The organism is Rhizobium sp. NRK18 (assembly GCF_024385575.1).
Classification (GTDB): Bacteria; Pseudomonadota; Alphaproteobacteria; order Rhizobiales; family Rhizobiaceae; genus JANFMV01.
This window is the reverse complement of the sequence record NZ_JANFMV010000001.1, coordinates 3,850,060-3,904,277: the sequence shown is the minus strand read 5'-3', so window position 1 is coordinate 3,904,277 and position 54,218 is coordinate 3,850,060. Positions and strand designations below refer to the sequence as shown.

Annotated in this window: 57 protein-coding genes, 1 tRNA gene and 1 other RNA gene (2 of these 59 only partly in view); 27 read left to right on the top strand and 32 right to left on the bottom strand. The window is 62.3% G+C overall.

The features are described 5' to 3' along the window. On the bottom strand, positions 1-335 hold the 5' portion of the coding sequence (locus tag NN662_RS18555; protein ID WP_261931689.1) for a nucleoside 2-deoxyribosyltransferase. 235 nt of this gene lie to the left of the window's left edge; 335 of the gene's 570 nt are visible here — the first part of the coding sequence; it begins with the start codon at positions 333-335; its stop codon lies off the left edge, out of view. A gap of 182 nt (positions 336-517) precedes the next feature. Here NN662_RS18555 and NN662_RS18550 point away from each other — a divergent pair, with 182 nt between their 5' ends. Beyond that, the gene (locus NN662_RS18550; RefSeq protein WP_261931688.1) at positions 518-1,141 is read left to right on the top strand and encodes a ribonuclease D; all 624 of its coding nucleotides are present in this window, start codon (positions 518-520) and stop codon (positions 1,139-1,141) included. 146 nt (positions 1,142-1,287) lie between these two features. After that, positions 1,288-1,662 carry a hypothetical protein gene (locus tag NN662_RS18545; RefSeq protein WP_261931687.1) on the top strand — a complete coding sequence of 125 codons (375 nt, stop codon included), beginning with the start codon at positions 1,288-1,290 and terminating at the stop codon, positions 1,660-1,662. Between the two features lie 12 nt (positions 1,663-1,674). Here NN662_RS18545 and NN662_RS18540 read toward each other — a convergent pair whose 3' ends face one another. Further along, a complete protein-coding gene (locus NN662_RS18540) occupies positions 1,675-3,063 on the bottom strand; it encodes a nicotinate phosphoribosyltransferase (RefSeq protein WP_261931686.1) in 1,389 nt (462 codons plus the stop codon). A 282-nt stretch (positions 3,064-3,345) separates the two neighbouring features. Between NN662_RS18540 and NN662_RS18535 the strand changes: the two genes are divergently transcribed. Further along, entirely contained in the window at positions 3,346-4,947 is a 1,602-nt protein-coding gene (locus NN662_RS18535; RefSeq protein WP_261931685.1) for a hypothetical protein, read from the top strand. A gap of 79 nt (positions 4,948-5,026) precedes the next feature. Here NN662_RS18535 and rpsA read toward each other — a convergent pair whose 3' ends face one another. The 3 genes from rpsA to NN662_RS18520 form a co-directional block, all read right to left on the bottom strand. After that, positions 5,027-6,730, bottom strand: a complete 1,704-nt coding sequence (rpsA, locus tag NN662_RS18530) for a 30S ribosomal protein S1 (protein WP_261931684.1) — start codon at positions 6,728-6,730, stop codon at positions 5,027-5,029. 143 nt (positions 6,731-6,873) lie between these two features. Beyond that, positions 6,874-7,497, bottom strand: coding sequence for a (d)CMP kinase (cmk, locus tag NN662_RS18525; RefSeq protein ID WP_261931683.1), 624 nt, complete (start codon positions 7,495-7,497; stop codon positions 6,874-6,876). Positions 7,498-7,584: 87 nt separating this feature from the next. Further along, on the bottom strand, positions 7,585-8,235 hold the full coding sequence (locus NN662_RS18520; RefSeq protein ID WP_261931682.1) for a hypothetical protein: 651 nt from the start codon (positions 8,233-8,235) through the stop codon (positions 7,585-7,587). 313 nt (positions 8,236-8,548) lie between these two features. Between NN662_RS18520 and NN662_RS18515 the strand changes: the two genes are divergently transcribed. Both NN662_RS18515 and NN662_RS18510 read left to right on the top strand, forming a co-directional pair. Continuing rightward, positions 8,549-8,941, top strand: a complete 393-nt coding sequence (locus NN662_RS18515) for a TIGR02300 family protein (RefSeq protein WP_261931681.1) — start codon at positions 8,549-8,551, stop codon at positions 8,939-8,941. A 151-nt stretch (positions 8,942-9,092) separates the two neighbouring features. After that, positions 9,093-9,168, top strand: a tRNA-Ala gene (locus NN662_RS18510). A 251-nt stretch (positions 9,169-9,419) separates the two neighbouring features. Here the strand turns inward: NN662_RS18510 and NN662_RS18505 are convergent. Then, a complete protein-coding gene (locus NN662_RS18505) occupies positions 9,420-10,172 on the bottom strand; it encodes a DUF3800 domain-containing protein (protein WP_261931680.1) in 753 nt (250 codons plus the stop codon). Positions 10,173-10,546: 374 nt separating this feature from the next. Beyond that, on the bottom strand, positions 10,547-11,563 hold the full coding sequence (locus tag NN662_RS18500; protein WP_261931679.1) for an NAD(P)-dependent oxidoreductase: 1,017 nt from the start codon (positions 11,561-11,563) through the stop codon (positions 10,547-10,549). Positions 11,564-11,653: 90 nt separating this feature from the next. On the opposite strand from NN662_RS18500, the gene NN662_RS18495 reads away from it, so the two are divergent. The 7 genes from NN662_RS18495 to NN662_RS18465 all read left to right on the top strand — a co-directional run bounded on the left by NN662_RS18495 (position 11,654) and on the right by NN662_RS18465 (position 17,876). Continuing rightward, the gene (locus NN662_RS18495) at positions 11,654-12,712 is read left to right on the top strand and encodes a LacI family DNA-binding transcriptional regulator (RefSeq protein ID WP_261931678.1); all 1,059 of its coding nucleotides are present in this window, start codon (positions 11,654-11,656) and stop codon (positions 12,710-12,712) included. 108 nt (positions 12,713-12,820) lie between these two features. Then, positions 12,821-13,765 (top strand): substrate-binding domain-containing protein, encoded by a 945-nt coding sequence (locus NN662_RS18490; RefSeq protein WP_261931677.1) that lies wholly within the window; start codon positions 12,821-12,823, stop codon positions 13,763-13,765. Between the two features lie 64 nt (positions 13,766-13,829). After that, positions 13,830-14,780 carry an ABC transporter permease gene (locus NN662_RS18485; protein ID WP_261931676.1) on the top strand — a complete coding sequence of 317 codons (951 nt, stop codon included), beginning with the start codon at positions 13,830-13,832 and terminating at the stop codon, positions 14,778-14,780. Position 14,781: 1 nt separating this feature from the next. Next, positions 14,782-15,525: an ATP-binding cassette domain-containing protein gene (locus tag NN662_RS18480; protein ID WP_261931675.1), complete on the top strand. Its 744-nt coding sequence runs from the start codon at positions 14,782-14,784 to the stop codon at positions 15,523-15,525. A gap of 19 nt (positions 15,526-15,544) precedes the next feature. Beyond that, the gene (locus NN662_RS18475) at positions 15,545-16,405 is read left to right on the top strand and encodes a sugar phosphate isomerase/epimerase family protein (protein ID WP_261931674.1); all 861 of its coding nucleotides are present in this window, start codon (positions 15,545-15,547) and stop codon (positions 16,403-16,405) included. Further along, positions 16,402-17,034, top strand: coding sequence for a nucleoside/nucleotide kinase family protein (locus NN662_RS18470; RefSeq protein WP_261931673.1), 633 nt, complete (start codon positions 16,402-16,404; stop codon positions 17,032-17,034). Before NN662_RS18475 ends, NN662_RS18470 begins: the two co-directional genes overlap by 4 nt. A 125-nt stretch (positions 17,035-17,159) precedes the next feature. Continuing rightward, positions 17,160-17,876 carry an outer membrane protein gene (locus NN662_RS18465; RefSeq protein ID WP_261931672.1) on the top strand — a complete coding sequence of 239 codons (717 nt, stop codon included), beginning with the start codon at positions 17,160-17,162 and terminating at the stop codon, positions 17,874-17,876. A gap of 75 nt (positions 17,877-17,951) precedes the next feature. Here the strand turns inward: NN662_RS18465 and NN662_RS18460 are convergent, their stop codons facing one another. Next, positions 17,952-18,428 carry a hypothetical protein gene (locus NN662_RS18460; RefSeq protein WP_261931671.1) on the bottom strand — a complete coding sequence of 159 codons (477 nt, stop codon included), beginning with the start codon at positions 18,426-18,428 and terminating at the stop codon, positions 17,952-17,954. 220 nt (positions 18,429-18,648) lie between these two features. Between NN662_RS18460 and NN662_RS18455 the strand changes: the two genes are divergently transcribed. Further along, the gene (locus NN662_RS18455) at positions 18,649-19,284 is read left to right on the top strand and encodes a trimeric intracellular cation channel family protein (protein WP_261931670.1); all 636 of its coding nucleotides are present in this window, start codon (positions 18,649-18,651) and stop codon (positions 19,282-19,284) included. Between the two features lie 36 nt (positions 19,285-19,320). On the opposite strand, the gene irrA is transcribed toward NN662_RS18455, so the two are convergent. Further along, a complete protein-coding gene (gene irrA / locus NN662_RS18450) occupies positions 19,321-19,740 on the bottom strand; it encodes an iron response transcriptional regulator IrrA (RefSeq protein ID WP_261931669.1) in 420 nt (139 codons plus the stop codon). A gap of 304 nt (positions 19,741-20,044) precedes the next feature. Here irrA and fabA point away from each other — a divergent pair, with 304 nt between their 5' ends. The 3 genes from fabA (at position 20,045) to fabI (ending at position 22,679) form a co-directional block, all read left to right on the top strand. Continuing rightward, entirely contained in the window at positions 20,045-20,560 is a 516-nt protein-coding gene (gene fabA, locus NN662_RS18445; protein ID WP_261931668.1) for a 3-hydroxyacyl-[acyl-carrier-protein] dehydratase FabA, read from the top strand. Between the two features lie 83 nt (positions 20,561-20,643). Continuing rightward, positions 20,644-21,867 carry a beta-ketoacyl-ACP synthase I gene (gene fabB, locus NN662_RS18440; RefSeq protein WP_261932028.1) on the top strand — a complete coding sequence of 408 codons (1,224 nt, stop codon included), beginning with the start codon at positions 20,644-20,646 and terminating at the stop codon, positions 21,865-21,867. Between the two features lie 5 nt (positions 21,868-21,872). Next, the gene (fabI, locus tag NN662_RS18435; protein ID WP_261931667.1) at positions 21,873-22,679 is read left to right on the top strand and encodes an enoyl-ACP reductase FabI; all 807 of its coding nucleotides are present in this window, start codon (positions 21,873-21,875) and stop codon (positions 22,677-22,679) included. A 49-nt stretch (positions 22,680-22,728) separates the two neighbouring features. Here fabI and NN662_RS18430 read toward each other — a convergent pair whose 3' ends face one another. The 5 genes from NN662_RS18430 to rpsO all read right to left on the bottom strand — a co-directional run bounded on the left by NN662_RS18430 (position 22,729) and on the right by rpsO (position 28,255). Continuing rightward, positions 22,729-22,962 (bottom strand): helix-turn-helix domain-containing protein, encoded by a 234-nt coding sequence (locus NN662_RS18430; RefSeq protein WP_261931666.1) that lies wholly within the window; start codon positions 22,960-22,962, stop codon positions 22,729-22,731. Between the two features lie 221 nt (positions 22,963-23,183). Continuing rightward, on the bottom strand, positions 23,184-24,206 hold the full coding sequence (locus NN662_RS18425; RefSeq protein WP_261931665.1) for an AraC family transcriptional regulator: 1,023 nt from the start codon (positions 24,204-24,206) through the stop codon (positions 23,184-23,186). Between the two features lie 124 nt (positions 24,207-24,330). Continuing rightward, the gene (locus NN662_RS18420; protein ID WP_261931664.1) at positions 24,331-25,350 is read right to left on the bottom strand and encodes a class I SAM-dependent methyltransferase; all 1,020 of its coding nucleotides are present in this window, start codon (positions 25,348-25,350) and stop codon (positions 24,331-24,333) included. A 125-nt stretch (positions 25,351-25,475) separates the two neighbouring features. After that, a complete protein-coding gene (pnp, locus tag NN662_RS18415; RefSeq protein WP_261931663.1) occupies positions 25,476-27,611 on the bottom strand; it encodes a polyribonucleotide nucleotidyltransferase in 2,136 nt (711 codons plus the stop codon). Positions 27,612-27,985: 374 nt separating this feature from the next. Continuing rightward, positions 27,986-28,255 carry a 30S ribosomal protein S15 gene (gene rpsO, locus NN662_RS18410; RefSeq protein ID WP_261931662.1) on the bottom strand — a complete coding sequence of 90 codons (270 nt, stop codon included), beginning with the start codon at positions 28,253-28,255 and terminating at the stop codon, positions 27,986-27,988. A 411-nt stretch (positions 28,256-28,666) separates the two neighbouring features. Between rpsO and NN662_RS18405 the strand changes: the two genes are divergently transcribed. Then, a complete protein-coding gene (locus NN662_RS18405; RefSeq protein WP_261931661.1) occupies positions 28,667-28,972 on the top strand; it encodes a hypothetical protein in 306 nt (101 codons plus the stop codon). A 116-nt stretch (positions 28,973-29,088) separates the two neighbouring features. Continuing rightward, on the top strand, positions 29,089-29,994 hold the full coding sequence (locus NN662_RS18400; RefSeq protein ID WP_261931660.1) for a DUF6625 family protein: 906 nt from the start codon (positions 29,089-29,091) through the stop codon (positions 29,992-29,994). Between the two features lie 604 nt (positions 29,995-30,598). Here NN662_RS18400 and NN662_RS18395 read toward each other — a convergent pair. The 3 genes from NN662_RS18395 to NN662_RS18385 all read right to left on the bottom strand — a co-directional run bounded on the left by NN662_RS18395 (position 30,599) and on the right by NN662_RS18385 (position 33,454). Beyond that, on the bottom strand, positions 30,599-31,636 hold the full coding sequence (locus NN662_RS18395) for a putative phage abortive infection protein (RefSeq protein ID WP_261931659.1): 1,038 nt from the start codon (positions 31,634-31,636) through the stop codon (positions 30,599-30,601). 7 nt (positions 31,637-31,643) lie between these two features. After that, a complete protein-coding gene (locus NN662_RS18390) occupies positions 31,644-32,216 on the bottom strand; it encodes a hypothetical protein (protein ID WP_261931658.1) in 573 nt (190 codons plus the stop codon). Positions 32,217-32,662: 446 nt separating this feature from the next. Further along, entirely contained in the window at positions 32,663-33,454 is a 792-nt protein-coding gene (locus NN662_RS18385; protein WP_261931657.1) for a DUF4394 domain-containing protein, read from the bottom strand. 216 nt (positions 33,455-33,670) lie between these two features. On the opposite strand from NN662_RS18385, the gene NN662_RS18380 reads away from it, so the two are divergent. Together NN662_RS18380 and NN662_RS18375 are read left to right on the top strand one after the other, a co-directional pair. After that, positions 33,671-34,216 (top strand): sigma-70 family RNA polymerase sigma factor, encoded by a 546-nt coding sequence (locus NN662_RS18380; protein ID WP_410010988.1) that lies wholly within the window; start codon positions 33,671-33,673, stop codon positions 34,214-34,216. Then, complete coding sequence (locus tag NN662_RS18375; protein ID WP_261931655.1) at positions 34,213-34,932, top strand: anti-sigma factor domain-containing protein; 720 nt, start codon at positions 34,213-34,215, stop codon at positions 34,930-34,932. The genes NN662_RS18380 and NN662_RS18375 overlap by 4 nt, the downstream gene beginning before the upstream one ends. Before the next feature lie 39 nt (positions 34,933-34,971). Here the strand turns inward: NN662_RS18375 and truB are convergent, their stop codons facing one another. Then, positions 34,972-35,901, bottom strand: a complete 930-nt coding sequence (gene truB, locus NN662_RS18370) for a tRNA pseudouridine(55) synthase TruB (RefSeq protein WP_261931654.1) — start codon at positions 35,899-35,901, stop codon at positions 34,972-34,974. Between the two features lie 9 nt (positions 35,902-35,910). Then, positions 35,911-36,321 (bottom strand): 30S ribosome-binding factor RbfA, encoded by a 411-nt coding sequence (gene rbfA / locus NN662_RS18365; RefSeq protein WP_261931653.1) that lies wholly within the window; start codon positions 36,319-36,321, stop codon positions 35,911-35,913. 182 nt (positions 36,322-36,503) lie between these two features. On the opposite strand from rbfA, the gene NN662_RS18360 reads away from it, so the two are divergent. After that, positions 36,504-36,761 carry a type II toxin-antitoxin system VapB family antitoxin gene (locus tag NN662_RS18360; protein ID WP_261931652.1) on the top strand — a complete coding sequence of 86 codons (258 nt, stop codon included), beginning with the start codon at positions 36,504-36,506 and terminating at the stop codon, positions 36,759-36,761. Continuing rightward, positions 36,761-37,147 (top strand): type II toxin-antitoxin system VapC family toxin, encoded by a 387-nt coding sequence (locus NN662_RS18355; protein WP_261931651.1) that lies wholly within the window; start codon positions 36,761-36,763, stop codon positions 37,145-37,147. Before NN662_RS18360 ends, NN662_RS18355 begins: the two co-directional genes overlap by 1 nt. A 56-nt stretch (positions 37,148-37,203) precedes the next feature. Here NN662_RS18355 and infB read toward each other — a convergent pair whose 3' ends face one another. The 4 genes from infB to rimP all read right to left on the bottom strand — a co-directional run bounded on the left by infB (position 37,204) and on the right by rimP (position 42,943). Then, positions 37,204-39,873: a translation initiation factor IF-2 gene (gene infB, locus NN662_RS18350; protein WP_261931650.1), complete on the bottom strand. Its 2,670-nt coding sequence runs from the start codon at positions 39,871-39,873 to the stop codon at positions 37,204-37,206. Positions 39,874-39,975: 102 nt separating this feature from the next. Beyond that, entirely contained in the window at positions 39,976-40,671 is a 696-nt protein-coding gene (locus NN662_RS18345; RefSeq protein ID WP_410010951.1) for an RNA-binding protein, read from the bottom strand. Beyond that, positions 40,668-42,284 carry a transcription termination factor NusA gene (gene nusA, locus NN662_RS18340; RefSeq protein ID WP_261931649.1) on the bottom strand — a complete coding sequence of 539 codons (1,617 nt, stop codon included), beginning with the start codon at positions 42,282-42,284 and terminating at the stop codon, positions 40,668-40,670. Before nusA ends, NN662_RS18345 begins: the two co-directional genes overlap by 4 nt. Positions 42,285-42,346: 62 nt before the next feature. Further along, complete coding sequence (gene rimP, locus NN662_RS18335; protein ID WP_261931648.1) at positions 42,347-42,943, bottom strand: ribosome maturation factor RimP; 597 nt, start codon at positions 42,941-42,943, stop codon at positions 42,347-42,349. 317 nt (positions 42,944-43,260) lie between these two features. Between rimP and NN662_RS18330 the strand changes: the two genes are divergently transcribed. Beyond that, entirely contained in the window at positions 43,261-44,886 is a 1,626-nt protein-coding gene (locus NN662_RS18330; RefSeq protein ID WP_410010987.1) for an MFS transporter, read from the top strand. A gap of 40 nt (positions 44,887-44,926) precedes the next feature. On the opposite strand, the gene NN662_RS18325 is transcribed toward NN662_RS18330, so the two are convergent. The 4 genes from NN662_RS18325 to recR form a co-directional block, all read right to left on the bottom strand. Then, complete coding sequence (locus NN662_RS18325; protein ID WP_261931646.1) at positions 44,927-45,358, bottom strand: type II toxin-antitoxin system VapC family toxin; 432 nt, start codon at positions 45,356-45,358, stop codon at positions 44,927-44,929. Positions 45,359-45,363: 5 nt separating this feature from the next. Further along, the gene (locus tag NN662_RS18320) at positions 45,364-45,636 is read right to left on the bottom strand and encodes a hypothetical protein (protein ID WP_261931645.1); all 273 of its coding nucleotides are present in this window, start codon (positions 45,634-45,636) and stop codon (positions 45,364-45,366) included. Between the two features lie 4 nt (positions 45,637-45,640). Further along, a complete protein-coding gene (locus NN662_RS18315) occupies positions 45,641-46,906 on the bottom strand; it encodes a lytic murein transglycosylase (protein ID WP_261931644.1) in 1,266 nt (421 codons plus the stop codon). 173 nt (positions 46,907-47,079) lie between these two features. After that, the gene (gene recR, locus NN662_RS18310) at positions 47,080-47,685 is read right to left on the bottom strand and encodes a recombination mediator RecR (RefSeq protein ID WP_261931643.1); all 606 of its coding nucleotides are present in this window, start codon (positions 47,683-47,685) and stop codon (positions 47,080-47,082) included. Positions 47,686-47,751: 66 nt separating this feature from the next. Between recR and NN662_RS18305 the strand changes: the two genes are divergently transcribed. Further along, positions 47,752-48,366, top strand: coding sequence for an MOSC domain-containing protein (locus NN662_RS18305; protein ID WP_261931642.1), 615 nt, complete (start codon positions 47,752-47,754; stop codon positions 48,364-48,366). A 167-nt stretch (positions 48,367-48,533) separates the two neighbouring features. Next, positions 48,534-49,055 (top strand): DUF992 domain-containing protein, encoded by a 522-nt coding sequence (locus NN662_RS18300; protein ID WP_261931641.1) that lies wholly within the window; start codon positions 48,534-48,536, stop codon positions 49,053-49,055. A 61-nt stretch (positions 49,056-49,116) separates the two neighbouring features. Here the strand turns inward: NN662_RS18300 and NN662_RS18295 are convergent, their stop codons facing one another. The 4 genes from NN662_RS18295 to ffs all read right to left on the bottom strand — a co-directional run bounded on the left by NN662_RS18295 (position 49,117) and on the right by ffs (position 52,200). Further along, on the bottom strand, positions 49,117-49,728 hold the full coding sequence (locus NN662_RS18295) for a LysE family translocator (protein WP_261931640.1): 612 nt from the start codon (positions 49,726-49,728) through the stop codon (positions 49,117-49,119). 32 nt (positions 49,729-49,760) lie between these two features. Further along, on the bottom strand, positions 49,761-50,084 hold the full coding sequence (locus NN662_RS18290) for a YbaB/EbfC family nucleoid-associated protein (RefSeq protein ID WP_261931639.1): 324 nt from the start codon (positions 50,082-50,084) through the stop codon (positions 49,761-49,763). 33 nt (positions 50,085-50,117) lie between these two features. Continuing rightward, positions 50,118-52,013 carry a DNA polymerase III subunit gamma/tau gene (locus tag NN662_RS18285; RefSeq protein WP_261931638.1) on the bottom strand — a complete coding sequence of 632 codons (1,896 nt, stop codon included), beginning with the start codon at positions 52,011-52,013 and terminating at the stop codon, positions 50,118-50,120. A gap of 90 nt (positions 52,014-52,103) precedes the next feature. After that, positions 52,104-52,200, bottom strand: an RNA gene (ffs, locus tag NN662_RS18280) — signal recognition particle sRNA small type. A 180-nt stretch (positions 52,201-52,380) separates the two neighbouring features. Between ffs and NN662_RS18275 the strand changes: the two genes are divergently transcribed. Then, positions 52,381-52,791 carry an HIT domain-containing protein gene (locus tag NN662_RS18275; protein ID WP_261931637.1) on the top strand — a complete coding sequence of 137 codons (411 nt, stop codon included), beginning with the start codon at positions 52,381-52,383 and terminating at the stop codon, positions 52,789-52,791. After that, positions 52,788-53,747 (top strand): NAD(+) diphosphatase, encoded by a 960-nt coding sequence (gene nudC, locus NN662_RS18270; protein WP_261931636.1) that lies wholly within the window; start codon positions 52,788-52,790, stop codon positions 53,745-53,747. Before NN662_RS18275 ends, nudC begins: the two co-directional genes overlap by 4 nt. A 52-nt stretch (positions 53,748-53,799) precedes the next feature. Here nudC and NN662_RS18265 read toward each other — a convergent pair whose 3' ends face one another. Further along, positions 53,800-54,218, bottom strand: the 3' portion of a protein-coding gene (locus NN662_RS18265; RefSeq protein ID WP_261932026.1) for a prephenate dehydratase. Its footprint extends 436 nt past the window's final position; only the last 419 of its 855 coding nucleotides appear in the window; the start codon falls outside the window, past its right edge; its stop codon occupies positions 53,800-53,802.

The following is a 54,218-nucleotide window of genomic DNA, read 5'->3' as shown; positions in this document are numbered from 1 at the left end:
TCGTAGTGACCGGCTGCCACATTGGTATAGGCGAAGACCGGCTTGCCGAGCGCGCACATGAAGCCGAGCTCGAACGTCGTACCGACATCGGCGGCGATGCCGCGAAACGGCGTCAGGTTGGCGATGATCGCGTCTGCCTCCAGCATCATCTTCTCGTCGACGGCGCTGATCGCCAGCCCGAATTCCTTCTTGGTCTCGGTCGGCTCGATGTCGAGATCGCCGGGAGAGAGCGGCGTGAAGCCGGCCTCGCGGGCAAGCGCCGCCTTGCGGTCGAGAATGTCGCGGGCATTGGCCAGGAACACTTCCGGGCCGGCGAGATACACTTTCTTGGTCATTGTTTAGCAGAATCCTTTGAATATGCCGCCCATTCTTGACGGTGCCGCGGTTCTGCCGCAAGAAAAATCCGGAAGAAACCGCACCCGTTCGACGCAGTCGAATGTGGTATCCGCCCGGCCCAAATTGCGCTATAGCGCCCCTTTGCGCTTGGGCGAACAGGAAGACGAGTAAGGAAAGCACGATGGCAGAGATCCGGTATCACGAAGGCGATATTTCCGAAGCGGACGCAGCGCGTTATACCGATGCGATCGCCATCGATACGGAAACGCTCGGCCTGATCCCGCGCCGCGACCGCCTTTGCGTCGTCCAGCTGTCGCCCGGCGACGGCACGGCTGACGTCATCCGCATCGCCGCCGGACAGAAGGAAGCGCCGAACCTCGTCGCCATGCTCGCCGACCCGAAGCGCCAGAAGATCTTCCATTTCGGCCGCTTCGACATCGCCGTTCTGTTCCACACCTTCGGCGTGACGACGACGCCGGTATTCTGCACCAAGATCGCCTCGCGCCTGACCCGCACCTATACCGACCGCCACGGCCTGAAGGACAATCTGAAGGAGCTGTTGGAGGTCGATATCTCCAAGGCGCAGCAGTCTTCCGACTGGGCAGCGGAAACTTTGAGCCCGGCACAGCTCGAATACGCCGCCTCCGACGTCCTGCATCTCCACGCCCTTCGCGACAAGCTCGTCGAGCGTCTGAACCGCGACGGCCGCATGGAGCACGCCAGGGCCTGCTTCGAATTCCTGCCCACCCGCTCCAAGCTCGACCTCCTCGGCTGGGAAGAAACCGACATCTTCGCCCATAGCTGAGCGGTTCCCGCGACGGCTGATGGCCGCGCCTCCGCTGAAGCGGGGGCGCCGTAAAAGGAATCTTAACGGAACCGGCGGACAATCCTGCCCGAGCGTCCGTGCCGCCAGGGCCGGATCCGCATAACAGGCAGTACCGGTTTCGTCTCATGAAGAAGCGATCGCAGAAGGGCATGATTGCCGCAGCGCTGGCCGCCCCCGCGGGCGTCAAGAAGAAGCTTGCGCCGGAGATCGAGCATCGCGTCCAACCGGCAAGCCTCAGGAAACTCGGGGAAATTCATCCCTATTTCCCGCGCGTGAAGATCGAGCCGCCGCCGCTCGACTATGATCCGGATTACGAAATGCCGGCCTACCGGGACGACGTGCCGGACGAGCCTTCCCAGCCGGAGGAAAAGTCCGCCAGGGCCACCTGGCTCGATGCCGTCAAGCCGAACGACGATGCCGATGCGCCGCGGACGGCAAAGGGCATCTCTGCCGTCAACTCCGACGACAACGGCATTTACCGCTTTTTCCGCAACAGCTGAGTTGGTCGCCGCTTACGCGGTCGCACGCTTGCGGATATCCTCGAACGACCAGTCCTTCAGGAGTTCGCCGTTCTCCCAGACCGGAACCAGACTGTTGTTCTGGCTGCCCAATTCCTCGATCCGCACCGCCTGCAGCTCGCCGTTTTCCGCGGGCGCGACCGCCTGTCGCCCGGTCTTGTGCGGTGTTTCGTGAATGTGGCCCGGACGAAGCTGGATGTCGTGCCACTTGCCGTCCGTGTCGAGCCGGGCATTGGTGCGCATGGTGAAGCCGTAATTGCCGCGTCCGACATCGTGCAGCAGACCGGCGCCGATCCCGAAGGAGATGTTTTCGGCCGAGAAGCCGGTCGCTTCCAGCCGCCTCAACACCATCAGCATGTCCTCCGGCAGGATGCCGCCGCTCTGGATGACGTGGACATTGCCGTTCAGGACCTTGTAGCCCTTGGCGTTCTGATGCGTGCCGAAGGCATAGGCGAGCTGTGAAATTGCCTGGATCGGCGTGTCGATCGGATCGCCCCGGTCCGGCCGGATGATCAGCCGGCCTTGCGGCTGCATGACCTTGTCGTGCAACGCCTTGCCCCAGATTTCCGAAATCGCGTAGTTGAGATCGAAACTGTCGGAGACCACCGCATAGGGGCCGGTGGCCGAAAACGTATCGATCATGTGGGCGTAGGCTTCTTCCTCGCGCGCCTGCCCCCAGGCCGCCATCGTCGCATGCTCCGAGGCCGGGTAGGAGTGCCCCGCCATCTCCGCGCCGTAATAGGCGCGGGCGTTGAGGACCCCGGCGATCGTGTCGGTGCGGTCGAAGAACAGGAGGTGCGCGGCGCTGCCGATGCCCGCCTGCTCGAGGCTCGCCATGCCGCGCGCGCCGAAGTCGTGCAGCCGCGAAGGCAGGACCTTTTCGGGTGCGTCGCAGGTCTGGACGATCAGCGGCTTCAGCTGCTCGCGGATGCCGCGCGCCTGGCTGGCGATCGTCGAGGGATACCAGATGGCCCGCGTCAACGCCGTTTCCAGATGCGAGACAGTCCATGGCACCTTCGGGTCGGTGCTCGTCAACTGGAGAACGGGAACGCCGCGCCTGACGACACTGCCTTCCGCAAGCGCCTCGATCCTGACCGGCAGATGGCCGCCATGCTCGGCGAGGATATGGTCCCATCCCTCGCGGTCGAACGGCAATCCATGCGCATCCACGATCTCGGCTGCCTCGTCGATATCGGTCGCGGTCACGGCCCGGGCCAGATAGGCCTTCAGGAACATCTGCAGTCCGAAGAAGACGACGTCCGGACCCTCCGATTGCCCGCGCGTCTCTATATGCGCCGAGATCGCCGTCGTGCCGGGCGGAAACTGCAGGAAATGGCTGAGCTTGTAGCTGTCTGTGTTCAGGATCGGATTAATGTTGTTCATCGTCGCTCCCCGCGGCCGTCGGCTATTAAGCGCGCGACCTGCCAAATCGGCATGAGCTGTAGCTTATGTGGCTTTCGCGATGCTGATGATGTCGCTTTGTTAACCTTGGTTAGCGGATTGTTAAGATATTGCCGTCATGCTGCAGGCATGAATTTCCGCATTCTGCGATGCAATGAGGCATCACGCGGCGCCTGACGGCCGCTCGAGAATGCAAGGGAGCGCATGAGCGGTCCTGTTGTCCATCCTGCGACGTTCACCCGATCAAACGCCCGGAGAAAGCAGATGCTGCCTCCCGTAAGAGTGGAAGCCAGTTCCGCCGTTTCAGCCAAGGCCCAGGGCACGGTCACGCCGAAAGCCTCCGTGGTGCCGGCTGCCGCCGTGCGTCCGGAGCTCGCCAAGGCCGTAACCCATGTCGCCAATGTCGAGCCCGGCCAGTTGAACGTCCTGTCCTTCGGGTCGAGCGATCCGTTCCCCGCCGCCCTGCGCACGATCGCGACGCAGCTCGGCGACGTGCTCGGCATGACCCGTGGCGATGCCGAATCCGATTCCGCCTTCGCGCAAAGGCTTGCCGCCGCAATCCGAAATCTTCCGGCGGCATCGCGCGCCGCGGTCGAGAAGATGATCAGCCAGGCCCTGAAGACCGTCCAGCTGCAGACGCTTCTGGAGGTTCTGGACTCGCCCGCCGGCGTGCAGGCGGCGCGCATCGCCGCGCTGCTGGAGGGCGGTCGCGCCCGTGACGGCGAGGCGGTCACCCGCAACGTGCTGGAATCCTATCATCAGAACGAGGGAGAGGATGCGGACGCGGTCGCCGAACCTCTCCGTCAGACGCCCCAGTCCCGCGGAGAGGCCCCCGCTGCCGGTTCGCCGGCAAGACCCGCCGCCACGCAGCAGCAACAGGCGGTACGCGTGGAACAACAGGTTTCGGCGCCGGCTGCGGCACTCGCCGGAGGCGAAGATGATGCGCCGTCTGTGCCAACAAACATCCGCCAGGCTGCTGTGCAGCATTCCGCCATCGGAGAGCCGCCATCAGTCAAGTCGGAAGCGGCGGATGTCCAGGCACTCCGCCAGCGGCTGGAGCGTGCTTATGGTCCCGATGGCCAGCCGTCCGTCGAGCCGGAACAGGCCGAGCCCCGGCAGCCGCCGGTCGCCAACCAGAATGCGGCGCGCAACGCAAGCAGCGAACGCCATCAGACGCTGCAGATACTGAAAGGCTGGACCGAGGTCGTCAACGACCGCCTGATCGCCAACGCGATCCGTGATCCCGAACAGGTGGCAAAGGCCGCCGAACTCGTAAAGGCCCTGTCGCAGGCCGAGCTGCCGAAGGCCGCCGTCTCCGCGGCGGCGCGCCCGGCCGGTCCGTTGCCGCCACACGCCGCTGGTACGGCAGCTCCCGAGGCCGGTCAGGCGCTTGCACCTGCGGAAGATGATACGGCCCTGATGCGCGAACTCGCGCGTCCGGCGACGGCTGAAGCCACCCGCCACCCGGCCTCCGAGCCTCAGGCGCAGACCCGGGATCCGGCAACGGCAAACTCCTCCACGACACGCCAGGCCCTTCTCCCGGAAGGCGCCCAGACCCTTGCCGCGCAGGCGATGGTAGCGCAGTCGAAGGACGGCATTCCCTTTGCGCAGGTCGGCTATCTGACGGCGCAGGACGATCTGCCGGAAGAGAAGAAGCGCCGCCGTTATGCGCAGCCGGATGGCGAGGCCGAGGGACAGGCAGGCGACGAACAGGCCACCGGCGAGCAGCACGAAGACGCGGATGACGGCCAGAACGGCGAGCGCCGCACGCCGCGCATGATCTCCGACGAGGACGGCCAGAAGGCTGCCGATGATGTCGACGATCCGATGTACGATCTCTACCAGCGCATGGCCGGCCTCAACTGACGCATCCTGAACCCGGGCAAAGAAAAACCCGCCGGAGATGTCTCCGGCGGGCTTTTTGTTTCAAACCGTAAGGGAACGATTACTCGTTGCCGCGGTTCTTGAGCGCTGCGCCCAGGATGTCGCCGAGCGAAGCGCCAGAGTCGGACGAACCGAACTGTGCGACGGCTTCCTTCTCTTCTGCGATCTCGAGAGCCTTGATCGACAGCATGACCTTGCGGTCCTTCTTGGAGAAGTTGGTGACGCGGGCGTCGACAACCTGACCAACGGAGAAACGCTCCGGACGCTGTTCGTCACGGTCACGCGACAGGTCGGCGCGACGGATGAACGCGCTGATGTCTTCGTGGTTGACCAGCTTCACTTCGATGCCACCATCGTTGACGGCGGTAACTTCGCACGAAACGACGGCGTTCTTGCGCAGGTCGCCGGAAGCGGCGGCTTCGCCAACCGAGTCCTTGCCGAGCTGCTTGATGCCGAGCGAGATGCGCTCCTTGTCGACGTCCACATCCAGAACGACAGCCTTGACGACGTCGCCCTTGTTGAACTCCTCGATGACCTGTTCGCCCGGACGGTTCCAGTCGAGGTCGGAGAGGTGAACCATGCCGTCAACGTCGCCGTCGAGGCCGATGAACAGGCCGAATTCGGTCTTGTTCTTGACTTCGCCTTCGACTTCAGTGCCGGCCGGATGCGAGTGAGCGAATGCTTCCCACGGGTTTTCAAGCGTCTGCTTGAGGCCCAGCGAGATGCGGCGCTTGGTCGGATCGACTTCGAGAACGACGACATCGACTTCCTGGCTCGTGGACAGGATCTTGCCGGGGTGGACGTTCTTCTTGGTCCAGGACATTTCGGAAATGTGGATCAGGCCTTCGATGCCCGGCTCCAGCTCGACGAACGCACCGTAGTCGGTGATGTTCGTGACGGTACCGGAGATCTTCTTGCCGACCGGGTACTTCGCGCCGATGCCATCCCACGGATCTGCTTCCAGCTGCTTCATGCCGAGCGAGATGCGGTGGGTTTCCTGGTTGATGCGGATGATCTGAACCTTGACCGTCTGGCCGATGTTCAGGATTTCCGACGGATGGTTCACGCGGCGCCATGCCATGTCGGTGACATGGAGCAGACCGTCGATGCCGCCGAGGTCGACGAACGCACCGTAATCGGTGATGTTCTTGACGACGCCTTCGACAACCTGGCCTTCTTCAAGGTTCTGAACGATTTCAGAACGCTGCTCGGCACGGGACTCTTCGAGAACCGTGCGGCGCGAAACCACGATGTTGCCGCGACGCTTGTCCATCTTGAGGATTTCGAAGGGCTGCGGGTTGTGCATGAGCGGGGTGACGTCGCGGATCGGACGGATGTCGACCTGCGAACGCGGCAGGAAGGCGATCGCGCCGTCGAGATCGACGGTGAAGCCGCCCTTGACCTGGTTGAAGATAACGCCTTCAACGCGCTCACCGGCTTCGAACTTGGCTTCGAGCTTGACCCAGCTTTCTTCGCGGCGAGCCTTCTCGCGCGACAGAACAGCTTCGCCCAGCGCGTTTTCGATGCGGTCGACGTAGACTTCGACTTCGTCGCCAACCTTGAGCGTGCCGTCCTTGGCACGGGCGCCGAATTCCTTGAGCGGTACGCGGCCTTCGACCTTGAGGCCGACGTCGACGATCGCGACGTCCTTTTCGATTGCGGTCACGATGCCCTTGGCAACGTAGCCTTCAGCGAGATCGTTCGTTGCAAACGATTCTTCGAGGAGGGCTGCGAAATCCTCCCGCATAGAGGTATCTACTGACATGAAATCTCCAAACTGCGATCCGGTGTTCTGGACCGCGCATACGCCGGTGGGTTTGTGTTGAACACGAGGCTGCTGCTTCTTCCGCCCTGTCGTCTTGATCTTTGTGTGACAGGGCAAGTCCGGCGCGGGGAAAAAGGTCCAGCCTATTTCAAGGCGGCGTCGACAATAGCCTTCGCTGCCTGAAACGCGGCCTCTATACCCATTTCGGACGTATCTATCAAGTGCGCGTCTTCCGCTGGCCGCAAAGGGCTGTCGGCCCGTCCGCTGTCGCGCGCATCGCGCTTGACGATGTCGGCGAGGATCTCGGCAAAATCAGCTTGCTTGCCGCCCGCCCGGATCTCGTCGAAACGGCGCCTGGCGCGCACCTCCGCTGAAGCCGTCACATAGAGCTTCACGGCAGCATCCGGGCAGACGACCGTGCCGATGTCGCGCCCGTCCAGCACCGTGCCGGGCTCCTTGCGCGCAAACGCCCGCTGCGCCTCGACCAGCGCCCGGCGCACCGATGGCATCACGGCGATCTTCGAGGCGGCTTCGCCGATCTCGTGGGCCGACAGCACCGAACGGTCGAGCCCGGCAAGATCGACCTTCGCCGCCATCCCGGCGGCCACGGCCTCGTCATCGAGCGGCAGCCCGGCGTCGAGAAGCGCCTTGGCCGTGGCGCGATAGGTCAGCCCCGTGTCGAGATGGTGAAAGCCGTACTCCTCGGCAATCCGGCGTGAAAGCGTGCCCTTGCCGGCTGCCGCCGGCCCGTCGATGGCAATAATCATAGTGGGTTCCATACGTCCTGTAAGCCGATGCGCTTAATAGACACAATGGAAGCATCTGCCAATCTTGATCAGACCTCCTGCCTTATATCACCGGTTTCTATGCTGACGTGACAGCGCATAAACCCGAAAAATCAGCCAAAAGATGAGAACTGCAATGGCGAGCATCATAAATGCGGGAAAGATCGGCCCAGATGGAAAATACGGTGCGATGTGCTGATCGATAAACTCGATCTGCCATCTGCGGAAGTGGTGGTGTGCATGAGGATCTGAAAATGGTAGGCCACGAAACAGACGTCGTACGCCACCAAACAAGCTCGCTTCCAGCAATGCTGCCATTGCTAGGAGCAAAACCAATTTCGAGATTGTCTTGATCGACAATGTGAAGGCGACGAAATCGGGAGTGTACGCCTCTCGGGAGTTGATGTCTCGCGCTCGCAATATGCCCAATCGCAATATCCGGCTGATAGCGACCCACAGCGAAAAATAGGGGATGAGCATGGCGACACTCAGTCCAAGCGCTGTAAGTCCGTCAATTTGGCCCATCCACCAGCGGCCATCAAGGACTTGGAGGAGGATCAGGCATGGCAGAGTCGAGATTAGAATCCAGAACGCCAGGGTGTTGAACCGCTGCAATTCGCTCTCGCGAAGACATTCGAGAGCGGAGCGTGGAAAAATGCGCGGGGCGTTGGAGATCTCCGGCTTTCTCCAGGCGAATTGTCTCAACCTTCGTTTCTCCATGGCTTTTCCGTCTCACGATGCAAGAAGAGGAAGGATTGATGGCGCTTCTTCCGAACTTGCATTTTCAGTAGCGGGATCTCCTTAAGGTTGATTTAAGTGGCAGCTCGCAATTGAAATGACGCCATCGAAGGTTTGTTGCGATGAATTGTGCCGCCAGGGCTTCCGGATGCGGCGTGGTCTGTCATCCATCAAAGTTTGCCTTTGACAGAAGCGGGCGCAGGCAGTATGGGGACCGCCAACGTTTTTAACCGGCATGGCCCGGTCTGGCGGCACGAACCGCTTTTTCCCGGCACATATTCAAGAGGCTTTGACAGTGGCAAAAGCAGAACTTGGAACGAAACGCATCTGCCCCGACACGGGCAAGAAGTTCTACGACCTCAACCGCAACCCGGTTGTCTCTCCCTATTCCGGCAATTCCTGGCCGCTTTCCTTCTTCGAGGAAACGTCCGCCATCGCGGTGATGGAGAAGGAAGAGGAAGAGGACGTCGCGGAAGTCGATACCGAGAACAACGAAGTCGAACTGGTGTCCCTCGAGGATGCCGACGGCAACGATTCGGGCGACGATATCCCGGATATGGGTGATGACGACGATGTCGATCTCGGCGACGACGATGACGACGACACCTTCCTCGAAAGCGACGACGACGACGATGACGACGACATGTCCGGCCTGATCGGCGTCGGCGGCGACGACGACGAGACCTGATTTTGCCAAGGCGAGCCCGGTGCCGACAAAAAAATTCCGGGCTCGCGATTTTGGGGCTTGCCATCTTCCGACACAGGAAGTAGTAAGCCGCCACCCGACGGGCTGAAGCCCACCGGGAACCAGCATCCGGTCAGACCGGAACCCTTGGAATGGGGCTATAGCTCAGCTGGGAGAGCGCTTGCATGGCATGCAAGAGGTCAGCGGTTCGATCCCGCTTAGCTCCACCAAACTTTTCCAGCTTTCGAAGAAATTTATCGAAAATTGCTTTGGTGTGTAGGTCTTTGTGGCGACGCTCAATGTGAATTCTGGTGCAAGCCAGCTTTTCACCTCAAAAAGTGGAAAATTGATTCACAGTATGTCAAACGCGGCGCCTTCTTTAGAATACGATTCCTTGAGCTGAACTATGCAAAACCTTATATAAATGAGGCGCTCGGGAGCCTGACATTTATGGCGTCGATACTACGGTATCGCCCGGCGTCTATTTTCTTCGAAGATCTGGCCTGAATCGGTCGCGAGGGTGATGCACGATCCCGTGGCCTAAGGTTGTGCCATCTGGCTTTCGACGTAGACGCGGCTTGATAATTGCCGCAAGTTCGCCGTCTCCAGTCGAATAGGCTCTATGGATGGCTCCTGCTACAAAATCGGCAAGCTGAATTCCGATGGAGTGGCATGAGTCTTGAAGAAATAGGCCCTCAATCAGTTTATTGTAACCCGATATGGTGTTGCCCGGCTTGGCAATAAGTGTGTCATGATGTGCCCTTAAAAGCCGATCATCATCTTTGCCGCGATGGTCTGCTATGACCACGCCCAAACTCTTCTGATCTTGCAGGAAGTACTGAAACCGTTCGGTCAGAGGCTTATAAGCGAAATGATACAGCTCGCGCTGGCTTGAAATTGAGGCGTAAGCAAAGGCTGCCTCTATGTCGGTCACGCAAGCGATGATCGTCAAAGGGCTTTTGGCTATCAGTTTGGCTAGTTCTAAGCTTAATGCCTTTCGTTGTTGAGCGGTCTTGGCTCTCAATGGGTTGTCCGGCTGCTGATTGTGGGGTGCGAAGTATCGCCACTTGAGCTCGCCCTTGATGCCATGTCTTGAGGTGTAGCCGCGAACCAGTTTGGCAATCTCGTGCCACCGCCAAGCGTCAATCACAACTGCACCCAGCGTGAAGTAAGGCTGATTGGGATTTGGTTTGGAGGGCGGCGTTCCGCTTTCATCGATAAAACACAGATGCATCCAATCCCTCTCGTAGCTTCCGTGGTCAGAGCTTCTTTTGTTGGAATGCTGAAGTCTGGTTGGGTGCGGCTAGCCAAAATAAGGTAAAAGAGTGAGAACTTTCGGGCAATCTCTCACAAGGTTGGCTATGAGGGAATTCCCATCTGCTATTATAAAGCCCTCATGGACCAACCAAGTATTGTTGTATCCTTCCATGGTGATCGAGTACTGGCTTCTCCGGCCGAACCTTTGCGACCTGAGTCTGTCCACTCTGAATGCAAGCCAAGGCCTATCGTATTTCCTGTCGTCTTCGTGATTGTAAACCATAATGGTCGGGGGGGGGGCTAGCTGTCGTACGCAAAGCTGAGCTGTAGCCAATCACTCTCGGAGCCCCCTCACGTCTTGTCCACCGGCTTGCTGCGCAGGCGCATGACGGTCTCGCGTTCGGCGCGGCGGCAGCTGACGGGCGGCAGGCCCTTGGCGATCTGCCCGACGTCTTCCATCACGCGGCGGCCGATGTCCTGAAGGGCGCTGGTCAGCGCGCCGGCGCGGTGCGGGGAAAACAGCGTGCCGGGAAGCGACCGCACCGGATCGCCGGGCGCGACCGGTTCTTCCGGGAAGACGTCGGTCGCAAAGCGGATATGGCCCGAGCGTACGAGATGCCCGACCGCGTCGAAATCCGCGACCGCCGCGCGCGACAAGAGGATCAGCGACGCGCCCTTCTGCATCTTCGGCAGGTTGGTCGCATTCAGAAGATGCTGGTTCTCCGTGGTGATCGAGGCGACGACAAAGACGAACCGGCTTTTGGTCAGCACCTCGTCCAGGCTCGCCGGCGTCACGCCGATGCGCTCCAGGTGGCCGGCCGGCAGCCACGGATCAAAGACGCGGATCGTCTTCGGCCGGAAGCCGGGCAGCAGTGCGAAGAGCGCGCGGCCGAGATCGCCGAAGCCGATGAAGCCGAACTCGGAGCCCGTCAGCAATTCCGCCTCGCCATTGCCTTCCAAGCCGTAGCGCTCGCTGCCTTCGGCAAAGCGCTTGTGTTCGCTGTGAATGCCGCGCGCCAACGAGATCGCCATGCCGAGCCCCATTTCGGCGACGGGTAACGCGAACACGCCGCTCGGCGCCAGCACATGGATGCCGCGGGCGAAACAGGTCTCGTAATCGATGTTCGGCAGGAAATTGGTCTCGACGTTGAAGATCGCCTTCAGCTTCGGCGCGCTGTCGAGCCGGGCCCTGTCCATCGGCTGCTGGCTCATCAGGATCTCGCAGTCGGGCAGATGGCGGCTGTAGAACGCATCGCGATCGCCGCCGTCATAGACCGCGACATCGTGCTCGGTCATCAGCCGGCGATGGTTCTCCGCGTCGAAAATCTCGGCGGCCGTGCGCGGCGCCGGATCCAGAATGATGCGCATGCTTTTCCTCCCGAATGCGTTTTGCTGCATCCTACAAAAAACGATTTACACTGTAAAACGATTTATGTAGTGTTGCTGTGGGAGGAAGGCATGGCAGATCACAAGACGGGCGAAAGCCCGCTCGCATCGGTGGTGTCGATCAAGGACGTGGCGGAGCGCGCCGGCGTTTCGCCGGGCAGCGTCTCCAATGTCCTGAACGGCAAGCGGCGGCAGGACGATCCGATCGGCCGGGCCGTGCTGGAAGCCGTCAAGGCGCTCGACTACCGGCCGAACCCCATGGCCTCCAGCCTTCGCCGCGCCGACAGCCGCGTCATCGGCCTCGTCATTCCCGATTTCCAGAACCCCTTTTTCGCCGAACTCGTCTCCGCGCTGGAGCAATCCGCCGAAGCGACCGGATACCGCATCGTCGCCACCTCCAGCCGCGAAACCGTCGACATCGAGGCGCGCGAAATCCGCGAACTGCTCGGCTGGCGGGTCGCCGGCCTTCTGCTGGCGCCGACGATCGGCAGCCGCAATGCCGAAACCCAGCTCGCCGCGCAGGCGGTGCCGTCGGTCATCGTCGACCGTGTGTCGGAGGGCCTGCCGATGGATGGCGTCGGTGTCGACAATGCCGTGGCGACCGGCGCCGTCATGCGCGACCTGATCGGCCTCGGCCACCGCCGCATCCTCGTTGCCTATTTCGACGATGCCGTCGGCAACGTCGCCGAGCGACTGGCCGGGGTGAAGCAGGCGGTCGCAGGCAGGCCCGAAGGGCTTTCCGTCGATTATCTCGCCTGCGGCCCCACCGTCGAAAGCGCTCAGGCGGCGCTCGAAGGCTATCTTGCCGCGCACCCGATGCCGTCTGCCTTCTTCTGTCTCTACAACACGGCGACGCTTGCCGCCTATGCGGCCATTGCCCGTCGGGGCCTCGCCGCCGGGCGCGACGTGGCGCTTGCCGGTTTCGACGACAGCGCCTGGATGGCGCAGATGACGCCGCCGATCGCGGCCATCGTCCAGCCGGTCCAGGCGATCGCGCAGAAGGCGTGGGAATTGCTGATGGCGCGGATCGGCGGTGAACAGGGCCCGCCGCGCGTCGAGCGTCTCGCCTGCAGCTTCGAGCGGCGCGGCACCCTTGTGGGGCCGGCCTCGGGGGAGGCGAGCGGACATTAGGAATTGGCGCCGGCGGGCCGTCACGCCGGCAGCCATTGTGGAGCACATGAGGAGATGTGTTTCGGGCGGCGTCAAAAAGTGGAGGAAAGCATGCTCAGGAAATTGCTCATGACCGTGGCCATCGGGGCGCTCGCGACCCAGGTTCACGCCGAGGAAAAGACATACGGCGTCCTCATGAAGACGCTGTCAAACCCGTTCTGGGGCGCCATGGAACAGGGCGTCAAGGACGGCGCCCAGGAAGCCGGCGTCAAGTACTACCTGCAGGCCGTCGAAAGCGACCAGGCAGCGGAACCGCAGCTCAACGTCTGCAACACCATGCTGCAGCAGAAGCCGGATGCGATGATCACCGCGGCGATCAATTCCACCATCCTTCTGCCCTGCCTCAAGCAGGCGACCGACATGAATATCCCGGTCGTCGATCTCGACGGCAACCTCGATCACAAGATCGCCGCGGATGCCGGTGTGAAGATCGCCTTCTCGATCGGCTCCGACAACGTCGCGGCCGGCGGTCAGGGTGCGGAATACCTCGTCAACAAGCTCGGCAAGGACGCCAAGGGTCCGGTGCTGGTGATCGAGGGCCTGTCCGGCAACGTCACCGGCCAGAAGCGCGCTTCGGGCTTCGCCGAAAAGCTGAAGGAACTGGCGCCGGGCCTCGAGATCGTCGCGTCGCTGCCGGGCGACTGGGACCGCGGCAAGGCCGCCAACATCGCCAACGACACGCTGACGGCGCATCCCGACCTCGTCGCCATCTTCGCGGCCAATGACGGCATGGCGCTCGGCGCTGTCGAATCCGTCTTCGCCGCCGGCAAGCAGGACCAGGTTACCGTCATCGGCGTCGACGGCAATTCCGATGCCGTCAAGTCGATCAAGGCCGGTCGTCTCTCCGCCTCCGTCGCCCAGCTTCCCTATCTGGTCGGCAAGCAGGCGGTGGAAGACGTCACCAAGGTCCTGGCCGGCGAAAAGATGCAGGACTGGATCTACGTGCCGACGCTGGTGCTGACCAAGGATGTGCTCGAGAAGGGCACCGAACCGATGCTGGAATACGTCAAGTAAATCCGGCTCCGGCAGGCGGTCGGAGGATCGCCTGCCGGCACTCAATCAATCGGGATAGTCCATTATGAAAGTGACATCGCTGCTGGCACGCGCGCATGTGCGGGCGGAATCGCTCGCCGTGCTGATCGCGCTCTGCGTGATCATGACGATCATCTCGCCGGTCTTCTTGAGCGTCGGCAACATCTTCAACATCATCCTGGCGACCGCCACCTATGGCATTCTGGCGATCGGCGCGACCTTCGTCATCAGCGCTGCCGGAATCGACCTGTCGCTCGGCTCCGTGCTCGGCCTTGGCTCCGTGACGGGCGCTTTTCTGGTCGTCAATCTCGGCCTGCCCTGGCCGTTCGCCATCATCGGCAGTCTCGCCGCCGGCATGTTGGCCGGCTGGGTCAGCGGCATCATCATCGTGCGCGGCCGGGTGCCCGCCTTCATCGTCACGCTCGGCATGCTCGGCATCGCGCGCGGTCTGGCGCTGATCATTTCCAACGGCCGAGGCATCTACGGCCTGCCGGAGGAAATCCTGTTTCTCGGCCAGGCGCGCCCCTTCGGCGTCCCGACGCCGGTCTATATCCTCGTCATCGTCGCCATCGTCTCGCACTACATTCTCGCCCACACGCCATTCGGCGCCCACACCCTGGCGCTTGGGGACAGCGAGGCTGCTGCGCGCGCCACTGGCATCAACGTCAAGCGCCAGCGCCTGCTGCTCTACACGCTGTCTGGTTTCATGGCGGGGCTTGCCGGGCTGATGTTCAGCGCCCGCGTCAACACCGGCGATCCGACGGCCGGCCTCAATTACGAGCTGCTCGCCATCACGGCGGCCATCATCGGCGGCACCAACCTGTTCGGCGGACGAGGCTCGATCCTCGGCACCATGATCGGCGCGCTGATCATGGGCGTCCTGCAGAACGGTCTCAACCTGATGGCCGTCCAGGCCTACTACCAGCAGATGGCGATCGGCATGGTCCTGATCGCCGCCGTCTGGCTCGATCAGGTGCGCAGCCGGGGGAGGATGTGACATGACGCTTCTCAAACTCACCGACGTCCACAAGTCCTTCGGGCCCATCAAGGTCCTGCACGGCGTCAATCTCGAGATCGCCGCGGGCGAAGTCGTCGGCCTCGTCGGCGATAACGGTGCCGGCAAGTCGACGCTGATGAAGTCGATCACAGGCGTCTATCCGATCGACGAAGGCACCGTCAGCTTCGACGGCGAGGACGTGACGCAGAAGGATCCCGGCGAGCGCCGCTCGCGAGGAATCGAGATGATCTATCAGGATCTCGCACTCGCCGCCCAGCAGGACATCGCCAACAACATCTTCCTCGGCCGCGAACCGACCAAGCGGTTGTGGGGCATCCTGCCGAACTTTATCGACAAGGCGAAGATCGACGCCGAGGCGCTGAAGATGATCAAGCGGCTCGGCGTGCGCATCCCCTCGATCCACGTCCCCGTCGGCACGCTGTCGGGCGGCCAGCAGCAGACGATCGCGATCGCGCGGGCGCTCACCTTCCAGCCCAAGCTCGTCATCATGGACGAGCCGACGGCCGCGCTGGCGGTCCGCGAGGTGGAAAGCGTGCTGACGCTCATCAAGCAGATGCGCGACGACGGCATCGCCGTCATCCTGATCAGCCACCGCCTGAACGACGTTTTCGAGGCTTGCGGGCGCATCGTCGTGCTTCGCCAGGGCAGCGTGATCGCCGATCTGAAAAAAGAACAGACCAACATGAACGAAGTCGTCTCCTACATCGTAGGCGCCCACGGCTGAGGCCTGAAAGGAAACACCCATGCCACGTCTCGGATTGCATTCTCTCGCTGTCACGCCGCTCTGGAATCCGGCGGAAGCCGACAGTTATTTTCCCGGCATGAAGGCGCTCGGCGTCAGCGCCTTCGAGGTGCCGTTGCTCGACCCGGCAACCTTCGACAGCCGCGGCACGCGCGCCGCCTTCGAACGCCACGGGCTCATCCCCATCTGCTCGCTCGGCCTGCCGGACGTAATCGACATCGTCAACAGGCCGGATGAGGCCGCGACATTTCTGGATGCGGTCGTCACGGCGGCGAAGGAAGCGGGTTCGGATGTTCTGTCAGGCGTGACTTACGGAACGATCGGCAAGGTGTCCGGCAGTCCGCCGACCAAAGCCGAGCATGACGCCATCGCCCGGCTGATCGGCCATGTCGGCAAGACGGCGAAATCGCTCGGCATGCGCCTCGGGCTGGAACCCTGCAACCGCTACGAAACCCACCTGCTTAACACCGCCAAGCAGACCGCCGCGATGATCGAGCGCATCGGCCTCGACAATCTCTTCATCCACCTCGACACCTATCACATGAACATCGAGGAGCAGGGGCTGTCGCGTGGCTTCGAGGAAGCCGGCGAGCATCTCGGCTATGTCCACCTGTCGGAAAGCAATCGCGGCGTCCCGGGCCTCGGCACGATCGATTGGGATGATGCCTTCGCCGGTCTGAAGGCGGTCGGCTTCGACGGTATCATGACGCTGGAAAGCTTCGTCCATGTCGCCCCCGAGCTTGCCGGCGGGCTTGCAGTCTGGCGGCCGGTGGCCGACAATCCCGACGACGTCGTCGCCAGGGGCATTCCGTATTTGGCCGAGGCGGCAAAGCGGGCAGGAATCACCATAGAGGCACCATGAGCAGACAATCCGTTTCCGCCGACGAACTCGTCGAGATCATCAGGAACGCGTCCTCCGGCAATCGCATCATCGCAGCGGTTGCCGGGCCGCCCGGCTCCGGTAAGTCGACGCTTGCCGATGCGCTGGTCGAACGGCTGAACGCCATCGAGGCCGGAAGTGCGGCGGTCCTGCCGATGGACGGCTATCATTATGACGACATGGTGCTCGTGCCGCGCGGACTGAGGCCACGCAAGGGCGCGCCGGAGACTTTCGACGTCGCCGGCTTCCGCCACATGCTGAAGAGGCTGAAGGCCAATGACGAGCCGGAGATCGCCGTTCCCGTCTTCGACCGCTCGATCGAGATCGCCCGCGCCGGTGCCCGCATGATCGGCCGCGAGGTCCGCTATCTGGTCGCCGAGGGCAACTATCTTCTGCTCGACGAGGATCGCTGGCGCGAGCTGAAGGATTGCTACGACATCACGGTGATGATCGAGGAACCGGAAGTGGTCCTGCGTGCCCGCCTCAAGGAGCGCTGGAAGGCGCTGACCGGTCAGGCGCTGATCGACAAGATCGACGGCAATGATCTGCCGAACGGCCGGCGGGTGATGACCGGCAGCGTGGACCCGGATTACGTCGTTTCTGCGAGCTGATTCACGTCCACGCCGGCCGCAATCGGTCGCCCAGCTATCCAAAATTGGGAGCATTGCCCCAACGGCATTGAAGGCCGGCCGCCTGTTCGCATAAGTTGCGCCAACTCACCGAGAAGGACAATGAAATGAACAGGTTGATGCTTGCCACCGCCGCGGCGGTGTTCGCGGCTACGTCTCCACACGCCCATGCACAGGAGCTGTTGAAGCCGGGGAGCGCCTATAACTGGACGGGGTTCTATGCCGGTAGCTTCGTCGGCGGCGGCAAAGCGAAGAGCGATATCACCAGCCGCACAGAAGGCTATAACACGGATACTTCCTTTGCGGTGAATCTGAGCGACAGGGCTGCCAATATCGGAAGCTTTGCAGGCTTCAACTGGCAGGCAGGAAACTTTGTCTTTGGCGCCGAAACGGAACTCGGTTCCTTTCACGCCTCCTCAGACAAGCGCGTTGGAGGCTACGACGGCCTTGAGGGCAGCTTCGATATGAGTCTGCTCGGCTCAACACGCGCGCGTGTCGGGTTCGCCTTGGAAAACGTGCTGATCTACGCCACAGGGGGCGTTGCCTATACCGACGGCAAATACTCTTGGACAGCCCGCCACAACTATCTCCGAGATTCCTCCGGTGCTCACGACTTTAGTGTCGGTTACGTCGTCGGTGGTGGCGCCGAATATGGCATCACGCCCAATCTCTCGCTTCGTGCGGAGGCGCTCTATTACGACTTCGGCAAAGACAGTTTCCAAGGTGAGACATCCGGTGGGGAAAGTGAAGAACCCGGCTCGGAACGGGTTACCGGAAATCTCTCCGCCACTGTCGCACGCATCGGCATCGCTTACCGTTTCTGACGCCCTTCGCCCGGGTGTTCGGAAACGCTTGACGGGAGCGGGCTGGCCGCTCCCGTCCTTTTGTTCTCAGGCAGGCTATTTCGAAAACAGCGTCACGAAGCGCGTGCCGCGCACGCGGATCGTCGTGAGGCACCGTTCTTCGTCGGGCTGCCGGTCGCAATAGCGCGGCGGCATCTCCATCTCGAAGACCATGTTGCCGAACCGCTTGACCATGTCGTAGCGGTAGAGCCGCGCGGTGGCGATCAGGATATAGCCTCCCTCCTTCCCCTGGACATAGAAATTGTAGGGGCAGCCCTCGTCGTCGCAGTAGAACTGCGCATGTCCGTCACAGTTGATCTCGCCTTCGTTGACGATCATGTCGGGAATGCCGTCATTGTTGAAGTCCGTCTTCGTGGCGAAGTCCGGTCCGAAATCCACCTGGCCGCAGAGCTTGCGGAAATGCTTCATCTCGAAGAGTTCCGGATCCGCGACAGGCGTCTGCTGCGCCAGCGCGGCCGCCGGCGCCAGTAGCATGATGACGATCTGCAGCATCGCAAGGACAGGCACGCGCATGGCCTTCATCTCCGTTCGGTCGTTTCTTGCCCGGTGCGTCAGAGCCGGGACCGAGCCGGTCCGGCGGTCATGATACGCTGCCTCGGGCAGACTGTCGCGGCAGTCGTCGGTCGCCAATTGGCGGTCGCACGGACACACCCGATCGGGGCCAGGCGCTTGTGCCGCAGCGTCAGGCATATTATCCGGGGCTTGTGCCGGGCTCACGTCTGAGGAGGGGGAGATGCCGTTGCTGCAAATTTTCGATTATGCCGGCGTGGCCGTGTTCGCCGCCACGGGTGCTCTTGCCGCATCGCGCAAGCAGCTCGACATCGTCGGCTTCCTGTTTCTCGCCTGCGTCACCGGCATCGGCGGCGGCACGCTCAGGGACATCGTCCTCGGCGTCCGGCCGATCTTCTGGGTCGAGAACCCGTCCTACATCCTCGTTTGCGTCGGGGTCGCGCTGCTCACCTATTTCACCGCGCATCTGGTCGAGTCGCGCTATCGCTGGCTTGTCTGGCTGGATGCGATCGGGCTTGCCGCCTATTGCGTCATGGGCGCGGCCAAGGGCCTTGCCGCAACCGGATCGCCCGTCATCGCCATCGTCACCGGCATCATGACTGCGGCGGTCGGCGGCATCATTCGCGACGTGCTGGCCGGCGAACCGAGCATTCTTCTGCGGCCGGAAATCTACATCACCGCAGCCATGTCCGGCGCCATTGCTTTCACACTGGCCGATCTCGGCGGTCTCGGCATCGCGGTCGCCGCCCCGGTCGGGTTCGTGGCGGCCTTTGCGGTGCGCGGCGGTGCGCTCGCCTTCGGCTGGACGATCCCGCCCTACAAGGCGCGTGCCGGCCGTCATCCCGATGATGTTATGTGAAGGGAGAGGTTGCCGGCGCGCGGCGCCGGCCGGGGGTCAACAGCCTTTGCGGCGCAGCCGGATCACCACGTCGACATGGGCGATTTCCATGCCTTCCGGCGGCTCCGGCAAATTGTCGATCGCGATGTTGCCGACCGGAATGTCGAGCACCTCGTTGCGGCCCTCGACGAAGAAGTGATGATGGTCGGAGATGTTTGTGTCGAAATAGGTCTTGGCGCCTTCCACGGCGAGAACGCGGATCAGTCCGGCCTCGGTGAACTGGTGCAGCGTGTTGTAGACCGTGGCGAGCGACACCGGAACGCCGGCATCGGTGGCTTCCTCGTGCAGCTCCTCCACCGTCAGGTGGCGGTCGCCCTTGGCGAACAGCAGTTCGGCCAGCGCCACGCGCTGCCGCGTCGGACGAAGCCCGCACTTGCGCAATCTTGTTTCTGAACCCATATCGGTTTCAGCGGTCATAAACAAAACTCCGGAGCCCGAACGCTCGAGCAGTTAAACTTGTCTCTGGGATATAACTTTAAGAAGCGGCGCTTTCAATAGGTTCAAGGGCGCCAGAGGCCCGGTAAAATGGCGGAAATCCAAAAATTGAAGCGATTGCCTCTGGCCGTTGGCCTCGCCTTCCTGTATGCGGGCCCGATCAAGGATCGTCGGCGCCGGCGCCCGGAAAATGATGCCCAGCCGACGGAAACGCTTCAAATCGCTTGCGGCGCGCTTTAAACATGTTGTCGTCGCCGACAAGAAAATGAGGGGGAAAGCAGACAATATGGGTACCCGACAGTCCAGCTTCACATATGAGGAAATCCTCACCTGCAGCCACGGCAAGATGTTCGGCCAGGGCAACGCACAGCTTCCCCTGCCGCCCATGCTCATGCTGCACCGGATCACCGAGATTTCCGAAACCGGCGGACCGAACGACAAGGGCTTCGCCCGCGCCGAGTTCGACATCACGCCCGACCTTTGGTTCTTCCCTTGCCATTTCGAAGGCGATCCGGTCATGCCGGGCTGCCTCGGTCTCGATGCCCTGTGGCAGCTGACCGGCTTCTATCTCGGCTGGCTCGGCGAGCCCGGCAAGGGCCGCGCCATTTCGACCGGCGAAGTCAAGTTCACCGGCCAGATCACGCCGGCGACCAAGCTCGTCGAGTTCGGTATCGACTTCAAGCGCGTCATGCGCGGTCGCCTCGTCCTCGGCATTGCCGACGGCTGGGTCAAGGCTGACGGCGAACTGGTGTTCAAGGCTTCCGACCTTCGCGTCGGCCTCTTCCAGGAAAAGGCTGCCTGACCCCCAATTTCGCCCCGCAGGCGAACTATCCGGGCCGACCGGCGTTCTGGTCGCCCGTGCATAACAAGAAAAGGTCCTCGATGATGAGACGTGTAGTTGTAACGGGTCTTGGGATTGTGTCTTCGATCGGCGCCGATGCCGCGGAAGTCACGTCGTCCTTGCGCGATGCGAAGTCGGGCATTTCCTTCTCGCCCGATTTTGCCGAGCACGGTTTCCGCTGCCAGGTATGGGGCAAGCCGTCGCTGGATCCGACCGATCTGGTCGATCGCCGTGCGATGCGCTTCCTCTCTCAGGGTGGCGCGTGGAACCACGTGGCCATGAAGCAGGCGATCGCCGATGCCGGCCTCGAGGAAAAGGATTACGCCGAAAACGAGCGCACCGGCATCATCATGGGCTCCGGCGGTCCGTCGACCAAGCAGATCGTCGAAGCCGCTGACGTGACGCGCAAGAACGGCAGCCCCAAGCGCGTCGGTCCGTTCGCCGTGCCGAAGGCGATGTCGTCGACGGCATCCGCGACGCTTGCGACCTGGTTCAAGATCCACGGGGTCAACTATTCCATCTCGTCGGCCTGCTCGACCTCGGCGCATTGCATCGGCAACGCCGCCGAAATGATCCAGTGGGGCAAGCAGGATGTGATGTTCGCAGGCGGTCACGAGGATCTCGACTGGACGATGTCGAACCTGTTCGACGCCATGGGCGCCATGTCTTCCAAGTACAACGACACGCCGGCAACCGCTTCGCGCGCCTACGACGTGTCACGTGACGGATTCGTCATCGCCGGCGGCGCCGGTGTAGTGATCCTCGAGGAACTGGAGCACGCCAAGGCGCGCGGCGCCAAGATCTACGCCGAAATCACCGGCTACGGCGCCACCTCCGACGGCTACGACATGGTCGCTCCGTCGGGCGAGGGCGCCAAGCGCTGCATGCGTCAGGCACTCGCCACCGTGAAGGGCGATGTCGACTACATCAACACGCACGGCACCTCGACCCCGGTGGGCGACAGCAAGGAAATCGGCGCGATCCGCGAAGTCTTCGGCGACAAGATTCCCCACATCCAGTCGACCAAGTCGCTCACCGGCCATTCGCTGGGTGCAGCCGGCGTGCAGGAAGCGATCTACGGCCTGCTGATGATGCAGGAGCGCTTCATCGGCGAAAGCGCGCATATCACCGAGCTCGATCCCGAGTTCGAAGGCGTGCCGGTCGTGCGCAAGCGCATCGACAACGCCAAGATCGATACCGTGCTGTCGAACTCCTTCGGCTTCGGTGGCACCAATGCCACGCTCGTCTTCCAGCGCTACGAGGGATAATACCGATGAGCGGTATCATGAACGGCAAGCGCGGCCTCATCATGGGCGTCGCCAACAATCACTCCATCGCCTGGGGCATCTCCAAGGCGCTGGCCGGCCAGGGCGCGGAACTGGCCTTCACCTATCAGGGCGAGGCGCTCGGCAAGCGCGTCAAGCCGCTCGCCGCCGAACTCGGTTCGGATTTCCTGCTGCCTTGCGACGTGGAAGATCTGGCATCGGTCGATGGCGTGATCGACGCGATCAAGGAGCGTTGGGGCAAGCTGGATTTTGTCGTTCATGCCATCGGCTTTTCCGACAAGAACGAGCTGAAGGGTCTCTACGCCGACACCAGCCGGGACAATTTCTCCCGCACCATGGTCATATCCTGCTTCTCGTTCACCGAGATCGCCAAGCGGGCGGCCGAGCTGATGGATGCCGGCGGCGCCATGCTGACGCTGACCTATGGCGGCTCCGTGCGTGTCATGCCGAATTACAATGTCATGGGTGTCGCCAAGGCGGCGCTGGAAGCGTCCGTGCGTTATCTCGCGTCCGACTACGGTCCGCGCGGCGTTCGCGTCAACGCGATCTCCGCTGGCCCGATCCGCACGCTTGCCGGCGCCGGCATCGCCGATGCGCGCGCCATGCTGTCCTGGCAGCAGAAGAATTCGCCGCTACGCCGGACCGTCACGATCGAGGACGTCGGCAATTCGGCGCTGTATCTCCTGTCTGATCTCTCAGGCGGCGTGACCGGCGAAATCCACTATGTGGATGCGGGCTACAACGTCACGTCGATGCCGACGCTCGAAACCCTGCGCGACAGCGACAAGGACTAGATTTTGAGGGTGGGATGGAGGGTCGGAAACGGCCCTCTGTTTCCGGCGTTCAGCGGATGACGCCACGCAGCAGTGCCAGGCTGACGGCATGCAGTCGATTGTTGGCGCCGAGCTTCTTCTGGGCGTCCGCCAGGGCGGCATTCACGTCGGGCTCCGCCATATTCAGCGAAATCGAGATTTCCGCGTTCTTCTTGCCCTCTGCGACGAGCTTCAAGCAGTCGCGCTCGGTCTCGGACAAATCACGATAAGGCGCCGTGGACGACGCGTGTTCCTTGCTGGCCATTCGGGTGTTCTTTCCTAATTCCGGCAAGCTCGCCGGATCTGGCCGACCTGGGGTGATCCGAGGCGTGGAGCCAGAATTGTCACGGCGAAATGCCGCGTCGCTGTTTGCAGTTCCCATATATGAAGTGCCTCTGTTAAGTCTTTCACAGATCGTGCCAGAGATTTAACATTTCACAAGTCGCGAAATCCTATGAGGCGCAACCGCTGGTCGCCGCCCGCAAATCAGCGAGCGCTCTCCCGCAATTGGCTGGGAGAGGCGGAAAACCATCTGAGGATCGAGCGCGTCAGCGCACTTTGCGCCGAATAGCCGAGCCTGTAGGCGATCTCGCTGAAGGGCAGATCGGTACTGGTGACCAGCCGGAAGGCCAGCTGTCGTCTTTCCTCGTCCTTGATGGTCTGCAGGTTATAGCCATGCTCGGCGAGGCGGCGCTGCAGGGTCCGCTGGGAGATGTTGAAATGGTCCGCGATCTCGCCGATGCCGTCGGCTCCCCGTTCCGTGTTGGCCTGGAGATATTGCCTGACCCTTGTGATGAAATCCGTCGCCTGCTGATTTTGCGGAGCCATCTGCCGACACAAGAGCGACATCATCTCGAACAGCCTGGGGTCCGAGCGGGGGTTCTTCAGGTCGAGCAGTGCCGCCGGGAAGAACAACGCATTGCTCGGATGGGCGAAAGACGTCTGCTTGCTCAGAAAGCTCTTGAAAACGCTGGGATTTTCCGGCGGTTTCCGCTCGAGCTGGAGGCGCACGCGGTCAGCCTTGTCGCCGATGATGGCGCGGACATGACGAAAGATCAGCGCCACCGACATGTCCAGGAACTGATCCCGCTTGAGGATCAGGGGAGACAGCGTCCAGGCCGCCTCCATCCCGCGCGTATCCGACGTCATCGTGATGGACTCGACTTCGGTCCCGAACTGGATGTTGTCACAGAGAAAGGCAACCATCGCCCGAAGGTCCGGCGCGGTCATCAGTCCGTAGCCATAGGGCCCTGTCGAGCCGAGCGCGAATATGGAGGAGCATTTCAGGCCGAACGCCTCGTCGCCGCTGATGACGGCGCAAGCCTCCATCAGGCGGCAGAGCCGGTCGGTGCTGATCCGCGCGGAGATGTCCGAAAACAGCGCGGTGTCTATCCCGAGGCTGATGCACAGAGGCGCAATATCGATCCCGTAGCGCTCTGCATGTTTCGCAATGGCAGAGGCAAGGCCGGCGGCAGCAGTTGGACCGGGATGATCAATATTGTTAGACATTTACTGACTGGCGCCAAAAGTCGTGAAATTGACGCCAAAAGTAAACCTGAACTGTCGCCGAGTCTAACGAATATACGCAAGCTGGGCTTGCGCACACAAAAGACCTCTGATCCGGCCGCGAATTCTACTTGCTGCCCCACAGTATCTTGTAGCGGGCATTGCGGCAGGTTTCGCCGAACTGGCGGAAGCTTGTTGCCATCACGTCCTCGTAGGGCAGTCCGCGATTGGCGACCAGCATCAGCCGCCCGCCGCTGCGCAGCGCGCCGGCAGCCGCCTTGATCAGCGTCTGGCCGAGCAGCGGATCAGCGGCGTGACCTTCGTGGAAGGGCGGGTTCATGATGACGAGATCGTATTTTTCCTTGACCGCCTCGCCTGCGAGATCCTGCCAGAAGAAGCGGGCGGGGAGACCGGGGCAATTGGCGGCAAGGTTTTCCTTGGCGGCCTCAAGCGATGCATGATCGGCCTCGAACAGGTCGATGCGCTTCGTCGCCGGCGACTTGTCGGCGAGAGCCACAGAAAGATAACCCCAGCCGGCGGCGAAATCGGCGGCGAGACCGTCGAAGTCGGTCGGCAGGCGTGATGCCAGTAGTTCGGAACCGGCGTCGACGCGGTCATGCGAGAACATGCCGGGCGCAGCCTGGAATCGTCCCTCGACCGATACCGGAGAAGAGGAGAAGATCTTCAGCGCGCCTGAAATGTCCTCCGGCCGCGCGAACCAGGCGGCGACGCCGTGATACTTCGGCATGTGTTCCGGCGCGTAGCCGAGCGCTGCCAGACGCTTTCTGAGCGGCTGCACGCCGTCCTCCTTGCCGCCGGCGAGAACGATCATGCCGCCCGGCACCACCCGCTCCAGCGCGGTGGCAAGCCAGGCCTCATTGGCGCCGCGATGCTTGCCGCAGAGGATCAGCGCGCCGTCATAGCCTTCACCCTCGACCTCGGGCGTCACGGAGACGCCTGGTTGGCGCTGCAGCGCGTTGTAGAGCGGCCGGAAGCCCTGAACACAGGCAATCGACGCATCGAAGCCTGCGGGGCGCTGGAAGCTGGCCTCTGCGCCGAGAAACAGGATGCGGGCATCGGCGCCGGGTGCGGCCAGCACATCGGTGGCAAAGGGATGGAAGAGGGTTTTCAGCGCGTCGCGGCTCATGGGCGTGTCTCGGATTGCGTCAGGCAACAGTGGCGGGCGGTCCCGGTCATGCGGGAGCGCTCTCAATAAAGAAAAGGCGCGGGGAGATAAGCCCCGCGCCTCGAATGATGTGAGGTGAGGGCCGATTACTCGGCCGCTTCTTCCTTCTTCTTCTGCGGGATTTCCTCGCCGGTCGTCTGGTCGACGACCTTCATGGAGAGGCGAACCTTGCCGCGTTCGTCGAAGCCCATCAGCTTGACCCAGACCTTGTCGCCTTCCTTGACGACGTCGGTCGTCTTGGCAACGCGGTCGGCAGCCAGCTGCGAGATGTGCACGAGGCCGTCACGCGAACCGAAGAAGTTGACGAAGGCGCCGAAATCGGCGGTCTTCACAACGGTACCTTCGTAGATCACGCCGACTTCCGGCTCGGCAACGATCGAGTGGATCCACTTGCGGGCCGCTTCGATTTCCTTGCCCGAGGAGGAGGCGATCTTGACGGTGCCGTCGTCCTCGATGTTGATCTTGGCGCCGGTCTTCTCGACGATTTCGCGGATGACCTTACCGCCCGAGCCGATGACTTCACGGATCTTGTCGACCGGGATGTTCATCACTTCGATGCGCGGTGCGAATTCGCCGAGCTGGGCGCGGCCTTCGCTGATCGCCTTCGACATTTCGCCGAGGATGTGCTTGCGGCCGCCCTGTGCCTGGCCGAGAGCGACCTTCATGATCTCTTCGGTGATGCCGGCGATCTTGATGTCCATCTGCAGCGAGGTGATGCCGTCGGCGGTACCTGCGACCTTGAAGTCCATGTCGCCGAGGTGGTCTTCGTCACCCAGGATGTCGGAGAGAACCGCGAAGCGGTCGCCTTCGAGGATCAGGCCCATGGCGATACCGGCAACCGGCTTTGCCAGCGGAACGCCGGCGTCCATCAGGGCAAGCGAGGTGCCGCAGACGGTCGCCATCGAGGACGAACCGTTCGACTCGGTGATTTCCGAGACGACGCGCAGCGTGTAGGGGAACTGCTCCGCCGTCGGCAGCATCGGACGGATGGCGCGCCATGCGAGCTTGCCGTGACCGATTTCGCGGCGGCCCGGGGAGCCCATGCGGCCCGTTTCACCGACCGAGTAGGGCGGGAAGTTGTAGTGCAGCAGGAAGCGTTCCTTGTACATGCCGGTCAGGCTGTCGACATACTGCTCGTCTTCGCCGGTGCCGAGCGTGGCAACGACGATCGCCTGCGTTTCACCGCGGGTGAAGAGCGCCGAACCGTGCGTGCGCGGCAGGATCCCGACTTCCGAGACGATCGGACGGACGGTTTCGAGGTCGCGGCCGTCGATACGGCTCTTGGTGTCGAGAATGTTCCAGCGGACGATCTTGGCCTGCAGGTGCTTGAAGATCGCGCCGATTTCCTCGGCTGTGTACTTGGCTTCGCCGTCTTCCGGCAGGAAGTGTGCCTTGACCTTCGCCTTGACGGCGTCGACGGCGGCGTAGCGGGCAGCCTTTTCGGTGATCTTGTAGGCGTCGCGCAGTTCGGCTTCGGCGAGCTTCAGCATTTCGCCTTCGAGTTCGGAATGATCTTCCGGTTCGAATTCGCGCGGCTCCTTGGCGGCAACTTCGGCGAGCTTGATGATCGCGTCGATAACCGGCTGGAAGCCCTTGTGGCCGAACATGACGGCGCCGAGCATGACGTCTTCGTTGAGTTCCTTGGCTTCGGACTCAACCATCAGGACGGCGTCCTGCGTGCCGGCGACGACGAGATCGAGGGCGCTTTCGTCCATCTCGTCGAGATGCGGGTTGAGAACGTATTCGCCGTTGATGTAGCCGACGCGTGCGCCACCGACCGGGCCCATGAAGGGAACGCCGGAAAGCGTCAGCGCGGCAGAGGCGGCAACCATCGACAGCACGTCCGGATCGTTCTCAAGGTCGTGCTGGACGACGGTGACGACGACCTGCGTGTCGTTCTTGTAGCCTTCCGGGAAGAGCGGGCGGATCGGGCGGTCGATCAGGCGGGAAACCAGTGTTTCCTTTTCCGACGGACGGCCTTCGCGCTTGAAGTAGCCGCCGGGGATCTTGCCGGCTGCGTAGGTCTTTTCCTGGTAGTTGACGGTCAGCGGGAAGAAGTCCTGGCCGGGCTTCGGAGCCTTGGCGGAAACGACGGTGGCGAGAACGACGGTTTCGCCGTAGGTCGCCAGAACCGCACCGTCAGCCTGACGGGCGATCTTGCCGGTTTCGAGGATCAGCGGGCGGCCCGCCCATTCAATTTCAACCTTGTGGGTCTCAAACATGTCTTGTCCTTACATATGCGGCCCAACCGTCCGGCAAAGCGCGTGGCGCTTCGGGATGGGTCAGGCTCCGCTTCTTGGGCGACACATCACGGGCAAGACAACGGGAGGCTTTCGTCATTTCCCTCCATCTCTGGCGGGAAATCCGGCGCAGCTCCCGACTTCGATACGTGGGAAGTGCGCCGCAGCCGGAAAACGGTCCGGCAAAGCATCCGGCAATCCTGCCCCATGACAGGTCGACGTTTGTACTTTCGGCAGAACCGGCCCATCCGGCCTGCCAGTGCCCGACGCGAACGCGGCGGACGGTCATTTATCCGGGGCGCGATGCCCCGAATGAGAACCGGCGGGTCAGCCTCTGGCCGCCCGCCGGAAATCGCTTAGCGGCGGATGCCGAGGCTGGCGATCAGCTTCGAGTAACGAGCCTCGTCCTTCTTCTTGAGGTAGTCAAGAAGCGAACGGCGGCTGGAAACGAGCTTGAGAAGACCACGACGCGAGTGGTTGTCCTTCTTGTGGCCCTTGAAGTGTTCGGTCAGGTTGGTGATCCGCTCGGTGAGGATGGCAACCTGGACTTCCGGAGAACCGGTATCGCCTTCGACGGTTGCGTATTCCTTGATGAGGGCAGCCTTGCGCTCTGCAGTGATCGACATCGTGTTTCCTTTCTTGGATAACGAGGATTGAGAAGCCGCCAGAAGCCGGGATGTCGTCCAGCCTTGGCCGTTAACGCGATGGGATAACCCAAAGCTGGCGCCGCTATAACCGAAAACCACGGCAAAGGGAAGGGGCGGGGTTCTGGCGCGTCTCCCTGTCGTCTCTTCCCTCATCCTCGCCCTTGTGGCGGGGATCCAGTGCGCCCAAGTCCTTGGGCGCGGAAGGCAGTTCCTTCGGCTCGCGGACGCGAGCCGGCTGGATCCCCGGGACAAGCCCGAGGATGAGGGAGTGTGTATCGATGCCCCCCGCCCGCCTCCATCTCCCAAACTTTCTGTTGACCGCCCGCGAGGCGGGGACGACACTTCGCCAAAACGGTCATGGCAAACAACGACAAGGGAGGAGGACCCCGCATGGCAAATGATGACCAGTGGCGCCACATGGCGAGCGCGCCGAAGGACGGCAGCCGGATACTCGTGACGGTCCGCTCGTCGGAGCAGGGGCCGGCGGAGGTCGACCTCGCCTACTGGGCGCATGGCGACCACCATGGCGGCGAGGGCTGGCGCGCCTCCGACAGCGCCCCCGGCCGCATCATCGAATATGCCGAGCCGGAGCTCAAATGCTGGATGCCGATGCCCTCCGCCAATGTCAGCCGCGCCTCCATGCCCGCGCCCTGGGAAGGCGAGGACGCCGAGGAGCTGGACGGCTCGGGAATCTGAACCCGTCGCCTGCCGGCGGGCATCTCCGGCGTTGACGGCTTGAGGGTGTTCATCGAATGTCGTTCCCGGGCGCTTAAAAGAAAAATCCGTACGGCTGCCGAAATTTGAAATACATTGTGACAGAAGACATGCACAACTTTAAGCATGCATCCATGAAGAGACTGGTCTTGATCTGTCCGTGGTTCGGCGCATGGCCGCCATGGATCAATTTTTTCATCGAATCCTGTCGACACAACCCGGATATCGATTGGCTTATTTTCACGGATCAGGACGGACCCGAAAATTCGGCGCCAAACGTGATTTTGAGAATGATGTCGTTTGACGCTTTCAAGGAGCGTGTCGCCTCCGCCCTCCGGGTCAAGATTGGCGGCATACAGCCCTATAAAATTGTCGATTTCAGGCCGTTCTACGGCCTGGTATTTGCGCCGGAGATCGACGATTACAAGTCGTTCGGCTATTGCGACATGGATGTGATCTGGGGTGACATCCGCAGCATCTACACGGACGAACTGCTGGACAGCTTCGATGCGATCTCGGCCCATGACGACAAGATGTCGGGACATTTGAGCGTGTTCAGGAATTCGCAAAAAATGCGCAGCTTCGGAACGATAATCAAGGACTGGCGCGGGCTGCTGCAGGATCCCAACCATCGCAATGTCGACGAGAAGGTCTTTTCTCGATATTTCCGTCCGAAACGTCGCCATCTCATCCGCTATATGACAAAGCCGAAGACGCTTTTTGTCGAGCGCCACACGACGCCCGGACACCCGCACAAGCCATGGCCGGACATCAGGGAAGCGCCCAGGATTTGGCTTTGGAAGGATGGGCGGCTGACGAATGAGCGGTTCTCGTCCGATATCCTCTACCTCCATTTCATGACGTGGCATTCCAACCGCTGGCGCAAAGGTGACATGGTCGAGGCGCCATGGCCGAATTTGCCGTCGATTGTGCAGTGCGACTGGAGAACAGCGGCCAGGGACGGCTTTATGATCTCGCCGGAAGGCATAAGAAGTCCGATCTGAGATCTGTATCATCCGCAACACCTTATCCCCGGCAGGCCTCCGCCTCCGGGTCTTGCATCAGTCTCACTGTCCCGACCGCAATGGTCGGATGGGGCGTTTCGAGCGCCTCAGGGTATTTTTTATAGTGTAGCGTTCGAAACGCCCCGCCTTCGGCTGCTGCCTTGCGAACTTGGATCTCACAGCCCGGTTCTCCGTCACCTCCAAGAGGATCGGGACATGTGCAGCGAACCGTATGTCAGCCTCCGCATCCCTGGGATGCACGTCGGAGAGGGCCTGCCTTTCCCTGTCTCCGCCGGGTCACCGTCTCTCGCAAAGCCCGGCGACCGTCGAACGACGACCGATGGTCCTCCTTTGAGGGGAGCACCCTATCCGGAAGCTGCGTCTGCCCCCGAACCCGGAACCGGCCCCGCTCGCCGCCACGCCTGGCGGTGTATCCGTACGGGACGGGAGTATTATGGGGGAGACGGAGAGGGGGTGGAAAAGGGGGGATGATATTTTTTGGGGGGACGAGGAGGGCGGTGGGTCTGAGGGCAAGTCGCGCGTTGTATGCATCATTTTGAAGTTTAATCTTCCAGAGGGGCGTTCCAGACGCTATTGCTCACGCCTAGGAATCACTGTCGTTTGCGGCAGCACCCACATCTTCAGTCGCCTCGCGTTCCCTCATCGCCGCCAAGCGACTGGGCGGCCATATCTCAACTGGAGGCCTTTTGGGCTCTCCGAAGGAACGCTCTGAGTACAGCTCCTTGTGTTCCGCTTTGATGAGCATGCTGGGTGGCAGGTTATCGAACAGCTCGTAGTCATGGATGTAAACCCAATAGTTGAGCCCATTCTTGTTGAGCGCAGTGTAGAAAAGCATTAGGAGTTCGTAGTCAGAGAGCTGCGCTCTCAATAATTTAACATAGCGCAATTTATCACTTATACCTTGATACTCATGGACGAAGCGGAGTACATTATAGAGATATCGATAGCAATGTGCTAAATCCTGTTGCCTCAAGTTCCAGAAATCATCGTATGCCTTTTGAAGATGTTCTTTTTCATCTGATTCAGTCGCTTGATCGTAATAGTTTCTGTAGTTGGCAAAGAATTGCTTGAAGCAATCTCTTCCTACTGCGCGACGATTGATGTCGCCAGACACGGCGTCGTAGACATTGGGCTTTCGGTTCCTCCATTCAAGGTCGATGGAATTGACGATAGTGTTGTGAAGCGTCAGCATCTGGAAAAACGTTGTCTCGAAGTTTTGGCGATCAAGGGAGGTGTGTTGGTCTTTTAAGGCTCGCGCAGACGCTGCCAACTCATTTCGGGTTTCCGCCAGTTCCTTCTGCTGCAGTACAATGGTGATAAGCAGCGCCATGAAGGTAAGGAAGGTCAGGATCGGATTGAGCGTTCCGCCGATGAAATCGCCGAACGTGCCGCCCGCCGACCCGGCATCAAAGTGGATTATGACCAATGCTGTCGCCACGATGACGATGCAGAATGCGCCCGCAATCAGGAACAGATGGAAAAGGTTTGACTTGGAGTTTTCGTTGTCGGGCTCAAGAAACACCTCGAACCGCTTGCGTGACCACCAATAGGTGCATCTTGGAAACTTAACTACCCAGTCCCAAGCGGTCGCAGCCCGACCAGTCCGTATCTTCCACTTCATCTTGTCTCTACCCTTCGAGGACTGCAACTGTTGCTGTCGCCCATCCCGTGAGATGTGCGTGTGCTTTCAGAAGACCCTCCATGTCGACGTCAGCTTCAGTGAACGTATCGCCCCTGTTGTTGGACGGGTAGCGGAAACGATCCCCACCGGGGTCAAACTCCGCAATATGAATAATCAACTTTCGGCAAAACGCTGTCCATTCGTCATCGGTCGGCAATCCAGTGGCTTGCATGTACTGTTTTTGCAAATGGTCGAATAGCACTAATAAATTGTGACCCTGAGTGTTGGTCGGTAAGCTAGTATAGGCTGCAACATGGCTGATCGCGTATTTGAGCGACAGCTCAATACTGTGCCTAACAACATAAAGTAGTGGGATTATTAGATTTTTGTCATACCAATGGCCGGAAATGACTCGTTGCGCCATCACGTCGACGGCATGTGAATAGATGCTGCTGTAGTTCATCCATGTTTGGGCAAAAGGGTCAGCAGAAGGCCAATCTTTCTCTTTCACGAATGGCTGAATTTCCTTCGGCACTTGCGTAATTTCGTCGGACAAGAGGTCTGAAAAATCAATTTTCATGGTTGTTTCCAAAACAAGTCGGAGTTTAGAAATATTTAGATACATTACCGATTCAAAGTAGACACTATTAATGTATACAATCCATGGCTACTCAATAAAGACTAGGTTGCTTTCAGGACGCGCATTTTGAAGATTGACGGGTTGCTTTGATGGGGCGCACTTCTGCCGCCTCCCCGTTATCCCGGATCAAGTCCGGCATGACGGATGTTGTGGGTGGCGTCGGTGAAGTGGCTAAGCGTCGGGGCATATGCGGGCCGGATGAGGGGTTCTCGGCTGGCGCAAGGGGAGGGAACTCCTCATCGCCTCGCTGTGTTCGGCACTTGACCGGGGCGAGCCGACGGTCTCGCCCGTCCTTCGGACCCCCAAGGGGAGAAGGGGAAACCGTCAAGACGCGTATGCTCGGCACCTGAGGGGGGCGGAACCGGAGCTCCGCCCCCGATCGGAGGTTACATCGCCGGAAGCACGGTGATGTCGCGGAGGTCGCCGTCGACGCCGCCGACTGCGCCGACTTCGGTCGCCGCACCGGTTTCCAGGTTGACGGTGTAGAGCACCTTGCTGGCGACCAGATAGGCGGTGTTCTTGCCGCCTTCCATGCCCTGGATGTCGAAGGCGTAGGTGGCGGGCATGTCCTTGATGCCGAGCTTGCCGATCGCCTTCAGCGTGCCGTCATTCGGCTTGGTCTGCTGGATGAGGGCGCCGATCGTCGCGTCGATGTTGTACATCGCGGTCTTTTCCGGCTTGCCGATCGAGTTGATATAGGCGGCCGAGACGATGTTCGGGGTCTCGCCCTTGTGCATGTCGCCGTCCTCGAAGGCAAGCGAGCCGTCGACGGTGACGGCGCCGGTATCGGGGTGGACGCGGTGATTGGTCGTGCCCGTCATGAAGCGAAGGCGGTCGGCCATCGGGTTGAAGTCGACGACGACGGGGGCGTCGGTCATCGGCAGCGTCTTGTCCATGGTGGCAACCTCGGTGGCAGCGCCGGTTTCCGGGTCGATCGTCACGATCTTGTGGTCCGGCGTCACACCGATCACGGTGCCGTTTGCGGGACGGAAATCGACGCCGACCAGTCTGTCGACGCCGGTGACCTCCATGGTCTTCGAGACGTCCGGCTTCTCCGTGTCGAACATCACGAGGGTCTTGTCGCCGATAAGGCCCAGAACGGGGGCGGCAAAGGCATTGGCTGCGGTGCCGGCCACGAGGACAGAGGCAAGCAGGCTGAGGGTGATCGTCTTTGTCATGTCATTCTCCCATTGGGTTTTTCAAACGGAAGCGGTCTGGCGGCGGCCAATTCCTGCTTCCTGTGGGCTAGACACGCCGGCATGTGCATTTGGATGCAGCACCGAAAAAAATAATTGGCGCTGCATCCAATCGAGCCTCTCTCGGTTATAGCTGTTGAAGGAAAAATCGATCCGCGGGATCCGGATCGCATCGAATGAGGAGTGGGCCGTATGCTGATGGGCGTCGCGCCGGAGGAACTCGAACGCCGGCTGGTGGCCTGCGCCGCGGGCGATCGCACGGCGCTGCGCGCCATCTTCGAGATCGAGGCCGGGCGGCTTGTGGCGGTGGCGCAGCGCATCGTCCGGCGTCGGGAGCTTGCCGAAGAGGTCGTCCAGGAAGCCTTCATCCGGATCTGGACGCATGCCCATCAGTATGATCCCGCCCGCGGCTCGGCACGCGGCTGGATCTACGCCATCGTGCGCAACAGGGCGCTCAACATGCTGCGCGACGGCAAGCGGGAATATGGAAGCGAGGACATCGTGGCACTTCAGGAGCAGGAGACATCCGAGGATGTCATGGCCGCCTGGAGCCGGCTCGACCGCAACTCGCGTCTTTACGGCTGTCTCGGCGCGCTCGACGAGAAGAACAAGCGCGGCATCCTGATGGCCTATGTTGGCGGCTATTCCCACGGCGAAATCGCGGGACGGCTCGGCCTGCCGCTGGGGACGACCAAGTCCTGGATCCGGCGGGGGCTGGCGGCGCTCAGGGAGTGCATGGCATGACCGTGGATCGAAACGACATGCACGCCATCGCCGACGAATACGTGCTCGGGCTGCTTGAAGCCGCCGAGGCGGCGGACGTGGAGGCCGAGATGGAACATGACGCAGACCTGCGGCAGGCCGTGGCGGCAAGCCGCGAGCGCTTCCTGCCGCTCGACACCAGTATCGACCCCGCGCCGGTCGATGAGGGCCTGTGGCAGCGCATATCGGCGGCGCTGCCGGAGCAGACGCGCCTTGCGGCGCGGCCGTCGCCACCGCCCGCCTCGCCACCACCCGCCAATGACAATCGCATCAAGGCCTGGCGCGCCACCGCGATTGCGGCCATCGCGGCGAGCATCCTGCTTGTCGGCGGGCTGACGGCGTCGCTGATGCGCACCGTCGAGCCGGTCGTCATCGCCGTGCTGCTCGACGAGACGGGTCAGGTTCAGGCGGTCGTGGAAGACTTCGGCAACGAAAATGCCACCGTTCAGCTGCTGGCCGACATCTCCGTTCCGGCCGACAGGACGATGCAGGTCTGGACCCTGCCGTCGAAGGACACCGGGCCGGTGTCGCTCGGCCTGATCGAAGGCACGCGCTCGACGCGGCTCGACGGGCCGGCATTGCCGCGCCCGAAGGACAACCAGCTTTACGAAATCACGCTCGAGCAGCGTGGCGGCTCGCCGACGGGCCGGCCGACGGGGCCGATCCTCGCCAAGGGTTTCGCGCAATTGCCGCGATAGCGGACCGCCGCCGCTGGTTTTGGCGGCGATCGGTGAAGCTTATCCGAACACCCGACGCGGCCGGAACTCGCCGCCGGCGATCTCGCCGATGGCGATCAGCTTGCCCTTGACGGTCGCATAGGCGTCGTCGGCTCCGAGCGGGGCGTCGCGGCCGCGCAGCAGAATCGGATTGCCCATCTTGATGCGGTGGGCCTGGTCGTCGGTGACCGGCACATGCGGGAGCGACGAGAGGGCTTCCGCCGTATCGATCAGGAAGGCGTCGAGGGCGGCAAGACGGGCGTCCTGATCCTCGATCTCTTCCAGCTCTGTCAGCTTTGCGAGCGGCACCATCTGCGCCTCGCCGAAAGGGGCGACATAGGTGCGGCGCAGCGCCGAGACATGGCCATAGCAGCCGAGATCGCGGCCGAAATCGCGGGCGAGCGAGCGCACATAGGTGCCCTTGCCGCATTCGACCTCGAAGAAGGCGCGGTCGGCTTCGGTTTTGAGCAGCGTCAGGCGGAAGATTTCCACCTCGCGGGCGGGGATTTCGACCGTCTCGCCGTCGCGGGCCATGTCATAGGCGCGCTCGCCGGCGATCTTGATGGCCGAAAACTGCGGCGGGATCTGCTCGATGACGCCGGTATAGTTCGGCAGGATGGCGCGGATCGCCTCTTCCGTCGGCCGCGCGTCGGAGGACTGCACGACATCGCCTTCGAGGTCGTCTGTTGCGCGCTCCTCGCCCCAGGTGACGGCAAATTCGTAGATCTTGCGGCCGTCCATGACGTAGGGCACGGTCTTGGTGGCGTCGCCGAGCGCGATCGGCAGCATGCCGGAGGCGAGCGGATCGAGCGTGCCGGCATGGCCCGCCTTCTGCGCCTTATAGAGCCACTTGATCTTGGAAACGGCCTCGGTGGAGCCGAAATCGAACGGCTTGTCGAGGATCAGCCAGCCGGAAACCGGCCGGCCCTTGGGCTTGCGGGGTCTGGACATATGTTCTTCTTAGTTTTGGGTGTCGTCATCATCGTGATCGAGGTCGCGCTGGACCTCGGGCGACCGCAAAAGCTCGTCGATCTTCTGGTAGTTGTCGAACGAGGTGTCGTCGCGGAAGCGCACTTCCGGCATGTATTTCATCTGCCGGAGCTGGCCGCCGAGACGGCCGCGGATGTATTTGGCGTTCTTGTTGAGCGCCTTGACTACCGCGTCGTGGTCGGTGAGGCCGAGCGGCGTCACATAGGCCGTGGCGATCTTCAAGTCCGGCGACATGCGCACTTCCGAGATGGAAACGACGGTCTTTTCCAGAAGGTCGTCGCGCACTTCGCCGCGCTGCAGCACCTGGGTGATGGCGGCGCGGACCTGTTCTCCAACGCGCAGCATGCGCTGCGACGGCGCCGATGATGTAGCTTTTGCCATTTCTCTCTAACTCTTGCGCCGCAATACGGCGCGGCAGCCGGGGGATCGAACCCGAGATTTCAAAGTGGGCGGTGAATGAACCTTTTCGGGCGAAAGGTCAAGGGTGGGGCGTCTCACCGGTCGATATGTTCATTCGAGGTTTGGTGAGGTAAAATATATCCAATCAGGTAGAAAGGTAGAAAATGGCACTCAGCATCAAGGATCCCGAGACCGAGCGGTTGGCACGGATGCTTGCCAGCCGTACGGGGGAAAGCATCACCGAGGCGACCAGAAAGGCAATCGAAGACCGCCTGAAGCGACTTGGAAGCAACGTTCAGCTGGACACCATCCTGCGCGACAAGCTGGACGTCATCAGAAGCCGGTTTGCAAGAATGCCGATCGACGATCGACGCAGCGCCGACGAGATTCTCGGTTACGACGACGATGGCTTGCCGGGCTGATGGTGATCGATACGTCTGCCATCGTGGCAATAACCGCGAGCGAACCGGAAGCCGTGAGCTTCCAGGACAAGATCATACGCGACCCCGTCCGGTTGATTTCCGCCGTGACATGGCTCGAGGCGGCGATTGTTCTGGAAGCGCGGTTCGGGGAAGCGGCCGCCGGCGAGTTTGATCTCTGGCTTCACACGGCCGGGTTCGAGAGGGTGGCCGCCAATACCGAACAGACGGATGTCGCGCGGTGGGCGTGGCAACGCTTCGGAAAGGGAAGGCATCCGGCCGGGTTGAATTTCGGCGATTGCTTTTCCTATGCCCTCTCCATGACGCGCGGCGAACCGCTGCTTTTCAAGGGCAATGACTTTGCGCTGACCGACGTCGTTCCGGCATGAAAAACGGCCGCCCTGTTGCCGGGGCGGCCGTTTGTGATTCTTGAGTTCGCAGCGTGTTACAGCGTGCGGGTCACGTGTTCCACGCGGAAGCACTCGATCTGGTCGCCGGCGCGGATGTCTTCGTAGTTTTCGAACGCCATGCCGCACTCCTGGCCGACGTTGACTTCCGAGACTTCGTCCTTGAAGCGCTTGAGCGTCTTGAGCTTGCCTTCGTGGATGACGACGTTGTCGCGCAGCAGGCGGACACCGACGCCACGCTCGACCTTGCCTTCGGTGACGCGGCAACCCGCGACCTTGCCGACCTTCGTGATGTTGAACACCTCGAGGATTTCGGCGTAGCCGAGGAAGGTTTCGCGGCGTTCGGGCGAGAGCAGGCCCGACATCGCCGCCTTCACGTCATCCACCAGGTCGTAGATGATGTTGTAGTAGCGGATCTCGATGCCGTCACGCTCGGACGCGGTGCGCGCCTGGGCATTGGCACGCACGTTGAAGCCGATGATCGCGGCATTCGAAGCCTCGGCGAGTGAGATATCCGATTCCGTGATGGCGCCGGCGCCCGAGTGGACGATCCGGGCCCGCACCTCGTCGGTCCCAAGCTTGTCGAGGGCTGCCACGATCGCTTCGACGGAACCCTGCACGTCGGCCTTGATGACCAGCGGGAATTCCTTGAAGCCGGTATCCTGCAGCTTGCTCATCATCTGCTCGAGCGAACCGCGCTGACCCGACTGGCGGGCAGCCGCCTTGTCACGTGCCAGACGCTGACGATACTCGGAGATTTCGCGAGCACGCGCCTCGTTCTCGACCACGGCGAACTTGTCGCCGGCCGCAGGCGTCCCAGAAAGACCGAGGACTTCGACCGGCATGGCCGGACCGGCTTCCTTGACATGGGTGCCCTGGTCGTTGACCAGCGCACGCACGCGGCCCCACTGATCGCCGGCGACGATGATCTGGCCGGGCTTCAGCGTGCCCTTCTGGACGAGCACGGTCGCAACCGCACCGCGGCCACGGTCAAGCTGCGCTTCGATGACGGTACCCTCGGCCGTGCGGGTCGGATCGGCCTTCAGGTCGAGGATTTCGGCCTGCAGAAGCACGGCTTCGAGGAGCTTGTCGAGGTTCAGCTTGTTCTTCGCCGAGACTTCGACGTCGAGCACTTCACCACCCATGGATTCGACGAACACTTCGTGCTGCAGAAGCTGCTGGCGAACCTTGTCCGGGTTTGCCTCATGCTTGTCGATCTTGTTGATCGCCACGATGATCGGCACGTTGGCCGCCTTGGCGTGGTTGATCGATTCGATCGTCTGCGGCATCACGCTGTCGTCGGCCGCCACCACGAGAATCGCGATGTCGGTCGCCTGGGCGCCACGGGCACGCATCGCGGTAAACGCGGCGTGGCCGGGGGTGTCGATGAAGGTGATCTTCTGGCCGTTCTGTTCGACCTGATAGGCACCGATATGCTGGGTGATGCCACCGGCTTCACCAGCCACGACATTGGCTTTGCGAATGGCGTCGAGCAGCGAGGTCTTGCCGTGGTCGACGTGACCCATGATGGTCACGACCGGCGGACGGGGAACCAGCTCACCTTCATCGTCCTTGACGTTGAAGATGCCTTCTTCGACGTCGGATTCCGAGACGCGCTTGACGGTATGCCCGAATTCCGTCGCGATGATTTCAGCGAGGTCGGCGTCGATGACGTCGCCCGGCTTCATCATCTGGCCTTCCTTCATCAGGTACTTGATGACGTCGACGGCGCGTTCGGACATGCGCTGCGACAGTTCCTGGATAGTGATCGTTTCCGGCAGGATCACTTCACGCATGACCTTTTCGCGGGTTTCCTGCATCTGGCTGCGGCGGAACTTCTCCTGCCGGCGGCGCATGGCAGACAGCGAACGGCCGCGAGCGTTGCCGTCCTCGTCGAGTGCGGCATTCAGCGTCAGCTTGCCGCGGCGGCGTTCGTCCTCGCCCTTCGGACGGGCAGGGGCCTTGGCCGGTTCCGGACGGGTAACCTTGCCGCGGGCCGGACCGCCGCGCGATGCTTCGCGGTCGTCATCGTCGTCATTGCGGCCACGGCCACGGACGGCCGGGGTGACGGCGGCACCCGGCTTGTCGGCTTCGGGCGCCTTGCGGGCCTGCACCGGTTCTGCTGCTGCGGCGGCGGCGGGAGCGGCCTGCGTCGGCTCTTCGGCTGCCTGCTGCGGCTCGGCGGCTGCGGCGGCCGCGCGTTCTGCGGCCTCGCGCTCTGCTGCGGCACGCTCGGCGGCGCGGCGGACTTCTTCCTCGCGGCGGCGCTTTTCGTCTTCGGCGCGCTGCTTGGCTTCCTCGACGTCGCGGGCCTGTGCCTCAACGAGCGCACGGCGGCGGGCTTCCATCTCGCCGGCGGAAAGCGACTTTCCGGCAGGCGCGTTGCCCGGGCGCGGTGCCGGCGGACGCGTCTGCTGCGGGCCGCCCTGCGGACGGTTGTAGCGCTGGGTTACGGAGGGCTGCGGCGGGCGCGGCTGCGGCGCCTCGGCGGCGCGCGGTGCTGCGGCTGCAGGAGCGGCGGGCGCTGCCACCGGCTTCTCGTCTTCCGGCCGGGCGATGCGTCGCTTGCGGGTTTCCACCACGACTGCCTTGGTGCGACCGCGACCCATATCCTGGCGCACGGTGCCCTGGCTCACGCCCGAAGGTTTCAGGGTGAGTGTCTTCTTGCCCGCTACGCTGATTGTCTTGTCGTCTTTGCTATCGGTCATTCCGTTCCGTTCCTTGGGACGGGAGCAGATGACCTTCGCATCAGACCCCGTCGTTCAAATAAATGCACGCTGCGCCACAGCCGGCTCCCGCCGGCAGGCGCTTCATTCTTCGTTACGGTTTTTGCCGCCTTTCGTCATGTTCGGGCCACCATCGCGATAACGAGTGAGCATGTTTGCGCGCTTCACTACACCTTCTCCTGCCTGCCCTGCAAGCGCGCAAGCATGGATAAACGCGTTCTGACCCATCAGCCGGTCCATTTCCTCCGTCGAGAGGAGCAGGAAGGCCGGAATTTCGCTCTCGGTCTCCATTCCGAGATGCCAGGCCTTGCGAGCCTGGTCGAGTTTTCTGACCCCGTCGGCGGCCGCATCCGCCGAGTGGAACACGGCGATCGCCTGTCCGCTGCGGATCGCCACATCCACCTTCGAGGCGCCGGTGACGAACTGGCCCGCCTTGCGCGCCATGTTCATCATGCCGGCGAGCTGTTCGACCAGCAGGCGGTCGACCTCCGCGCCAAGCGCAGGATCGACATTCGACTTCGTCTTCAGCGCCCGCGAGAACAGGCCCTTGGCGACGGCCTTATCGACCAGCGCCCGTTCGGCCTTCACCCAGCAGCCGCGGCCGGGAAGCTTGCGCTTCAGGTCCGGCACGACGCTTCCGTCCGGTGCCGCCACGAAGCGGATCAGCTCGTCGGCCGACCCGCTTTCGCGCGTGACGATGCACATGCGTCCGTTGACGGCGCCGTCAAGCTCGTCGCTGTCCTTGTCGGACAACGTCTCGGGCGCCGTGTCCGGCATCATGCTTCCTCGCCGCTCTCTTCGCCTTCGGCTCCGTCCTCGGCTTCGACTTCCTCGGTGGCGAGATCCTCTTCGGTGATCCAGCCGGCGGCGAGGCGGGCCTGCACGACCATGTTCTCGGCTTCGACACGCGAAATGTCGAGATCGGAGAACAGGCCTGCGAACTTCTTCGTCTCGCCGTCCTTGCGCTCGCTCCAGCCGACGAGATCGTCAGCGGCGCAGCCGGCAAAGTCCTCGATCGTCTTGATGCCGTCTTCGCCGAGCTTGACCATCATGGCGGTGGTCATGCCGTCGATCTGGCGCAGTTCGTCGGAAACGCCGAGTTCCTGGCGCTTGGCGTCGAGTTCGGCTTCCTGGCGTTCCAGGAATTCGCGGGCGCGGGTCTGGATTTCCTGTGCCGTGTCCTCGTCGAAACCGTCGATGGAGGCGATTTCGTCGAGTTCGACATAGGCCAGTTCCTCGATGGCGGCGAAGCCTTCCGAGGCCAGAACCTGGCCGACCATCTCGTCGACGTCGAGCGCGTCCATGAAGAGGGCGGTGCGTTCGTTGAATTCCTTCTGGCGACGCTCCGACTCTTCCTGCTCGGTCATGATGTCGATGTCCCAGCCGGTCAGCTGAGAGGCGAGGCGGACGTTCTGGCCGCGGCGGCCGATGGCCAGCGACAGCTGTTCGTCCGGAACAACCACTTCGATGCGCTCGGCATCCTCGTCGAGCACGACCTTGGCGACTTCCGCCGGCTGCAGCGCGTTGACGATGAAGGAGGCGGGCTCCGGCGACCACGGAATGATGTCGATCTTTTCGCCCTGCAGTTCGCCGACGACGGCCTGAACGCGCGAACCGCGCATACCGACGCAGGCACCGACCGGATCGATCGACGAATCGTTGGAGATGACGGCGATCTTGGCGCGCGAACCCGGATCACGGGCAACCGACTTGATCTGGATGATGCCGTCGTAGATTTCCGGCACTTCCATGGTGAAGAGCTTGACCATGAACTGCGGATGCGTGCGCGACAGGAAGATCTGCGGGCCGCGCTGTTCGCGGCGCACGTCGTAGACGTAGGCGCGGATGCGGTCGCCGTAGCGGACGTTTTCGCGCGGGATCATCTCGTCGCGACGGATGATGCCTTCGCCGCGGCCGAGGTCGACGATGACGTTGCCGTATTCGACGCGCTTGACCGTGCCGTTGACGATCTCGCCGACGCGATCCTTGAATTCCTCGAACTGGCGGTCACGCTCGGCTTCGCGCACCTTCTGCACGATGACCTGCTTGGCCGACTGGGCGGCGATGCGGCCGAAATCCATCGGCGGCAGCGGATCGGCGATGAAGTCGCCGAGAACGGCGTCCGGGTTACGGTCGCGGGCAAGTTCCAGCGAAATCTGCGTGGAATAATCCTCGACCTGATCGACAACTTCGAGAAGGCGCTGCAGGTGGATTTCGCCGGTCTTCGGATTGATGTCGGCCCTGATGTTCGACTCCGAGCCGTAGCGGGAGCGGGCGGCCTTCTGGATCGCATCGGCCATCGCCGCAAGCACGATCTCGCGGTCGATCACCTTTTCGCGGGCAACGGCATCTGCGATCTGCAGAAGCTCCAGCCGGTTCGCACTGACTGCCATTTTCTCTTCTCCGTCTTGCTGCCGGCGCTTCCCCAAGCTCGTCCGGCGTTGAATTCAATGGGTTACTGTTCGTCTTCGACCGGTTCGTCGTTCTGATTGGCGGCCTGCTGCTTGGCCAGCTTGTCGGCACGCAACGCATCGCGGATCAACTCGTCCGTCAGGATAAGCTTGGCCTCGGAAAGCGCCGAAAACGGGATCGTCACCCGCGGCTCCTCGCCATAGGCGATCTGGTCGCGCTCGAGAACGAAGCCTTCGTCGCCGCACTCGGCGATCTTGCCGCGGAAACGCTTGCGTCCGTCGACGACGATCGATGTCTCGCACTTGACCAGGTGGCCCTGCCAGCGGGCAAAATCCGACTTGCGAACCATTGGCCGGTCGATGCCGGGCGACGACACTTCCAGATGATACTGCTTGTCGATCGGATCTTCCACATCGAGAACGGGCGAAACGGCCATGGAGACCTCTTCGCAGTCCTCGACCGTCATCGTGCCGTCGAGCCGCTCGGCCATGATCTGCAAGGTCAGGCCATTCTGGCTGTTCAAACGCACGCGCACCAGCTGGAAGCCGATGTCGGCCAGTACGGGTTCGATGATGTCGGCAATGCGCGCATCGAGTCCCGTTTCGACGATCAGACGCGGTTCAGCAGCATTTTCGGTCATCGGTGTTTCCGTCAAGCAATGCCCTCCCGGGAGCATGTCGTTGCAGGTCAGCCTGATCGGGGTAACAAAAAAGAGCGGGTCCTTGGCGGGCCCACTCTTCATCAAACGATCAAGAATTTGCGCCGTATATACGCTGCCTCACCCGTGAATGCAAGGGCAGCGCGCCAGACCGACAAATCCGCATCTTCACGCGCCGGTTTCACGGTCGGTCCGAAAGTGAACACTTTCTCACGTAATCTGCCTATCCAAGATAGCCGATTGCGGCCGACTTGTCTTATATCAGGAATCACACCTCAAAACCCCGCCACCGGAACAGCATCGTGCAGGACAGGAAATCGTCATTGGCGCCGTTGAGGAACCCCGTCTTCCTCACCATCTGGCTCGCCAGCATCACTTCCAATTTCGGCGCTCTGATCCAGGATGTCGGCGCCGCCTGGATGATGACCTCGATTTCATCGTCGAAGGACATGGTGGCGCTGGTGCAGGCCTCCAACACGCTGCCGATCATGCTGTTCTCGCTGATCGCCGGCGCCATCGCCGACGGGTTCAACCGCCGCCGCGTGCTGCTGTTCGCCCAGTCCTTCCTGCTCTTCGTCTCCGCGCTGCTGGCGCTGTTCACCTATGGTGGCTTCATGACGCCGTGGCTGCTTCTGACCTTTACCTTCCTGATCGGCTGCGGCACGGCGTTGAACAGCCCCTCCTGGCAGGCTTCCGTCGGCGACATCGTCAGCCGCGACGACCTGCCGTCGGCCGTTTCGCTCAACAGCGTGGCGTTCAACATCACCCGCAGCGTCGGCCCGGCGATCGGCGGCATCATCGTGGCGATCGCCGGCGCGGCGATGGCCTTCGCTGTCAATGCCGTCTCCTACCTGGCGATGATCTACGCCCTCATTCGCTGGAAGCCGGTCTATCCGGAAAACCGCCTGCCGCGCGAAACGCTCGGCCACGCGATCGCCGCCGGCCTGCGCTACGTCTCGATGTCGCCGAAGCTGATGACGGTGATGTTCCGCGGCTTCTATTTCGGCTTTGCCGCCATGTCGATCCTGGCGCTGCTGCCGATCGTGGTGCGCGAGAACATCGAGGGCGGCCCGCTCGTCTATGGCGGCCTGCTCGGCGCCTTCGGGCTTGGCGCCATTGCCGGGGCGATTTCCAACAACGCCATCCGCGCGGTGCTGTCGAGCGAGGTGATCGTCCGCTGTTCGTTCGCCGGCTTTTCGCTGGCCGCCGCCATCGTCTCGGTCTCCAGCCACGCCTGGCAGGCCTTCCCGGCGCTCATGATCGCCGGCGCCGGCTGGGTGCTGTCGCTGTCACTCTTCAACACGGTCGTGCAGCTTTCGACGCCGCGCTGGGTGGTCGGGCGGGCGCTGTCGCTCTACCAGACCGCGACCTTCGGCGGTATGGCGCTCGGCTCGTGGATCTGGGGTCTGCTCGCCGAAAGCCACGGCGTCAGCATCGCGCTGGTCGTCTCCGCGGTCATGCTGGCGCTCGGCATCGCCATCGGCTTCCGCCTGCCGATGCCGGCCTTCGAGACCCTCGACCTCGATCCGCTCAACCGCTTCGCCGAACCGCATCTGCAGCTCGACATCAAGCCGAGGAGCGGCCCGATCGTCATCCAGATCGACTACGAGATCGACGAGAACGACCTCGAGGATTTCCTGGCGCTGATGGTCGAACGGCGGCGCATCCGCATCCGCGACGGGGCACAGAACTGGGCGCTGATGCGCGATCTCGAAAACCCGGATCTATGGACCGAGACCTATCACACGCCGACATGGGTGGAATATGTCCGCCACAACACCCGCCGCACCAAGGCCGACGCCGAATCCAGCGACCGCCTCAACGCCCTCCACAAGGGCCTGACCCGCCCGCGCGTCCACCGCATGATCGAACGCCAGGCGATCCCGCCGGCTGATGATGTGTTTCATCAGCATCATCATCATTGAGCCGTTAAGTGCTGCTTGCAGGGGCGACCAAGCCGCGAGGTCAACACACGATCATGTCGAGATAGCCCTGCGTGGCCAAAGTCTGAAATACGGTGTCCCTTGAGATGATTGGCAGCTTTCTGACGCGCGCCGTGGCGATCAGATAGCAGTCACCCGGATCCTTATGCCCCGTTTCTGAGACGACGTTGGCGGCTTCAATCGCGATCCGCTGCTTTATGGGAATGATCTTCGCACCCGTCTCCGCCAATGCTCGGGAAAACCACTTCGACGACGAGATTGCGCCGAAATTCGGCGGATCCTTGTGAACAGGCTTTCGGGAGGCGATCGTCAGTTCCCAGGCCGTTATCGGCGACACGTAAAGCGACCCGCTGGCCTGGCTTTCGGCAATTTCGATCAGCGCTTCCGCCGTTAGTGAATGGGCGGATGTAACCAGCCAGTAGAGCGCGTGAGTGTCGAGCAACGCCCCCGTCAAGGGTTTCAACCTTGCGAAGGCAGTTTTCGTTGTTTGGAGATGGAACTGCCTCGAACCTGCTTGGCGATTGGCTTGGTAAGATCAATGCCCTTCTGCAGTGGCAGCGGGGATGCTTTCATCGCGTCTGCTCCCCGCACTTCAAGGAAACGGCCGGTCCGCGAATCACGGACCACCAACTTACCGGTCGGTTCCTTCAAGAGTTCAGCCTTCGTCATTACCCATATATAGCGTGCATTTGCTGCATTTGCGAGCAATTCATGACGCTGGAGGCTCAACATCGTCCTACCGCACCTTCCCCTTCAACCTTTCCTCCGGAAAGCACGTCGCCGCCATGCCGTTCTTTTGCTGCCATGCGCCGAGCGATCGGCGGGTCTTGTAGCCGGGGAGGCCGTCGGCGCCGCCGACGTCGTAGCCCTGCTTTTCCAGCGCGCGCTGCATGGCGGCGACGTCGGAGCGCAGCATATGGCCGATATCGCCCCAGGGGGCGCGGAACGGACCGGAATTATAGGCGATCCGGTCGGCGAGATTGCCGATGAACAGGGCGTAGAGGTCGGAGTTGTTGTACTCCTTGATGACGTAGAAGTTCGGCGTGACGATGAAGGCCGGGCCGTCGCGGCCGGCCGGCACCAGCATCATGCCCGGCTTCGATGTCTCGCCCGCCGGAAAATCCTTGCCGGTGATCCGTGTGATGCCGGTGGCCGCCCACTGGCCGATCGGCTTTGCCAGATCAGGGCCTTCCTGCGCGCAGGAGACCTTGGCCGGAATGGTGACTTCGTACCCCCAGTCGCGGCCGCGCTGCCAGCCCTTCTTCGATAGATAGTTGGCGATGGATGCCAGCGTATCGGGAACCGAGGTCCAGATATTGCGCTTGCCGTCGCCGTCGAAATCGACGGCATATTGCAGATAGCTGGTCGGCATGAACTGCGGCTGGCCCAGCGCTCCGGCCCAGGAGCCTTTCAGCCCGTCGACCGTGCTGTCGCCGCCGCCGATGATGTGCAGCGCCGAAATGAGCTCGCCTTCGAACATGTCCTTTCGGGTCGACATGAAGGCCTTGGTGGCCAGCACGTCGATCGCCCGGTGCGGTATGCTGGCGCGGCCGTATCCGGTTTCGCGGCCCCAGACGGCGAGCACAATCCGTCCCGGCACGCCGTAGACCTGTTCGATCTTTTTGAGCGTCGCGGCGTGGCTGCGCATCATCGCCTGGCCGCCGGCCGCCAGCGCCTGCAGGCGCTTTTCGGAAAAATACGGGCCGGGGGAGGAAAATTCCGCCTGGCTCTGTTCGCGCTTCTTCGGTGGTTTGGTGCCGGGCGGCACGAGGTCCGGCAGGCTCCAGATCAGCTCGACATCGGAAAAGGCGCTGTCGAAGGTCTTGCGTGTAATCCCGGCCTTCTCCGCCCTCGGCCAGAGATCGGTCTTCAGCCAGCTGCGGAACTCGGCGGTGACGGCATTCTTGTCGAGCGCGGCGGCGGGTGTGGCGACGAGGAGGGTAAGGAGGAGGGCGGCGAGGAGCTTTGCGGTGCGAACACCCCCCTCTGCCCTGCCGGGCATCTCCCCCACAAGGGGGGAGATCGAAAACCGCGAGGGCTTTCCTGCCGTCAGCCAATCTCCCCCCTTGTGGGGGAGATGTCCCGAAGGGACAGAGGGGGGTAATCTGCGCTTGGAAAGAGCAAAAAGGCTCCTCAAAGATTGCACGATGACGATCCTCCTTTGGCGATGTGTTTCTATATGGCGGTTCTGGCCCTCAAGGCCGCCGTCAGCGTGCCCTCGTCGAGATAGTCGAGCTCGCCGCCGACCGGCACGCCATGGGCAAGCCGGGTGATCTTCACGTCGAGATCGGCGAGTTGGTCGGTGATGTAGTGCGCGGTCGTCTGGCCTTCGACGGTCGCGTTGACGGCGATGATCAGTTCCTTCACGCCGCCCTCGGCGACACGGTTGATCAGCCCGCGGATGTTGAGGTCGTCCGGCCCGACGCCGTCGAGCGGCGACAGTGTGCCGCCGAGCACGTGATAGGCGGCATTCATGGCGCCGGCGCGCTCCAGCGCCCAGAGGTCGGAGACGTCCTCGACGACGATGATGACCGCCTGGTCGCGGCTGATGTCCGTGCAGACGGTGCAGGGGTCGATCGTATCGACATTGCCGCACCGCGAACAGATCTTCACATTGCGGTGTGCGTCCGCCATGGCGTCGGCCAGGGGGCCGAGCAGCTGGTCCTTCTTCTTGACGAGATGCAGCGCCGCGCGGCGCGCCGAACGGGGCCCGAGCCCCGGCACCTTCGCCAGAAGCTGGATCAGTTTTTCGATTTCGGGACCGGTGACTCGCTTTGCCATGGCAGCGCTTTTAGCGCATGTTGGCGCCATTAGAAACGCTTGCGGCATGGGAGCCGGAAAATAGAGATGAAAATTCTGGCAGTCTGCATCGGCGAAGCGCGAACGCTCCCCGGCAAGAGCTACAAGACCGGCATCTTCAAGCGTCCGGTGGACGTTCCGGTCTTCGTCGACAGCGAAGGCATCGTCGGTGACGCGATCTGCAACCGCAAGCATCACGGCGGCGTCGACCAGGCGATCTATGTCGAGGGATCGGTCACGCTCGACTGGTGGAGCCGCGAACTCGGCCGTCCGATCGAGCCTGGAACGTTTGGCGAAAACCTGGTGGTCGAGGGGCTGGACAATACCACGGTGTCGGTTGGCGACCGCTTCCTCGTCGGCGATGCGGTGCTGGAAGTCACCTCGGCGCGCATACCCTGCGCCACGTTTGCCGCGCGCATGGAGGATCCGATGTTCGTCAAACGCTATACCAAGGCGGGGCGGCCGGGCATCTACTGTCGCGTCATTACCGGCGGCGTGATCAGCCCCGGTGAGGCGGTCGCCTATCAGCCATTTTCCGGAGAGAAGGTCCTGATGCCGGAAATGATGGCGACCTACGGAAAGCCTCTCGATGCCGCCGACCGGCGGCGGTTCCTCGCTGCGCCGATCCACCACAAGCTGAAGGCCAAGCTCGAGGCGGCGTGATCGGCCCTGCGTCAGAACGTCGCCACGCTGGAAAAGCCACAATTGTCTGCCGAAATCATTTTCGCGGAAACGGAACAATGCCGGCGGGCCGGGTGTTTCCTCTCCGAGATCCGGCGGCCGGCCATCGGCTGCGGCTCAACGCAATTTCAGCATGAAGGAGTTTTCCCATGTCCTCATTCACCAAGTCTTCCTTTGCCAAGCTCTCCGCCGTTGCCCTGGCGTCCGCAACGCTCGTTCCGCTGGCAGCAACGCAGGCTAGCGCCGCCATGGTCAAGACGGGCCTCCTGACCTGCGACATGAGCCCGGGCATCAGCGCCGTCATCGGTTCGCGCCGCAGCCTCGACTGCATCTTCGAGCCGACCCACAACGGCCCGGTCGAGCACTACCAGGGTCAGATCACCAAGGTCGGCATCGATCTCGGCTACATCAAGAGCGGCAAGTTCGCCTGGGCTGTGTTCGCACCGTCCAGCATCGATGAAGGCGCGCTTCAGGGCAATTACGGCGGTCTCGGTGGCAATGTGACGGTCGGCTTCGGCGGCGGTGTCGAAGGACTGGTCGGCGGTTTCGACGGCTCGATCGCCCTGCAGCCGCTCTCCATTGAAAGCACGCTCGGCGCAAATCTGGCCGCCAACCTCACGGCTCTGAACCTGACCTACACGCCGGCAGCGGCTCCGGTCTACAAGCCGTAATCTGCATTTTCCCTATTGAAGGGATGAAAGGCCGGGTGCCATGCGCCCGGCCTTTTTCACGTCAGCGCATGGCGATCGCCACGGCGGCGCCCGCCATCGTGCCGGCGCTGGCGCGGTTGGCGATGCGGACCGCCCGAGCGCTTTTCAAAAGGCGACGCGCCTTGTTGGCGAGCATCGCCCATGTGAGGTCGATGACGATCAGGACCGCGAACATGGTGGCGACCAGTTCGGCCCAGCCGGTTACGCCGACGGCATGCATGTCGATGATCGCCGGCAGCAGCGCCATGTAGAAGAGCATGATCTTCGGATTGCCGAGCGTCACGGTCATGCCGGCAAAGAACAGCTTGGCCAGCGAATGCGCCTCGGGCAGCGTCTCGCCATCGGTGTCCGCCGGCGCACGCCACATCTTGAAAGCCAGATAGAGCAGATAGCAGACGCCGATCCACTTGATGGCGACAAAGGCGTAGTGGAATGTTTCGGCGATGGCCGCGAGGCCTGCAACGGCGAGCGTCAGCCAGATCGCCTCTCCGATCCACATCGCCACGAGAAAGGGCAGGACATCGCGCGTGCCTTTCGAAAGCACGCGCGCAACCAGTGCGGCGACGCTGGGGCCGGGAGAGCCGGCGGCGACGAACAGCGCGCCGGCAAAGAGAAGCAGACTGGAGATAGTCATCCCGAAACCTCCCCCGGATGAACCGCCTTTCCTCAGAAAGGCATCTTGAAGCCTGGCGGTATCGGCAGGCCGGCGGTCATTTCCTTGGTCTTTTCGGCCATGGCCGCATCGGCCTTGCCCTTGGCGTCATTATGCGCGGCGACGATCAGGTCTTCAAGGATTTCCGCCTCGTCTTCCTTCAGAAGCGAAGGGTCGATCTTGACGCCGACGAGCGTGCCCTTGCCGGTCAGCCTGACGGTGACGAGCCCGCCGCCCGAGGTGCCTTCGACTTCCATGGCGGCGATTTCGGCCTGCATGGCCTCCATCTTCGCCTGCATTTCCTTCACCTTGCCCATCATGCCCATGATGTCGCGCATAGACTGTCTCCTTGGAATATCGGTCGTGTCGTCTCAGAAATCGATGTCGTCGCCGGGAAGGATGTCGCCTTCGTCCGACTCGGCCGTTGCCGGCGGCGCCGCCTCCTCGTCGTCCTCCGCCTGATCGGCGCGGATCCTGACGTCGGTGATCTTCGCGCCGGGAAACTGGGCGAGGATGGCCGCCACGTCCGGGTCCTGCCGGGCGTCGGTGAGCCGCGTTTCCTTTTCCTTCGCCTCGACTTCGGCAAGCGTCGGGCCGCCCTGCTGGTCGCGGCTGACGATCACCATCCAGTGGACGCCGGTCCATTCCTTCAGATTGGCGGCGAGGTCGTTGACGATGGATTTCGGCGCGTCGTTGCCGAGGCTGATCTCCAGCCGGCCCGGTTCGATGCGCACGGGGCGCACGTAGATCCTCAGAAGCGCCCGCAGCCGGATGTCGCCGTGGCGCGAGCAGAGATCGGCGATGTCGGAGAGCGAATTGACCGGCACCTGCGGCGCAGGCTTTTCGGCCGGTGCCGCCTCGACGGCAGCCTGCATCGCGGCGGCGATTTCGGGAGTGGTCTCCGGCTTCGGCACGGAGCGTAGCATCGCCGTTGGCGCGCCGGAGGGTGCGGCGTTCGGCATCGCCTGCGTGGCGCGGACCGTGGACGAGGTATAGCTCGCCGTCGCGCCACCATTGCCGCCACGCGGCGCCCCGCCGCCATTGCCGCCATTGCCGGCCGGCTGTCCGTTTCCGGCCAGATCCGCAAGCCGCCGGGCGGCCTCTTCGGGTGAGGGAAGGTGCGCGGCGTGCGCCAGGCGGATCAGCACCATTTCGGCAGCGCCGGCAGGGCGTGACGAGCTTTCCGTTTCCGGAATGCCCTTCAGCAGCATCTGCCACATGCGCGACAGCGTGGTCACGGCGATGCTGGAGGCGAACTCGGCGCCGCGGGTGCGTTCGACTTCGCTCAGCGACGGGTCGTTGGCCGCTTCCGGCACGTATTTGAGCTTGGTGACCAGATGGGTGAAATCGGCAAGGTCGGTCAGGACGATGGGCGGATTGGCGCCCGATTCGTACTGGCTCTGGAATTCGTTGAGGGCGGCTGCCGCTTCGCCGGCGACGATATGGCCGAAGAGATCGACGATGCGGCCGCGGTCGGCAAGCCCCAGCATCGCGCGCACCTGGGCGGCATCGATGCGGCCGCCGCCATGCGCAATCGCTTGGTCCATCAGCGACAGGCCGTCGCGCGCCGAGCCTTCCGCCGCACGTGCGATCATGGCGAGCGCTTCCGCATCGGCCTCGATGCCTTCCTTGCCGGCAATCGTCGAGAACAGGTGCACGAGGTCAGCGGCCGAGATGCGGCGCAGGTCGAAGCGCTGGCAGCGCGACAGGACCGTGATCGGCACTTTCCGGATTTCCGTCGTCGCGAAGATGAACTTCACATGCTCCGGCGGCTCCTCGAGCGTCTTCAACAGGCCGTTGAAGGCCTGCGTCGAGAGCATGTGCACTTCATCGATGATGTAGACCTTGTAACGCGCCGAAACCGGGCGGTAGCGCACCTGCTCGATGATCTCGCGGATGTCGTCGATGCCGGTATGCGAGGCGGCGTCCATCTCGATCACGTCTACATGGCGGCCTTCCATGATCGCCTGGCAGTGTTCGCCGGGGATCGCAAGGTCGATGGTGGGCTTGTCGACGGTCGGGCTCTTGTAGTTGAGCGCACGAGCAAGAATGCGGGCGGTGGTCGTCTTGCCGACCCCGCGCACGCCGGTCAGCATGTAGGCCTGTGCGATCCGGCCCGTCTCGAAGGCGTTGGTCAATGTCTTGACCATCGGCTCCTGGCCGACCATCAGGTCCGTGAAATCCTTGGGGCGGTATTTGCGGGCCAGCACCCGGTAGCCGCCCTGGGGCGGATCGGTGGCCTTGTCTGTGGGTCCGCTCGTGCTCATCGCCCTCGCCAGCTTGGATGCCTGGTTTTCTGGCCCGGCATGGCGGATCATCGATCCGCTCGCTCACGAAACCGGCCGGTAACTTTAGAGGTGGGAGGCTGGCACGGCGACCCGTGCCGGGCTCGTTAGGGCTGCTTCCTTCCGGACCTGACCCGGTTGGCGAGTGGCTCGTCCACCACCAACCTCCCGTCCGCACATATCGGGGATATCCCGCCCAATTGCAAGCCGGGTCGGCAAAAAACTCGCCCGACCGGTGGGCAGTGCATTTTGCGTACATTGGCAAGGCAATACGCACCGATCATGCCATTCCAATTGTCCCGCCGATGATCTACTCTTCTTGCAAAAGCAGACAATCGGAGAGAAACGAGTGGGGAAATTCGAACTCGACAGCCGCCTTGAGCGCGACAGCATCCTCGTTGGCAATCTGGGCCTGTGCCAGTTGCGACTGATGACGGATGCCCGCTGGCCGTGGTTCGTGCTCATTCCGCAGCGCGCCGATGTTTCGGAAGTCTTCGAGCTGACGCCGCTCGACCAGACGATGCTGACATTCGAGACCAATCAGGTCGCGTCCGCGCTGAAGGCGGTCACCGGCGCGGAAAAAATCAATGTCGGGGCGCTTGGCAATATCGTCCGCCAGCTCCATGTGCATGTTCTCGCGCGGTTCGAGGGCGACGCCAACTGGCCGGGCCCGGTCTGGGGCTTCGGCAAGGCGGAGGCCTATGACGACGACGAACGCAACGCTTTGATCAAGAAGATACTGGACGCCATTTCATCATGACATCAGCCCTGTTCGACCTTCATGCTCCCCATATCGAACCGAGCAGCATGACGGCCTTTGCCGGCAACGGTCTCGAGAGACGGTCGGAAAACCGGGATGAAAACTGCGTCGAGGAGGCGCTGTCGAAGCAAGGGTCGCATATCCTCGCCTTTTCCGGGCGCAACCTTGTGCTGAAGCACGACCGGCAGGTTCTCGATCCGCTGTTTGCGCCCTACGAGCTTGCGGAGCTGAAGCCAGAATTCGACGATGCGATCCTGCTCGGATACTACAAGAACGGCGAGCCGAGGCTGGCCGTTCCGGTCAGGGCGCCTGCCGAGGACATCGAGAAGCACTACAAGATCGCCGACGGCCGCACGCTTTATCGCGACCAGTTGATTTCGGAGGAGCTCCTCGGAGAATTCGCGCAAGGGGCGGCGCTGATCGCCTGGAACTTCGACAACCGCTTCTGCGGACGTTGCGGCAAGCCGATGGAAATGAAGATCGGCGGCTACAAGCGGGTCTGCAGCGGCTGTGAGCACATGATCTTTCCGCGCACCGATCCGGTGGTGATCATGCTTGTGGTCGACGAGGAGCGCGACCTGTGTCTCCTCGGCCGCGGCGCCCATTTTGCGCCGGGCATGTATTCGTGCCTGGCGGGCTTCGTCGAGCCGGGGGAAACGATCGAGAATGCCGTTCGCCGTGAGACGCGCGAGGAATCGGCGATCAAGGTCGGCCGCGTCCGCTACCACGCCTCGCAGCCCTGGCCGATGCCGCATACGATGATGATCGGCTGCTTCGGCGAGGCGCTGTCGCGCGACATCAAGCGTGACGAGGCCGAGCTGGAGGATTGCCGCTGGTTCACCCGGCAGGAAATGGCCGACATGCTCGACAACAGCGGCGCAAACGGCTCCTCGCCGCCGCCGAAGGGTGCGATTGCCCACCGGCTGATGCGCGACTGGCTGGAATGGGGCGCCTGAGACGGGCGCCCGGCCCTCCTGAGGCCGGGTACATTGCCGAGGGATTGTGCGGCTAGAACTTGCCGCGCATCGGATGCGCCTTGTAGACGCCGAGAATGCGCACCTTCTCAGAGAAGAAATTCAGTTCTTCAAGCGCCCGCTGCACCGGCGCATCGCTCGGATGGCCTTCGATATCGGCATAGAACTGCGTCGCAAAGAACTTGCCGCCTAGCTGGTAGCTCTCAAGCTTCGTCATGTTGATGCCGTTGGTGGCAAAGCCACCCATCGCCTTGTAGAGCGCGGCGGGAATGTTGCGCACGTTGAAGATGAAAGTGGTGATGTAGAGTTGATCGTCACTGGCACGCTGGGGAATGCTCTCCTTCGGTGCCAGCACGACGAAGCGGGTGACGTTGCTTTCCGTGTCCTCGACGTTCTCGGCCAGGATTTCCAGGCCGTAGAGTTCGGCCGCCAGTCTGGGCGCCAGCGCCGCCA

What these genes read in the sequence shown, in the direction of transcription:
- NN662_RS18550 (WP_261931688.1), top strand. Translation starts at nt 518, where the DNA reads ATGGCAGAGATCCGGTATCACGAAGGCGATATTTCCGAAGCGGACGCA.
- NN662_RS18545 (WP_261931687.1), top strand. Translation starts at nt 1,288, where the DNA reads ATGAAGAAGCGATCGCAGAAGGGCATGATTGCCGCAGCGCTGGCCGCC.
- NN662_RS18540 (WP_261931686.1), bottom strand. Translation starts at nt 3,063, where the DNA reads ATGAACAACATTAATCCGATCCTGAACACAGACAGCTACAAGCTCAGC.
- NN662_RS18535 (WP_261931685.1), top strand. Translation starts at nt 3,346, where the DNA reads ATGCTGCCTCCCGTAAGAGTGGAAGCCAGTTCCGCCGTTTCAGCCAAG.
- rpsA (WP_261931684.1), bottom strand. Translation starts at nt 6,730, where the DNA reads ATGTCAGTAGATACCTCTATGCGGGAGGATTTCGCAGCCCTCCTCGAA.
- cmk (WP_261931683.1), bottom strand. Translation starts at nt 7,497, where the DNA reads ATGATTATTGCCATCGACGGGCCGGCGGCAGCCGGCAAGGGCACGCTT.
- NN662_RS18520 (WP_261931682.1), bottom strand. Translation starts at nt 8,235, where the DNA reads ATGGAGAAACGAAGGTTGAGACAATTCGCCTGGAGAAAGCCGGAGATC.
- NN662_RS18505 (WP_261931680.1), bottom strand. Translation starts at nt 10,172, where the DNA reads ATGCATCTGTGTTTTATCGATGAAAGCGGAACGCCGCCCTCCAAACCA.
- NN662_RS18500 (WP_261931679.1), bottom strand. Translation starts at nt 11,563, where the DNA reads ATGCGCATCATTCTGGATCCGGCGCCGCGCACGGCCGCCGAGATTTTC.
- NN662_RS18495 (WP_261931678.1), top strand. Translation starts at nt 11,654, where the DNA reads ATGGCAGATCACAAGACGGGCGAAAGCCCGCTCGCATCGGTGGTGTCG.
- NN662_RS18490 (WP_261931677.1), top strand. Translation starts at nt 12,821, where the DNA reads ATGACCGTGGCCATCGGGGCGCTCGCGACCCAGGTTCACGCCGAGGAA.
- NN662_RS18485 (WP_261931676.1), top strand. Translation starts at nt 13,830, where the DNA reads ATGAAAGTGACATCGCTGCTGGCACGCGCGCATGTGCGGGCGGAATCG.
- NN662_RS18480 (WP_261931675.1), top strand. Translation starts at nt 14,782, where the DNA reads ATGACGCTTCTCAAACTCACCGACGTCCACAAGTCCTTCGGGCCCATC.
- NN662_RS18475 (WP_261931674.1), top strand. Translation starts at nt 15,545, where the DNA reads ATGCCACGTCTCGGATTGCATTCTCTCGCTGTCACGCCGCTCTGGAAT.
- NN662_RS18470 (WP_261931673.1), top strand. Translation starts at nt 16,402, where the DNA reads ATGAGCAGACAATCCGTTTCCGCCGACGAACTCGTCGAGATCATCAGG.
- NN662_RS18465 (WP_261931672.1), top strand. Translation starts at nt 17,160, where the DNA reads ATGAACAGGTTGATGCTTGCCACCGCCGCGGCGGTGTTCGCGGCTACG.
- NN662_RS18460 (WP_261931671.1), bottom strand. Translation starts at nt 18,428, where the DNA reads ATGCGCGTGCCTGTCCTTGCGATGCTGCAGATCGTCATCATGCTACTG.
- NN662_RS18455 (WP_261931670.1), top strand. Translation starts at nt 18,649, where the DNA reads ATGCCGTTGCTGCAAATTTTCGATTATGCCGGCGTGGCCGTGTTCGCC.
- irrA (WP_261931669.1), bottom strand. Translation starts at nt 19,740, where the DNA reads ATGACCGCTGAAACCGATATGGGTTCAGAAACAAGATTGCGCAAGTGC.
- fabA (WP_261931668.1), top strand. Translation starts at nt 20,045, where the DNA reads ATGGGTACCCGACAGTCCAGCTTCACATATGAGGAAATCCTCACCTGC.
- fabB (WP_261932028.1), top strand. Translation starts at nt 20,644, where the DNA reads ATGAGACGTGTAGTTGTAACGGGTCTTGGGATTGTGTCTTCGATCGGC.
- fabI (WP_261931667.1), top strand. Translation starts at nt 21,873, where the DNA reads ATGAGCGGTATCATGAACGGCAAGCGCGGCCTCATCATGGGCGTCGCC.
- NN662_RS18430 (WP_261931666.1), bottom strand. Translation starts at nt 22,962, where the DNA reads ATGGCCAGCAAGGAACACGCGTCGTCCACGGCGCCTTATCGTGATTTG.
- NN662_RS18425 (WP_261931665.1), bottom strand. Translation starts at nt 24,206, where the DNA reads ATGTCTAACAATATTGATCATCCCGGTCCAACTGCTGCCGCCGGCCTT.
- NN662_RS18420 (WP_261931664.1), bottom strand. Translation starts at nt 25,350, where the DNA reads ATGAGCCGCGACGCGCTGAAAACCCTCTTCCATCCCTTTGCCACCGAT.
- pnp (WP_261931663.1), bottom strand. Translation starts at nt 27,611, where the DNA reads ATGTTTGAGACCCACAAGGTTGAAATTGAATGGGCGGGCCGCCCGCTG.
- rpsO (WP_261931662.1), bottom strand. Translation starts at nt 28,255, where the DNA reads ATGTCGATCACTGCAGAGCGCAAGGCTGCCCTCATCAAGGAATACGCA.
- NN662_RS18405 (WP_261931661.1), top strand. Translation starts at nt 28,667, where the DNA reads ATGGCAAATGATGACCAGTGGCGCCACATGGCGAGCGCGCCGAAGGAC.
- NN662_RS18395 (WP_261931659.1), bottom strand. Translation starts at nt 31,636, where the DNA reads ATGAAGTGGAAGATACGGACTGGTCGGGCTGCGACCGCTTGGGACTGG.
- NN662_RS18390 (WP_261931658.1), bottom strand. Translation starts at nt 32,216, where the DNA reads ATGAAAATTGATTTTTCAGACCTCTTGTCCGACGAAATTACGCAAGTG.
- NN662_RS18385 (WP_261931657.1), bottom strand. Translation starts at nt 33,454, where the DNA reads ATGACAAAGACGATCACCCTCAGCCTGCTTGCCTCTGTCCTCGTGGCC.
- NN662_RS18380 (WP_410010988.1), top strand. Translation starts at nt 33,671, where the DNA reads ATGGGCGTCGCGCCGGAGGAACTCGAACGCCGGCTGGTGGCCTGCGCC.
- NN662_RS18375 (WP_261931655.1), top strand. Translation starts at nt 34,213, where the DNA reads ATGACCGTGGATCGAAACGACATGCACGCCATCGCCGACGAATACGTG.
- truB (WP_261931654.1), bottom strand. Translation starts at nt 35,901, where the DNA reads ATGTCCAGACCCCGCAAGCCCAAGGGCCGGCCGGTTTCCGGCTGGCTG.
- rbfA (WP_261931653.1), bottom strand. Translation starts at nt 36,321, where the DNA reads ATGGCAAAAGCTACATCATCGGCGCCGTCGCAGCGCATGCTGCGCGTT.
- NN662_RS18360 (WP_261931652.1), top strand. Translation starts at nt 36,504, where the DNA reads ATGGCACTCAGCATCAAGGATCCCGAGACCGAGCGGTTGGCACGGATG.
- NN662_RS18355 (WP_261931651.1), top strand. Translation starts at nt 36,761, where the DNA reads ATGGTGATCGATACGTCTGCCATCGTGGCAATAACCGCGAGCGAACCG.
- infB (WP_261931650.1), bottom strand. Translation starts at nt 39,873, where the DNA reads ATGACCGATAGCAAAGACGACAAGACAATCAGCGTAGCGGGCAAGAAG.
- NN662_RS18345 (WP_410010951.1), bottom strand. Translation starts at nt 40,671, where the DNA reads ATGATGCCGGACACGGCGCCCGAGACGTTGTCCGACAAGGACAGCGAC.
- nusA (WP_261931649.1), bottom strand. Translation starts at nt 42,284, where the DNA reads ATGGCAGTCAGTGCGAACCGGCTGGAGCTTCTGCAGATCGCAGATGCC.
- rimP (WP_261931648.1), bottom strand. Translation starts at nt 42,943, where the DNA reads ATGACCGAAAATGCTGCTGAACCGCGTCTGATCGTCGAAACGGGACTC.
- NN662_RS18320 (WP_261931645.1), bottom strand. Translation starts at nt 45,636, where the DNA reads ATGTTGAGCCTCCAGCGTCATGAATTGCTCGCAAATGCAGCAAATGCA.
- NN662_RS18315 (WP_261931644.1), bottom strand. Translation starts at nt 46,906, where the DNA reads ATGCCCGGCAGGGCAGAGGGGGGTGTTCGCACCGCAAAGCTCCTCGCC.
- recR (WP_261931643.1), bottom strand. Translation starts at nt 47,685, where the DNA reads ATGGCAAAGCGAGTCACCGGTCCCGAAATCGAAAAACTGATCCAGCTT.
- NN662_RS18305 (WP_261931642.1), top strand. Translation starts at nt 47,752, where the DNA reads ATGAAAATTCTGGCAGTCTGCATCGGCGAAGCGCGAACGCTCCCCGGC.
- NN662_RS18300 (WP_261931641.1), top strand. Translation starts at nt 48,534, where the DNA reads ATGTCCTCATTCACCAAGTCTTCCTTTGCCAAGCTCTCCGCCGTTGCC.
- NN662_RS18295 (WP_261931640.1), bottom strand. Translation starts at nt 49,728, where the DNA reads ATGACTATCTCCAGTCTGCTTCTCTTTGCCGGCGCGCTGTTCGTCGCC.
- NN662_RS18290 (WP_261931639.1), bottom strand. Translation starts at nt 50,084, where the DNA reads ATGCGCGACATCATGGGCATGATGGGCAAGGTGAAGGAAATGCAGGCG.
- NN662_RS18285 (WP_261931638.1), bottom strand. Translation starts at nt 52,013, where the DNA reads ATGAGCACGAGCGGACCCACAGACAAGGCCACCGATCCGCCCCAGGGC.
- nudC (WP_261931636.1), top strand. Translation starts at nt 52,788, where the DNA reads ATGACATCAGCCCTGTTCGACCTTCATGCTCCCCATATCGAACCGAGC.